Source organism: Paraburkholderia sp. BL18I3N2, assembly GCF_003001875.1.
Lineage (GTDB): Bacteria > Pseudomonadota > Gammaproteobacteria > Burkholderiales > Burkholderiaceae > Paraburkholderia > Paraburkholderia phytofirmans.
In genome coordinates this window covers 1-57,671 of sequence record NZ_PVNC01000012.1, presented here as the reverse complement: position 1 = coordinate 57,671, position 57,671 = coordinate 1, and the positions used below count along the sequence as shown (strand labels likewise).

Sequence of the window (57,671 nt, the reverse complement as noted above, 5' to 3'; positions counted from 1 at the left end):
GGCCGGTCGACGAGTCCCGAGGCGATCAGCGCCTTGTTGACCAGCCCCGTGCGTTGCAACAGCACGAGCCACGCGTAGGTGCGCACCAGTACGCTGGTCCAGAACGGCAGAATCACCATGCCGAGCACCAGCGCGCTCAGCTTCGGCGGCAACGAGGCGGCGAAGTAGGCCACCGGATAGCCGAGCAGCAGCGTGATGACGGTCACGACGATGCTCAGCTTGAACGTCAGCAGAAACGTTTCGAGGTAAGCGCCGGTGAACATGCGCCGATAGTTTTCGAGCGTGAAGCCGTCGTGATAGATAGACTGCCACGACAGCCACGCGAGCGGCACGACCAGCAGCACCACGATCACGAGGAGCGCGGGCGTCATCAGGAGAAGCATGGTGCGATCTTCGCGGCGCTGATAGCGCGCGGCGGGATCGGACTCGGTGGCCTGCATCAAGGTGGTTCCCTGGAGCATCCGTTTGGCGGTTGTCATCATGCACCTACGGCGTCGAGAAACTGATACCACGCCGCGACGAGTCTCACACCCGGCGCGCGCAGCGAATGAAAGGGCACGGGCCGCAGACCGGGCGCGCCGAGCAGCGAAAGCTCGGGCGTTTCGCCGAGCGCGAGCGCGGCGGCGTGCTGGCCGAGCAGACTCGCCATCGCGACGCCTGCTCCGTTATACCCCAGACAAAAGGTCGTGGCTTCGTCGCTGCGTCCGACATGCGGCAGCGAATTGAACGTCATGCCCACATATCCCGACCAGCGATATTCCACGCGCACGTCCGCGAGATCGGGAAAGAGCGCGACCATCGCGCGTTGCAACGCGTCGAAGCCGGTTGTTTGCCCTTCCTTGCCGAACGCGTCGCGTCCGCCGAACAGCATGCGGCCGTCCACTTTGCGGAACCACTTCATCATGCGCCGCGTTTCCGTGTAGCTGCGGCGCTCGACCATCAGACGCGCATCGAGGTCGGCGGGCAGGCGCTCCGTGGCGATCATCGCGCTGCGAAACGGCACGAGTTCGCGCTGATACGCCGAGGTGGCCGCCGTGAGATCCGAATACGCATTGGTCGCGACGATGACCTGCTTCGCGCGCACCGTGCCGCCGGGCGTGTGCAGCGTGACGCGGTTCTCGCCGGGCGTGCGTTGCATCTGCTGCACGGGCGTCGATTCGTAAATCGGCACGCCGCGCAGCGTGAGCCCGCGCGCGAGTCCGCGCACGTATTCGAGCGGCAGAATCGTGCCGGCGTCCGCGCTCAGCACGCCGCCGACAAAACCTTTCGAACCCGTCTCGTGCTCGATCTCGGCACGCGATTGCACGGTCATCGAGGTATCGCCGAGATTCGCGCGAACCCAGTCGGCCTCAGCGCGAATCGCGGCGAGCGCTGCCTTCGTATGAGCGCAGCGCAGGCTGCCGGTATGTTCGAAGCGGGCGCGTGCCAACTGGAATTCATCGACCAGCGTCTCGACGACCCGCACGCCTTCATGCGCGAGTCGATGCATACGCTTCGCGGTATCAAGACCGTGCAGCTTGTCGATGGTGGGAAACGACAGTCTGAACTTCGACGACACCACGCCGCCATTGCGGCCGCTCGCACCCCAGCCGACCGGATTCGCATCGAGCACCACGCAGTCGACACCGCGCGTTTGCAGCGCATACGCGGCGGCGAGACCCGAGTAGCCTGCGCCGATCACGGCGACTTCGACGTCGAGATCGCGTGCAAGCGGCACGCCGGTGCTGACCGCCGCATCCGCGCCTGGCGATGCGGCGAGGAGCGCGCGCCAAAGCGAATCAGGCGCGGGCATGTGCGGTGTCGTCGGCGCAAGCATCGGCTCAGGCGGCGAGGCGTGCTTCGGCTTCGACGGCGTCCGCGAGCGCGCCGAGCGTCGCGAACTTGAAGGTCGGCGTGGTCACGGCTTCCGGCACCGGCGTGGCGCCGAAGCCCTTCACGTTCTGACGGCGTTCGATCCAGCAGGTCGCGTAACCGAGCTTCGTGGCGATGCCGATGTCGTGATACTGGCTCTGCGCGGTGTGCAGGATTTCGCCGAACTTGTAGCCGAACGCCGCCTGACGGCCGCGGTTGTACGCGAAGAATTGCGGGTCGGGTTTGGCGACGCCGGTTTCATCGCAGCAGACGGTATCGTCGAACGGATCGCCGAGCGTGTGCGCGTAGGCCGAGAGCGCCACGCGGTCGGCGTTGGTCATCGCAACCAGGCGGAAGTGCTTGCGCAGACGCTTGAGCGCCGCGACCGAATCCGCGAACGCCGGCCATTCGAGCACGTCGCGCTGGAAGGCGGCGGCGGATTGCGCGTCGTCGGGCAGACCGAGTTCTTTCGCGAGCGACAGATAGACGTTCGCCATTTCGTGGCTCGAACGGCCCGGATAGGCGGCGCGGCCGCGCATGTACGGTTCGAAGATCTGGTCGTCGGTCAGGTCCTTCGCTTTCGCGCCGCCAATGCGCCGCACGGAGGCGAGCACGCCGCGCTCGAAGTCGATGAGTGTGCCGACGACGTCGAACGTCAGGACCTTGAAATCGGTGAGCTTCATGAAATCATCCTTTTGCAATGTGCGGTGAATCGGAGAGGGAGTGCCCCACGCGTGGGCGGAGAAAATCAGGCGGGCACGACGATCGTGTCCTGCGGGTCGAGCGTCACGCTCATCTGTGCGCCCGGCTCGGGAATGCGGCGGCGCGCGTCGTGGCCACCGGGTTGCCGAAGACTGATGGCGGTGCCGTCGGCGAGCGCGGCGAACACGCGCAGACTTTCGCCCTGATACAGCACCTCGGTGACGCGGCACGACAGACGGTTCACGCCGTTATTGCCGCCGTTGCCGTCACCGCCGCCGTCGATCACGAGCTTTTCGGTCTGTACCGCGAGCAGCAGTTTGTTGCCATGCGGCAGCGGATGCGCGGTGCGCAGCACGGTATCGCCGAGACGCACGGCGTCGTCGCCGGCGCGCGTCACGTCGAGCAGCGTCGCCTCGCCGATGAAGCTCGCCACGAACGCATCGCACGGGCGGTCGTAGAGCCGCTCGGGCGTGTCGATCTGCACCAGCCGGCCGTTCTTCAGCACGGCCACGCGGTCGCTCATGGTGAGCGCCTCGCGCTGATCGTGCGTCACGTAGACGATCGTCGCGCCGAGCTTGCGATGCAGCCGCCGCAGTTCGATCTGCATGGTTTCGCGCAGTTGCTTGTCGAGCGCGGACAGCGGTTCGTCCATCAGGATCAGTTGCGGCTCGAACACCATCGCGCGGGCGAGCGCCACGCGCTGCCGCTGACCGCCGGAAAGCTGGGAGATGCCGCGGCTCTCGTAGCCGGAGAGCTCGACCATCGCGAGCGCGTCGGCGACTTTCTTCGCCCACGTGCCTTTCGGCTGACGGCGCGCGCGCAACGGAAACGCGACGTTCTCGCCGACGCTCATATGCGGAAACAGCGCGTAGTTCTGAAACACAATGCCGATGTCGCGTTTATGCGGCGGCGCAAATGTAATGTCGCGTTCGCCGACCCAGACCGCGCCGGAACTCGGCTGCACGAAGCCGCCGAGAATGCCGAGCAGGGTGGTCTTGCCCGAGCCTGAAGGGCCGAGCAGCGAGACGAATTCGCCGGGGGCGATGTCGAGTGAAACGTCGTCGAGGGCCACCACCTGGCCATAACGTTTCGCTGCCGATCGGATCGAAACACCTGTTTTCGCTCGTGCGTCCATTGCGTCCTGTCTCGCTGTAGAAGCCTGCGTTAGGGAAAATATAGGCTTCGCCCTTTTTGACGGCAATTCCCAAATTGTTGGAGAAGGCATAACATCAGGTCATGCCCAATCTCCGCAAAAAACTGCCGAGCGCCAATGCGCTGTTCGTGTTCGAAGCTGCCGCGCGCTGCGGCAACTTCACGCGCGCGGCGCAGGAGTTATATGTGAGCCAGCCCGCGGTGAGCCGCATGCTGGCGCGCATGGAAGACCATCTCGGCGTGCGCCTGTTCGAGCGCGTGCGCGGCGGTATTGAGCTGACCGAGAACGGCAAGATTCTTTATCGGAAAATTTCCGAGGGCTTCAATGGCATTGAAGGCGCGATCCGCGAGATCGAGGCGCGCGCCACCGGCGTGGAGTCGGTCACGCTGTCGGTGTCCACGGCTTTCACCACGCACTGGCTGATGCCGCGCATGAACCGGCTGAATCAGGCGTTTCCAAATGTCGACTTGCGGTTCCAGTTGATCTCGGGGCGCATCGGCGGCCCGCTCGTCGATGTGGATCTCGGCATGCGCTTTCGGCGCGAAGACGAGATGGGCGAGAACAGCGTGCTGGTCATGCCGGAGACGTTGCTGCCGGTGTGCAACCGGCGCTATGACGAGATCGCGGCCACCGAGGCGGGGCGCACGCATGGCGACACGGTGATCGTCATGGACGACGGCGAACGCGGCTGGCATGAACGCTTTGAAGCGTTCGCGGCACACGGGCGTCACGCCGCGAGCATGTTGAGCTTCAACGACTACGCGATCGTTGTGCAAGCCGCCCTGCTTGGCCAGGGCGTCGCGCTCGGCTGGCTGAACGTGGTGTCGCACTGGCTGCTGGAAGGCGCGCTCCAGCCGGCCGAACAGGAACTGATCGTCACGAACCGGCGCTGCTGTCTGGTGTGGCCGGAGAGCCGCCCGCTGCGGCCGGCCGCGGCCGACGTGCGCGACTGGATCATCGAGGAAACGCGCGCGGACGTGCGCGCGGTCGATCGGGCCTATCCAAAGCTGGGGCTGAAACGTTCGCTGGCGGATGCGGGATTGACGATCGGGTAGGGCGCCAGCACTCATCGACCTTTCTGGCGCAGTGCAATACTGCCGCCGTCGCTTCAAGGCTGGTCCCCGGCGTCATTATTCGGTCACGAACCTCACGCAGTATTACCGACGGCCTTCAATCGGCCGACGGGCCGCAGGCCGGCCCGCCTTCACGTCTTTCGCACATCCACGCGGACAAAAGCGCCCACGCACGACGCCGCGCGCCCGATCCGTCGACAAACAGACATTCCAATCAAGGAGACACCGTGTCTCGTTCAAGAATCTTTGCTCTGACAGCGATCGCTTCTTCGCTTTTCTTCGCAACGGCCGCGCATGCCGGCATCGATCTCATCGCGGTCGGTCAACTGAGCGGTCTCACCGGTGACTTATCGAAGGAGACCGCGGCGCCGCTGGAGAATGGCGTGGCGGGCAATCTGCTCGGCGGTCTGGGTTCGGGCATGGCTTACGCGGGATGCCATACGTTCGTCGCCGTGCCGGACCGCGGCCCGAATGCCGTGTCGTACAACCCGGCGATCGACGACACCGCTTCGTATATCAACCGTTTTCAGACTTTGCGCCTGCGCCTGAAACCCGGCGCGGCCGGCGCCTCGCTTCCGTACACGATGACGCCGACCCTGCTCGCCACGACGCTGCTCCACACCAACGACAAGCTCGTCTACGGCACGGGCGCTGCCGCCGGCGTGCCCAACGGCGCGCCGGCGCTCAACCGCCGCAATCACACCAACTACTTCACCGGCCGCTCGGACAACTTCGATCCGACACGCCTGTCGACGGACGACCGCGACGCGCGCTTCGATCCCGAAAGCGTGCGCGTGAGCAACGACGGCGAGAGCGTTTTCATCTCGGACGAGTACGGCCCTTATGTGTATCGTTTCGATCGCCGCAGTGGCCGCCGGATCGACACGTACAAGCTGCCGGACGCGTTCGCGGTTGCCACGCTGAGCCCGATCGGCAACGACGAAATCTCGGAGAACACCTCGGGCCGCGTCGCCAACAAGGGCATGGAAGGCCTCGCGATCTCGCCGGACGGCAAGACGCTGTTCGGCGCGATGCAGAGCCCGCTGATCCAGGATGGCGGCACGAAAGGCGCGTACACGCGTATCGTCAGGATCGACGTGCGCACCGGCAGAACGGTCCAGTTCGCCTATCCGCTGACGAACATCGGCACGGCGGCCAAGCCCAAATATCCGACCATTAGCGACGTGGTGGCTGTCAACGATCACGAATTGCTAATGGATGAGCGGGATGGCCAGGGGCTGGGCGATAACTCGACGGCCGTGTTCAAGAAGGTATTCCATATCGACCTGAACGGCGCTCAGGACGTGAGCAACGCGAGCGGCGAGTCCGGCCTCGCGCCGTATGCGGTGCAGAAGACGCTATTTCTGGATGTGGTTGCCACGCTCACCGCCCACGGCTACAACGCGAACGATATTCCGGCGAAGCTGGAAAGTCTGGCATTCGGTCCCGATGTCGTGGTCGGCGGTGTGAAGAAGCACACGCTGTTCATCGCCAACGACAACGACTTCTTGGGCACGATCACCGATACCAACCACCCGGCCGGCATCGCGAACCCGAATCAGTTTTTCGCCTTTGCTTGGGACGCGAGCGACTTGCCGGATTACGTGGCGCAAAAACTGCCCGGCGTGGACGACGATCATCACGGCGATCACCGCCGCGACCACGGCGAGTCTGACCGTGTATGCGGCCCCGATCGCGACGACGATCATTGAACCGCTGACGCACGCCTCGTAGTTCCCCACGCGCGTTAAAGCAACAGAAAAGGGCGGCGCAGGTTCATGCCTGCGCCGCTCATCAAGCTAGGCGTCGGCGCCTTGCGCCACGATCAGATCGAGCGAGCCCGCCAGAATCGATCTGGCTGTTTCAGGGTCGTCGACGGCACGCGCCAGCGTCACTGCGCCGACGATCGTCGCGACAATGCCGAGCGCCAGGGTTTCGCTGTCGCCGGCCAACGTCTGCGCGATGCGCGACGCCAGCTTGTGCACGTATTGCGTCAAACTCTCGCGAACCGCCGGCGCCGCGTGCCGCGCTTCGCCGGCAAGCGAGCACAACGCGCAACCGTTGCCCGGATCCTTGATGTGTTTCTCGCTGAGAAACATTTCGGCGATCACGCGCAACGGTTCTTTCTTCGCCGACCCACTCGCATTTGCCGCCGCAACAGTGGTGGCGATCCGTTTCTCGCTCAGCGCGACGGCATACTCCAACGCCTCGACGATCAACGCGTCACGCGACTCGAAGTGACCGTAGAACGCGCCATGCGTGAGACCGGCGCGCCGCATGCAGTCCGCCACGCCGAGCGCCTCGATGCCGTCTTCCCGAATCTGCCGCGCCGCTGTTTCCAGCACGCGTTGACGGCTTTCTGCCTTCTGCGCCTGCGAGTAGCCCATTTCCGTCACCCCTCTTGACAATCTGCATGATGAGCATAATACTGAAAATGTGCATGATGATCAACATGCAGAATGTTGGATGACGGCATCGTTCGCCGATGTCCGTATGCGGCGGCGCTGTTTGGCCGCTTAACCGTTACAGGCGTCGCACGACCGTGACTCGCGGCGCGTTCGCGGCGCAATAAGGAGAGAGATGATGCGTTTCTCAGGAAAGACAGCGTTGATTACCGGTGGGAATAGCGGGATTGGTTTCGTCACGGCGAAGCTGCTGATTGCCGAAGGCGCAAAGGTGGTGATCACCGGCCGCGACGGTGCGAAGCTGGATCAGGCCGTGTCGGAACTCGGCGAAAACGCACTGGGCGTGCGGGCCAATCTGGACAACGAAGCGGACATCGACACGTTGTTCGAACAGATCAAGAGCAAATTCGGCTCGCTGGACATTGTGTTCGCGAATGCCGGCATCTCCGGTCCGACGCCGCTCGGCGGCACGACGGCCGCGGCGTTCGAGGCCATTCTGCGCACTAATCTGACGGCCGTCTTTCTGACGGTGCAAGCCGCATTGCCGCTGATGAGCGCGGGTGGCGCGGTCGTATTGAACGGCTCGGTGATGCGTGAACTCGGCTCGCCTGGGTCGTCGGCGTATTCGGCCACCAAGGCCGGTATCACGGGTATGGCGAAGGTCTTCGCGTCGGAGTTGGTGCAGCGTGGAATTCGCGTGAATACGGTGATCCCCGGCGGCACGCGCACGCCGATCTGGACGCGTGGCGCGCGCGAGGGCGCGACACTCGACGCAACCGAACAGGCGCTCGCGCCGCGTGTGCCGATGGCACGCCTCGCCGCGCCGGAAGAAGTCGCGGCGGCAGTGCTGTTCCTGGCTTCCAGCGACGCATCGGGAATGACGGGCGCGGAAATCGTCGTGGATGGCGGCACGATCGGGGCACCGTGGGGCGCGCCGATTTTCCGTCAAGCCTGAGCGGCGTCAAAGGCGGGAAGCCGCGTCGCTCGATGTACAAGCGGCGCGGCGAGCAAGCTCAATACGCTCCGCTCACCAGATTCATCGGCGTATCGTTGACGAAATTTTCGATGTTATCCATCAACTGATTCGCCAGACTCTGCTGCGCTTCGTCCGACGCCCACGCCACATGCGGCGTCAGAATCACATTGGGCCGGCCGGCGGCGCGCAACAGCGGATTGTCGTCGGCGGGCGGCTCGCTCGCGGTCACGTCGAAACCCGCGCCGCTGATCAGCCCTTCGTCGAGCGCCTGGACTAGCGCGGCTTCATCCACGAGTCCGCCGCGCGCCGTGTTGACGATCAACGGCCGGCGCTTCATCGCGCGAAACTCAGGCATGGCGAGCATATTGCGCGTTTGCGGCGTGAGCGGACTGTGCACGGTGATGATGTCGCTCGTCGCGAGCACTTCGTCCCACGGCGTGTATAGCGGGCCGAGACCTTCGCGTCCTTTGTGCGCGGCGAACATCGGCTGCATGCCGAAGGCTTTGCCGAGCTCCGCCACACGCTGCCCCAGCACCCCTTCGCCGATGATGCCGAGCCGCGTGCCGGCCAGATCGTGAATCGGGTGTGTGAAGAAACAGAACTGCCCGGATTTCTGCCACTCGCCGGCGAGCACGTCGTCGCGGTAAGCGACCAGATTGCGCCGCAGCGCGAGGATCAGCGCGAAGGTATGCTCGGGCACGGTGTTGATCGCGTAGCCGCGAATATTGCTCACGGCGATGCCGAGCCGCTGAGCCGCCGCCTTGTCGACGCAATCCGTGCCGGTCGCGGCCACCGCGACGAGCTTCAACTGCGGCAACTGCTCCAGCACTTTGGCGGTCAGCGCCACCTTGTTGGTAATCGCAATCGACGCGCCGGCCAGACGCTCGATCACTTGCTCCGGCGTAGTGCGGTCGTGCTCGATCAACTGATGCTCGAAGCGCAGTTCACGCAACACGATCTGCGGCGCGAGGGTCGAGCGGTCCAGAAAAACGATCTTATGCATGGTCATGTCCCCGATGATTTACAGATGCCGTTTCGCTTCAGCGACGATATGCTGCGCGGTGATGCCGAAGTGCTCGTACAGCGTCTCCGCCGAAGCCGACGCGCCGTATCCCGTCATGCCGACGAAGCCGCCGCGCTCGCCGAGATAGCGATCCCAGCCGAAGCGCAACGCCGCTTCCACGCCGATTCGCACGGTGCCCGCACCAAGCACGGCTGTGCGATAGGCGTCATCCTGCTCGTCGAAAATCTTCCAGCACGGCATGGACACCACGGCCGTCGCGATGCCTTCATCCTGCAACCGGCGGCGCGCCTCTACGGCCAACGCGACTTCGGAACCGGTCGCCAATAGCGTCACGACACGCGCGCCGCCCTCGGCCTCTTCGAGTACGTAAGCGCCGCGTTGCGACAATGGCTCGGCGCTATATTCACGGCGCACCAACGGCAGCGCCTGGCGGGCAAACACCAGCGTGCTCGGCCCGCGCCGATGTTCGAGCGCGAGCGCCCAGCACTCGGCGGCTTCGACGGCATCGGCGGGGCGCAGCACGCGCATGTTCGGCATCGCGCGCAGCGAGGCGAGAATTTCGACGGGTTGATGCGTCGGCCCATTTTTGCCGACGCCGATCGAATCGTGACTGAACACGTAGTGCACCGGCAGGCCCATCAGCGCGGCCATGCGCATGGCCGGACGCTGATAGTCGGAGAACGCGAGGTACGTGACGCTGGTCGCGATCACGCCGCCATGCGCAGCCATGCCGTTGGCCATCGAGCCCATCACGTGTTCGCGCACGCCGCAGTGGACATAGGCGCCGCTGCGGTCCTGAGCGGTGAAAGCATGCAACTGACGCTTGTGGCCGGTGGGCGCTTCGAGATCGGCGCAGCCCACCATGCGTTCCGGCAACAGCGGCGCAAGCAGATCGCTGATCTCGCCCGACACGATGATGCCGGGCTGCGGCTCGTCGCGCTCCACCGCGCGTTTGCGGTAGTCGTCCAGCACGTCGCGCCAGCCGTGCGGCAGGCGGCCTGACTGGACGCGTTCGAACTCGTCCCGCTGAGCGGCGGGCAACGCGGCGAGACGTTCGTGCCACGCGTAGTACTGCGGGTCGCTACGCCGTCCTGCCGCGCGCCATTCTCCGAGAATCTCCGCGGGTATCTCGAATGGAGCGTGCGGCCAGCCGAGTGCGTCGCGAGCCGCGTCGGCGTCCGTTTGGAACAGCTTGCCGCTGTGGCCGCCGCGCTGTCCTTGCAGACGCGCGATGCCGCGGCCGATCACGGTCTTGCACGCGATCATCGAAGGCCGCGGGTCCGTGCGGGCGATCGTCAGTGCGGCCGATACCGCTTCGAGATCGTGCCCGTCGACTTCGATGACATGCCAGCCGGCGACGCGAAAGCGCGCGCAGACGTCCTCGCTGATCGAGAGGGAAGTGCTGCCGTCGTCGGTAATCTGGTTGTCGTCCCAGCAGAGAATCAGCTTGCCGAGTTGCAGATGGCCTGCCAGCGAAATCATCTCCTGGCCGATGCCTTCCTGCAAACAACCGTCGCCGACGAACGCATACGTATAGTGGTCGACGAGCTCGCTGCCGAATTTCGCCGCGAGATACGCTTCGGCTATCGCCATGCCGAGCGCGTTGGCGATGCCCTGGCCGAGCGGGCCGGTGGTGGCCTCGATACCGTGCGCCGGTTCGTACTCGGGATGCCCCGCGCAATGCGAGCCTAGCTCGCGAAAGCTCTTGATCTGTTCCAGCCCGATCGCGTCATATCCGGTGAGATACAACAGCGAGTACAGCAGCAGCGAGCCGTGACCATTGGACAGCACGAAGCGGTCGCGGTCGGGCCAGGTCGGATCGGCTGGATTGAATTTCAGGTGGCGCGTGAACAGCGCGGTCGCGATTTCCGCCATGCCGAGCGGCACGCCCTGATGGCCTTCGCCGGCGCGCAGAATCGCATCGATGGAAAGGAAGCGGATTGCGTCGGCCAAAGGCAAGTGCGCGGTTTGCGCAACCTGGACCTGCGGCGTGATCGAAGCAGGCGAAGCATTCAATGCGGCAGACGGGGCTTCGGTGGTGGACATGGCAAAAGGCTCCTCTACGCCGCTGCTTTACGGGCAGCGGCGGCAGTCAGACAAATTGAATCAATCGAATGGCGTGGCCCAAAGCAGCGGGCGGAAGAACATCGCGCGAGGCATGACGGCGCTGGCCTCGCGCTTCAAGGGATCAAAGGCTCAATGCAGGAAGCCCGTCGAAATCCACGGCACCGCAGCCACGATGATCAACCCGGCCATCAACGCGGCGATGTAGCCGAGGATCGGCTTCATGCCTTCGTCCGGATGGATGCGGCTCACCGCGCAAGCGGAGTAGTAGCCCACGCCGAACGGCGGCGCGAACAGGCCCACGCCCATCGAGAGGATCACGACCATAGCGTAATGCACGTCGTGGATATGCATGGCCCGCGCAATCGGAAACATCAGCGGGCCGAACAGCACGATGGCCGGAATGCCTTCGAGTACGCTGCCGAGAATCACGAACATGAAGATCGACGCCGCCATGAACATCGCCGCGCCGCCCGGCAAAGCGCCCAAGGTCTGCGCGAGTTGACCCGAGAAGCCGGATTGCGTCAGCGCCCACGCCATCGCGGTGGCCGCGCCGATGATCAGCAGAATCGCGCCGGACAGCGTGGCGGTATCGATCAGCATTGGCTTGAGCCGTTTCCATTCGAAGCGGCGATAGATCAGCAAGCCGGCCAGCACCGCGTAGGCGATGCCGATGGTCGAGACTTCGGTCGCCGTCGCGATGCCTTCGACCACCGCCGCGCGAATCACGAACGGCAGCGCGAGCGCCGGAAACGCGATCACCAGCTTGCGCAGAATTTCGCTGCGCGTCGCGCGCTTGACGCTCGACATGTCTTCGCGCCGATAGCGCCATTGCACGACGATGCATAGCGTGATCGCCAGTACGATGCCCGGCAGCATGCCGCCGGTGAAGAGCGCGGAGATCGACACGCCGGTCACCGAGCCGAGCGTGATCAGCACGAGGCTCGGCGGAATCGTCTCGGTCTGCGCGCCGGTCGCGGCGAGCAGCGCGACCAGGTCGCCGGGTTTCGCGCCGCGCGCTTTCATCTCCGGAAACAGCACGGGTGCGACCGCGGCCATGTCGGCGGCTTTCGATCCCGAGATACCGGAGACGAGATACATCGCGCCGACCAGCACGTACGAAAGACCGCCGCGCACGTGACCCAGCAGGCTCGCGAGAAACGCGATCATCGCCGCGGCCATGCCGGTCATCTCGATCAACTGGCCGAGGAACACGAAGAGCGGCACGGACAGCAGGATCAGATGCGACATGCCTTCGTCCATCCGGCCGATAACCACCGGCATCGGCGTGTTCGTGGTCAGCGCGAGATAACCGAAGGTCGCGAGGCCGAACGAGAACGCGATGGGCACGCCGCTCAGCACGCCGAGCGCCACGAGGCCAACGAAGAAGATCAGCAGGTTGATATTGCCGAGGTCGCGCAACAGCGGCCCCAGCGCGATGAAGATGCCGACCAGCGCGCCGACCGTCGCGACAGCGCCGAGCACGAGGCGCCAGTTGCCCATGCGCACAAGGCGCACTACGGCGACCAGCAGCATCAGCGCGGAACCGATCGGCAACGCGGCGGCGCGCCACGAATTCGACAGTTCGAGCGCGGGCGTGGTGATGAACGACTCGTCCTGCGCGAAGCTGATGGCCGGCCCGATCACCATCGCGAGAAACGCGATCGGCGCGGCGATCGCCACGACGTCGAGAAACGCGCGCACGCCGGGTGGCGCCATGCCGACCAGCGCGGTCATCCGCATATGCTCGCCGCGCCGCAAGGCGATCACGGCGCCGAGCATGGCGAGCCAGAGGAACAGCATGGAGGCCAGCTCGTCGGACCAGACGAGCGGCGCGTGCAGGATATAGCGGCTCGTCACGCCGGCCAGCAGCACGACGATTTCCGCGAGCACGAGCAAGGCAGCGGGAATCTCCACCAGATGCCCGAGCGCTGAATCGAGCGCACAGGCGAAGCGGTGCTGCCGCTCATGTGAATAAGAGATCGAGATCATCGCATCACCCCAGTTTTCCGACGGACTTCTCCAGCAGACCCCAGGCTTCGTCGCCGTATTTGCTCTTCCAGTCGTGGTAGAAGCTCGTCTTCGCCAGTGCGGCGCGGAATGACTCACGATCCACGTCGATGAAGGTAATGCCCTTGGTTTTCAGATCGTCGCGCAGGGAACTGCTCAGTTTCGCGATGTCCGCGCGCTGCAGCATCGCGGCCTTTTCGAATTCGCGCGTGACGATGGTGCGCATGTCCGCCGGCAGCCGTTCCCACGCGGCGCGGTTGCCGAGAATCCAGTAACCGTCCCACACGTGCGAAGTGAGGCTGATGTACTTCTGCACTTCATAGAGCTTGGCCGTGGCGATGATTGGCAGCGGATTTTCCTGGCCTTCCACCACGCCGGTCTGCAAGGCGGAATACAGTTCGTTGAAGTTGATCGGCGCGGGGCCCGCGTCGAGTGCCTTGAACAGCGAAGTCAGCATTGGCGCTTGCGGCACGCGGATCTTGAAGCCCTTCAGATCGGCCGGCGCACGCAGCGCGCGCGTGGACGAGCTGATCTGCCGGAAGCCGTTGTCCCACACCTTGCTGACCGACACGATGCCGGATTTGGCGATCTGCCCGCGAATGTAATTGCCGAGGTCGCCGTCCATGGCTTTCCACACGGCGTCGTAGTCCTTGAACGCGAAGCCGGTGTTGACGATGCCCGCGGCCGGCGTGAGCGTCGCGAGAATCGACGAGGCCTGATTGAAGAACTCCACGCCGCCGTTGCGCACCTGCGAGAGCAGGTCGGTGTCGGAGCCGAGCTGGTTCTGCGGAAACAGCTTGATGTCGAGGCGGCCGTTGGTCGCTTCGCGAATGTGATTGATCGCCTCTTGCGCGCGGATATTGACCGGATGCGTCGGGTCCTGGCCGGTGGCGAGCTTGTACGAGAACTCGGGCGCCGCCATGGCGCGCCGCGAGACGCTCCATAACGGCACGGCTGCGGACAGGGTCGCACCGGCCTTCAGAAAGCTGCGGCGGCTGATGCCCTGCGGGGCGTTCGAACGGGTAGTCATGGTGTCTTCCTCCAATATGGCGTGTCTTTATGTTTTTCTACAGTCTCTAACGCGGCGGCTGCACGTGTCGCGCACCGCGCCCGTTTGTTCTCTACTACGAGGTTTCCATCGCCGCCGGCCTCCCGCCGTGCAGCCCGTCCTGCTGGACGAATCGGCCTTGAATCAGCCGTGAATCAGCATGCCGCCGTTCACGTCGATCACCGCGCCGGTGATATACGAGGACAGGTCCGACGCGAGGAACAGAAAAGCGCCGGCCACATCGTCGGGCACGCCCAGGCGATTCAGCGGAATGCCCGAAAGAATCTCGACGCGCTTGTCGTCGCTGATCTTGCCGGCGTTGATGTCGGTCTGAATCAGGCCCGGCGTCACGCAGTTCACGCGAATGCCGTCGTTGCCGAGTTCGCGCGCCATTGCTTTGGCGAGACCGAGCACGCCGGCTTTGGCCGCCGAATAATGCGGGCCGCCGAGAATGCCGCCGCCGCGCTGCGCCGACACCGACGACATGCAGCCGATCGACCCGCTCTTCTGCTTCTTCATTTGCGGCACGACCGCTTGCGACAGATACAGCACGCCGCGCAGATTGACGTCGAGAATGCGGTCCCAGCTTTCCGGGTCGATGTCGAGGAATTTGGCCGCCTGGGTGATGCCGGCGTTATTGATCAGGATATCGATCGAACCAAAATCGGCGACGGTGCGCTCGACTGCGGCCTGGCATGCGCCGCGGTCGGTGACATTGCACACATAGCCGCGATGCTCAGGCCCGATCGAAGCGGCGGCTTCTATCGCGGCCTTTTCGTCGAGATCGAAAATAGCGATGCGCGCGCCCTGAGCGGCGAATTTGCGCGCGGTCGCCATGCCGATGCCGCGCGGCGACGCGCCGCCGGAAATGACGGCGACCTTGCCGTCGAGAAGACGTGACTCTGACATGATGCGGATCTCCTGAATGTGATGCTTATGGTTTGCTACTGTCTTTGCTCTTGGTGACTACGCTTGTTTGTACTAGTGAAATCGACGTCTAACGCAGCCAGCCTTTGATGGTGTCGCACATCGCCTCGGTCGAAATGCCGTAGCGGTCGTGCAGCGTCGGCAGCGCGCCGGCGTCGAGAAAGGCGTCCGGCAGGCCGATCTGACGGAAGGGCGGCGTGACGCCGTTGGTCAGCAGCACGGTGGCCACGGCCTCGCCGAGGCCGCCGATCACCGTATGGTTCTCCGCGACGATCACGAGGCGCCCCTGCCGGCGCGCTTCGCGCAGCAGCGTGACGGCGTCGAGCGGCTTGATGGTCGGCACATGCAGCACGCCCACGTCGACGCGGTCGGCGGCAAGCGCCTTGGCTGTTTCGAGCGCGCGCATCGTCATGATCCCGGACGAGATGATCAGCACTTCGGCGCCGTCGCGCAGCAGCTTGGCTTTGCCGAGTTCGAACTGATAGTCGTATTCGTCGAGCACGACCGGCACGTTGCCGCGCAAGAGCCGCGCATACACTGGGCCGCGATGGTCGGCAATCGCCGGCACCATCTGCTCGATTTCGAGTGCGTCGCACGGATCGATCACCGTGAGGTTCGGCATCGCGCGGAACAGGGCGAGGTCTTCGGCCGCCTGATGGCTCGGACCGTAGCCGGTCGTGAGGCCGGGCAGTGCGCAGACCAGCTTGACGTCGAGGTTGTCCTCGGCGATCGCCTGATGGATGAAGTCGTAGGCGCGGCGCGCGGCGAACACCGCATAGGTGGTGACGAACGGCTGCGCGCCTTCGTGCGCCATGCCGGCGGCTGCGCCCATCAGCAGCTGCTCGGCCATGCCCATCTGATAGAAGCGCTCGGGGTATTCCTTCGCGAACAGATGCAGGTCGGTGTATTTGCCGAGGTCGGCGGTCATGCCGACCACTTCGGGGCGGTTGCGCGCCAGTTCCACCAGCGCGTGGCCGAACGGAGCGGAGCGGGTGATCTGGCCTTCGCCGGCGATCGAGGCGATCATCGCCGAAGTCTTCAGACGCGGTTTCGGTGCGGCGGCGCTCATACGGTTCTCCCGGCATCGAGCGCTTGCAGCGCGAGTTGCCACTCGTGCGCATCGACGCGGATAAAGTGGTTTTTCTCGCGTGCTTCGAGGAACGGCACGCCGCAGCCCATACGCGTATCGCAAACGATGATCCGCGGCTGCGCTTCGGGATGCGCGCGCGCCGCATCGAACGCGGCGACCACCGCTGGGAGATCGTTGCCGTCCACGCGTTGCACGAACCAGCCGAACGCCTGCAGCTTCTCGACCAGCGGCTCGAACGCCATCACCGCAGAAGACGGCCCGTCGGCTTGCTGGTTGTTGACGTCGACCATCGCGATCAGGTTGTCGAGCTTCCAGTGCGCGGCGGACATGAGACCTTCCCACACCGCGCCTTCGTCGAGTTCGCCGTCCGAAAACAGCGTGTAGACAGTGGCGTCCGAACCCTTGCGCTTCAGGCCGAGGCAGCGGCCGACCGCGATCGTCAGCCCCTGGCCGAGCGAGCCGCCGGACATCTCCATGCCGGGCGTGTAGCTCGCCATGCCGGACATGGGCAGGCGGCTGTCGTCGCTGCCGTAGGTCTCCAGTTCTTCGTCGGCGATGATGCGGGCTTCGATCAGTGCCGCGTACAACGCGATCGCGTAATGGCCGTTGGAGAGCAGGAAGCGGTCGCGGCCTTCCCAGTCGGGATCGTCGGCGCGATAACGCATGGCGCGGAAGTAGGCGACCGCCAGCACGTCGGCGATGTCGAGCGCCTGACCGATATAGCCTTGCCCTTGCACCTCGCCCATGCGCAGCGCGTTACGGCGGATCTGGTACGCGTGCTCCGCGAGTTCGGCATACGGTGCGGGTTCTCCTGGATTCATTGTCTCGTCTCCTGTTTTGCGTGGGCCGCATTGACGCCGCAGCCAGTGATGACAAGCGTAATCTCGCGCCTGGCATCGCTCAAACGAATTAAGATGGCTGATAGATGAATTGAATTCACGTGGATGCTGCCATGCACAATCGCGTCACCCTCAAGTCGATACAAGCCTTCGAAGCCGCCGCCCGGCTTTCCTCGTTCGCGCTCGCAGCAGAAGAACTGTTCGTGACGCCCTCGGCGGTCAGCCATCAAATCAAGCTGCTCGAAGAGCAATTGAGCATTCGTCTGTTCCATCGCCTGCATCGAACGGTGCTGTTGACGGACTCGGGTCGGCAATACGCAGAAGAAATCAGCTCGGCGTTCGCGCGTATCGACGCGGCCACGCGCGAGATCGGCCGCGTGGCGAAGAGCGACATCCTTACGATTCATTGCACGCCGAGTTTCGCGACCCAATGGCTGATGCCGCGCATCGCACGCTTCAGCGCGGCGCATACCGATATCGACGTGCGTCTGAATGCGTCGTCGGAGGCGGCGGATCTGATTTCAGGAGCCGTCGATATCGACATTCGCTACGGTCCGCGCAAGCTGCAGCCGGCCGGCACCCTGGTGCTGGCGTTGCCTCCGGAGACGATCGTGCCGCTGTGCGCGCCGGCGTTGATGAGCGGCGACTATCCGCTGCGCAGCGTCGCGGACTTGCAGCACCATCCGCTGATTCATAGCGAGGGCTGTCTGGTCGGCTGGCGGGACTGGATGCGTTTGCATCGCAAGACGCGGATCGATATTGGACGCGGGCCGCGCTTCGATCGCTCGTTCATGGCGTTGAGCGCCGCGGTCGATGGGTTGGGAGTGTGTCTGGAGAGCCTGTTGCTCGCACAGCGCGAACTGGAAACCGGACGGCTCGTCGCGCCGTTCGGCGTGGACGGTCTAGACGTGCACGGCTACACGCTGAATCTGTTGAAGTCGCGTGCCGACTTGCCGAAGCTGCGCAGCTTTCAGGACTGGCTGTTTGCTGAACTGGAGCGGTGAGGCGCGCGCAGGCAGGCTTCGAACGGCAACGCGCGTCTGCGCCTAGCCCACGCGTTCGATGGAATCGTTAAACCGGTGCGCTTCCCGCTGCGGCATATTGAACACCGCTCGTTGGATTGCTGTGCCATGACGTGAGCGCAGCGTCCTGAGCGTCGCGAACAGGGACCGCACATCGGTAGCGCTGGACGACGCGTCGAAATACGGTGCGATCTGTTCCAGCACTTCGATCGCTTCGTCATTCCGGCCTTCGTCGCGCAGCAGCGCCGCCATGGCCAGCGACGCGCGCAGTTCCCACATCCTCGCGCCCTGCGCGCGGGACGATTCGAGCGCCGTCGCGAAACAGGTGGCCGCGTGCGCGAGCTTGCCGCCGAAATCTTTGCCGGCACCGGCTTGCACGCCGGCTTCAGCGTGCGCGGCGATTCCCAGCACGCGCCAGATTTCCGGAACAAACATCAACTCACCGTGATGTTGGCAAAACACCAAGGCGTCGTTCAGACGGCTGGTCGCTTCGCGCGTTCGCTCCACGCTCGCGAGCGCCTCGGCATGGACGACGACAAACAACGTGACGACACGCCGGAAGCCGCGCGCGATCAACGCATCGAGCGATGCGGCCAGGATCGGCAGCGCCCGCGCCGCCTGTCCATCGAGAATGTCGAGGTAGGCGCTCAGGCAGTCGCAATACTCCACCCAGACATCGAAGCGATGCAGCGCGGCCTGCGAACGCATGATCTCCAGGTACGCCGCGGCGCGGCTCAGATCGCCCGACAACAGCGCGAGCGGCGCGGCCACGGTGCCGAGCATGTGCGTGAGCGACGGCTCCATCGTTTCGGGCCGCACGAGATTCACGAGCGTATCGACCAGCGTCATGGCCTCGCAGGGCTTGCCCTGAAGCCAGGCGATCCGCGCGAGCGTCCCGTTGCAATAGACGAGCGGATCGACGGCGAACGTGCTGTCCCACTGCGACTTTCCCTCGAGCTGTGCAAAGCGTTCGCGCGCGCCCAGCAATTTCCGTTTGGCCTGCGCGTGCTGCCCGAGACAATGCAGCGATATAGCCACCGCCTGGTCGCCCAGAACGGCCTGCCATGCATTGCCTTCGTCTTCGGCGAGGCGCTGGAATTGCCGCGCGAACTTCATCGATTCGCGGATGTTGCTGCTGGAGAGCATCATGTTCCACAAGCCCCACAGCGCGCGCGCCTGAAACTCCTGGTCGCCGCTTGCGATCGCCAGCGCGAAGACATCGCGCCACAGTTCGGCCGACCGCGCCACGCACCCGCGAACGGACGGCAAGGCCGTCGCCAACGCCGCGCGCACGCGCATTTCGCAGGCGGCGTCCACCGTGGCGGCCGGGAGCTGGTCGAGTACGCCGACCGCGAGTTCGGCGCGCGCGCAAGCCTCCGCGATCATGCCGCCATCGAGCAGCGCACCGGCGAGGTTGGAGGCGAGATCGACGCCGAGGCGCACATCGCCTTCGGCGGAGAAGGCCCAGTCGAACGCGCTGCGCGCGTCGTCGAACGTGTGGTAGAGAGCCGTGGCGCATTCGGCGTCGCGGCGCACGGTCGGCGCCGTGCGCGTCTGGAAGCAGGTGGACAGATAGCGCGCATGGCGCGAAGCGAACGCCGAGTGCTCGCCCTCGGCCTGCAGTTTCTCCAGCGCATACGCCCGCGTCGATTCGGGCAGCCGGTACTTCGCGACCGGCCCGTCGAATTCGACATTGGCGAGCGACTTGGTCAGCAGTTCGCTGATCCCGCTGATTGCGTTCTCGATCGTCAAAGTGGAATCGCACACGACCGCGCACATGGCCTCGAACGTGAACACACCGCCGAACACTGCGATCCGTCTGAAGAGCGACTGCGCGCCCTGGTCGAGCAGCGCGAAGCTCCAGTCGAAGGTGGCGCGCAAGGTCTGATGGCGCGGCAGCGCGGTGCGATAGCCGCCCGCGAGAATCGCCATGCGATCGTCCAGCCGCCGATGCACGCCCTCCACGCCGAGCGCCGCGACGCGTGCCGCGGCCAGTTCGATCGCGAGCGGAATGCCGTCCAGCCGGCGGCATATTTCACCGACGAGCCGCAATTCGGCGCTCTCGGCTCCCACTTTGTACTGCAACGAGTTGGAGCGCAGCAGAAACAGATTCACGGCCGACTGCTGCAGGATCTCCGCATCGGTGGAATGCAAGTGCGGCACGTCGAGGGGATCCACGCGAAAGATAGCCTCGGGCATGATGCGCAGCGGCTCACGGCTCGTCACGAGCACACGCAGCGAATCGCTTTCCGCGATCAATGCCTCCACGATCTCGGCCACGCAACCGATCACATGCTCGGCGTTGTCGAGCACCAGCAGTCTGTGCCCGTGCGCGAGCGCCGCGGCGAGTTGCGTGACGGCGGGCGTCGCGCCTTCCGGGAGCAGTCCGCAACCTTCCGCGATGGCGCCGAGCACGCCGTCATGCGTGCTCAGTGTAGCCAGTTCGACGAAGCAGACCGGCTCGGCAAAATCCTCCGCGGCATGACGCGCCGCTTCGATCGCCAGACTGGTTTTGCCGATGCCGCCCGCGCCCACCAGCGTCAGCACGTGCGCGTCCCGCAGCATCGCGCGGATCTGTTCGACGGCCGCGTCGCGGCCCACGAGGCGGGTTTTCGGCGAAGGCAAAGGACGCCCGGCGCAAACCCGGCCGGCGGGCCGCACGGGGGCTGGCCGTTGCCGATGCACAAGCTGATAGCCGCGGCCAGGCACGGTGAGAATCAGATGCCGGTCCGCGCCGAGAATTTTGCGCAAGGCCGAGAGATGCACCTGGATGTTGTTCTCTTCCACCACGGTGTTCGGCCAGACCGCATTCATCAATTCGTCTTTCGTGACGAGACGGCCGGCGGCGGACACGATGACGGCGAGAATGTCGAAGGCGCGTGAGCCCAGATGCAGCGCTTCGCCGTCGCGCCGCACGGTGCGCATTTCCAGATCGATTTGAAAGCGGCCTAGTTCAATCATGTCGTTTTCAAGTCCCGGGACAATGAGCGTGATAGGGAGATGCGCCGCCCGGCTGCTGGTGAGCGCCTTGCATGTCCTCGCTGCGTCGACGCAGACTCGAACGGCCATCGTCGATGGGCTCGAAAGTACCTTGGCAAATCACGCGCGTCTTGTCAGTTAGTGCGATGCTTTGTAGGAAAGTCTAACGGCGCGCGCAAACACGCCTGGTTCGTTGCAATACCTGCATGGGTTCAAGAGGCTGGTGGCGCATTCAGCGCCGTTGCTCAAGGGCCCGGCCGCTTAGCCGGCGGCCTGTCTGCGCCATGTGCCGGGCGGCGTGCCGACCAGTTGCGAGAAGGTCCGCGTGAAATGGCTCTGGTCGGAGAAACCGCATGCGATGGCGATTTGGGAAAGGGAATAGTCGGAATTTCTCAGGAGATCGCGAGCCCGGTCGATGCGCCGCTCGAGCAGCCATTGATGCGGCGTGCGATGCGTGGTTTCGCGAAAGGCGCGAATGAAGTAGCTTCGCGAGAGGTTGCATGCGTTGGCGATTTCTTCGATCGACACATTGCCTTGCGACTTGGCGAGCAACATGTCTTTGGCGCGCGTTTCCTGCAAACTCGAAAGGCGCCGGGTCTTGCTGAAGGATGAGCACGCCGTGTCGCCGTATTGATCAAGCAGATGTGTGCCGACGGTGATACCTAACTGTTCGACAAAGAGCGGGCTTGCCTCGCTCTTGCGATCCAGCGTGAGCGAGAGGATCTGCGCGAAATGGCCGAGCGTCGGATCGTTGCGACCTGCCAGCGTGGCGAGACGCGGCACGTTTGAACCGTTGCGCTCATAACAGGCGTTCGCGATGAAAGCACGCGACAGTTCGATCAGCACGAAATCGAATCCGCGTTGCAGATCGGCTTTGTAGTCGTCCGCGAAGTCGCGGATATAGACGCTGTCCTGGCCGAAGTCGTGGGTGGTCCAGCGGTGCGCTGAGTAAATGCGCCGCCGGTGGCCTGGCTTGAGCGACACGCCGATCAGGAAGCCGCGATCGGAACCGTGCATGGCGACCGCGCTGGCCTTGTCGTCGACAGTGGACTTGCGATAAAACTTGAACTCGCCAGTGTCGAGTTCGAGATCCCGGCCGAGCTGGTTCGACAGGCAACCCAGCGAGTCTTTGGATCGTGCGGCCGGGGCGGTGGTGGCGGTCAGTGTGGCGTTCAACATAATGGGTCACCTCGATCGTCGCGCAGCGGTCGCACTGCTTTCAGCAATTTACCCGAAAATTAAAAAATGTAAGCTAGCGTCATTATGGCTTAATCGCCCCGGAATGTGAAAGTGTTGAGTTAAATGCCTGCTGCTTTAATAATAGGCAGAAAGAAACTTTTGAAGCGGCCGGCTGGCGATTGCCCGTTCGACCGCGCGCAGCGGGCATGTGGGCTTTGAGCGGTCAGGCTTGGCGGCGCGTCGCCCGCCATTGGCGAGAGGCGATTTTATTTTTGTCGGGCTTGTCGAAATGTTTTATTTTTGCGTCGACATATTGGCGTAATACATATCGATGCGGCGTGGAAATTCTGAAGCCGGCATTCGGCGGAGTGGGAGCGCGGAGCTGAAACGCTGACGGCCCAGATTGGATGGACCGGTTCGAGCCGGCAAAGAGAACGCGGCGCGGCGCCCGGCGAAGTGAATCCGCCAGGCTGCCGCGCCGCGCGTCTACAACGTATCCACCGGGCGCCGCGTGGTTTTATCCACACGTAGCGCCCTGGCTGTCATCAGCTTTGCAGGAACGCGAGCAGATCGGCGTTGACCTTGTCCGCTTCCGTCGTGCACATGCCGTGCGGTGCGCCCGGATAAACCTTCAGCGTGGCGTTCTTCACCAGCTTCGCCGACAGGCGGGCCGAGTCGTCGATCGGCACGATCTGGTCATCGTCGCCGTGCAGGATCAGCGTGGGCACGTCGATCTTCTTCAGATCCTCGGTGTAGTCCACTTCGGAGAATTGCTTCACGCATTCATACTGGCCCTGGATCGAACCGAGCATGCCTTCGCGCCAGAACTCGTCGATCGTGCCCTGCGAGACTTTTGCGTTGGGCCGGTTGAAGCCGTAGAACGGCACGGCAAGGTCCTTATAGAACTGCGAACGGTTCGACGCCACGCTTGCGCGAATGCCGTCGAACACCGACATCGGCAGGCCGTTCGGATTGCCTTCGGTCTTGAGCATGAGCGGCGGCACGGCGCCGATCAACACGGCCTTCGCCACCCGCGCGGTGCCGTGGCGGCCGATGTAATGAGCCACCTCACCGCCGCCCGTCGAATGGCCGACGAGCGTCGCGCCCTTCAGGTCGAGCGCGTTGATGACCGCGGCCAGGTCGTCGGCATAGGTGTCCATGTCGTTGCCGTGCGACGGCTGATCCGAGCGGCCGTGGCCGCGGCGGTCGTGAGCAATGACGCGGTAGCCCTTCTGCACCAGAAACAGCATTTGCGCGTCCCACGCGTCGGCGTCGAGCGGCCAGCCGTGCGAGAAGACGACGGGCTTGCCGGTGCCCCAGTCCTTGAAGAAGATTCGCGTGCCGTCTTTCGTGGTTACCGTATTCATTGTGTGACGCTCTCCATGCTGTGAGTGGGATGCATTGCCTGCGTGTGCGCTGCCGCTGCCGGCCGCCGCCGCGGCCATCGCGACGCCCGGCGCGGCCATCGCGGCGACTGCCGCGCCGGCTGCACCGGCGCTGGCGACGAGTAGCTGGCGGCGATTCGCCGATGCAATTCCAGATGGGCTAGCCAAGTTTTTCTCTCCAGTCTTGTGATGTTGAAGGATGTCCCGTCCCGACGATGCATGACGTGACATCGCAGTTTTCAATCGTACGGTGCGAGCTACTGTAGAGAACTTCAGATTGCTTAATTCTTCTGAATGCGATTGCTTGCGTTCGCCGGTCCACCGGGGCGCGCTGTCACCATCTGACGACACCTCGCACTCACCTTTGCCGGAGTGCGATCAACTCCGCGCCGTCATCATTTTTAAGAACGATTAAGGACTTCCACAAGGACTCCGCGAAGCCCCGTCGATAGACTCAGTTCCAGTTTTCCTCGCTGTTCTGGCGAGAACGGCACGTCTCTCAGACTGCTTTGTCCATTCAATACGGAGCCCGTAATGCCTAAAGAACTCTTGACCCCCGATTCATGTGCGGTTGCCCTGATCGACTACCAGCCGCAAATGTTCTTCGGAACGACCTCGCATGAGCGGACCACCATCCTGCACAACGTCCAGGCGATCGCGAAGGCCTCGAAGCTCTTCAAGGTCCCGACGATCCTGACCACGGTGGCCGCCAAGTCGTTCAGCGGCGACATGGTGCCGGAAGTGCAATCGGTTTTCCCGGAGTACACGCCGATCGACCGCACGTCGATGAACTCGTGGGAAGACGTGAATTTCCGCAAGGCCATCGAGGCGACCGGCCGCAAGAAAATCGTGCTCGCCGGTCTGTGGACGGAAGTGTGCGTGTCGTTCCCGACCATCCAGATGATCAATGAAGGCTACGAAATCTACGTGCCGACCGACGCCTGCGGCGACATCACCACGGAAGCGCACGAACGCGCGGTGCAACGCATCATCCAGGCGGGCGCGGTGCCGATGACCTCGTTCCAGTACATGTTCGAACTGCAACGCGACTGGGGACGCAGCGAAACGTACGAAGGCTGCATGGACATCCTGAAGGCGCACAGCGCCTATGGCATCGGCGTGCGTTACGCCAAGTCGATTCTCGGCGAGCACGCGAGCGAAGCGGGCTGATTCAGCGCAACCGGCATGGCATGACGCCAGCCAACCCGTATGAATGGATGCCGCGCCGTTCGGCGACCGTAGTCCGGCATTTTCGCCGGGCTCACGCCGGCCGCGGCACCCGTTCGAACGCTCGATAGACGGCGCGCGCCGGCCGCGCGCCTCCAGGCTTCCCTGTTTCCCGATTTCCGGGCTTGCCCGGAAATAGCTCCGTGCGTGCACACCGGAGCGCTCTCCCATGAGGATCGCCATGACTTCCACACCTTCCGCGCCGACGCCGGCCGAGGTCGTCTTCTTCAACGGCAAGATCGCCACGCAGGACGACAAGCGCTCCTTCGCCGATGCGCTCGCGGTGGCGAACGGCCGTATCGTTGCCGCAGGGTCGCGCGATGCCGTGATGCGGCACGCCAACGACGCCACGCGCCACGTCGATCTGAAAGGCCGCACGGTCATTCCGGGCCTGAACGACTCGCACCTGCACATCATTCGCGGCGGCCTGAACTTCAATATGGAGTTGCGCTGGGACGGCGTACCGTCGCTCGCGGACGCGCTCGATATGTTGCGCAAGCAGGTGGCCCGCACGCCTGCGCCGCAGTGGGTGCGCGTGGTGGGCGGCTGGAACGAATTCCAGTTTGCCGAGCGCCGTGGACCGACGCTCGAAGAAATCAATGCGATTGCGCCGGATACGCCGGTGTTCATCCTGCATCTGTACGACAGCGCGTTGCTGAATGCAGCGGCATTGCGCGCGGTCGGCTATACGAAAGACACGCCCAATCCTCCCGGCGGCGAGATTCAGCGCGACAAGCGCGGCAATCCGACGGGCATGCTGATCGCGCGGCCGAACGCCGGACTTTTATACGCGACGCTCGCGAAAGGCCCGAAGCTCGCGCTCGAGGATCAACGCAATTCCACGCGCCATTTCATGCGCGAACTGAACCGCCTCGGCGTAACGAGCGCGATCGACGCGGGCGGCGGCTATCAGGCCTATCCCGACGACTACGCCGTCATCATGGACATGGCGAAGCACAGCGAATTGACCGTGCGGATCGCCTATAACCTGTTCACGCAGAACGCGAAGAAGGAAATCGAAGACTTCGCCAAGTGGGTGAAGATGACCAAACCCGGCGAGGGCGACGACTTCCTGCGTGTGAACGGCGCCGGCGAAATGCTGGTGTTTTCCGCCGCGGACTTCGAAGACTTTCTCGAACCGCGTCCGGATCTGCCCGACTCGCTCGAAGACGAACTGGAGGCAGTCGTCAAACTGCTGGTGGCGAATCGCTGGCCGTTCCGTCTGCATGCGACTTATAACGAATCGATCGAACGCTTCCTGAACGTGTTCGAACGCGTCAACGCCGAAATTCCGTTCGACGGACTGCGCTGGTTCTTCGACCACTGCGAGACCATCACGCAGAAAAATATCGAGCGCGTGCGCGCGCTCGGCGGCGGCATTGCGATTCAGCACCGCATGGCGTATCAGGGCGAGTACTTCATCCATCAATACGGCGAAGAGGCGGTAAAGCGCACGCCGCCGATCCGTCACATGCTCGACGCCGGCCTGCCCGTCGGCGCGGGCACGGACGCGACGCGCGTCGCGAGTTTCAATCCGTTCGTCTCGCTGTACTGGATGGTGTCGGGCAAGACGGTGGGCGGCACGTCGATGTATGGGAACGAGAACAGGCTCGACCGGATGGAGGCGCTGCGCCGCTATACGGTGGGCAGCGCCTGGTTCTCGAATGAAGAAGACCGCAAGGGCGCGCTGGTGCCCGGCCAGTTCGCGGACTTCGCGGTGCTGAGCGAAGACTTCTTCACGGTCGACGAGAGCCGCATCAAGTTCCTGACTTCGAACATGACGGTGGTGGGCGGCAAGGTGGTCTATGCGGACGACGAGTTCGCGCCGCTCGCGCCGCCCGATCTGCCGGTTAGTCCGTCGTGGTCGCCGGTCGCCGAATTTGGCGGCTACAGCCGATACAAACCGACCGCGGTAGCGTGCGTTGATGGTTGCGTCAATCTGTGCGGCGTGCATGCCCACGCGCACGGCTGGGCATGGCGCAAGAACGTGCCGGTCAGCGATTCGAACGGCTTCTGGGGTGCGCTGGGTTGTAGCTGTTTCGCGTTCTGACATTCACCGTCTCATGCCACGAGGCCAGCGAGAACCTTTATGCCGACCCTGAACGATGGTGTGCTGTATGGGCTGGGCATTCTGGTTCTCGATTTCCTCGCCTGGCGCTTCATGACCCGTAAAACGGACAAGGGGCGTCTTGCTCTGCGCGCGCTGATGTTCGGCCTGTCCACTTATGTGCTGTTCAGCCACGGGATGAATCCGATGCGCGCGGCGCCCTGGCCGGACGAGCCGGTGCGCCATCTGCTCGCGCAATTGCTGGAGGTGGTGTGGTGGCTGCAGGGCGCGCGCCTCGCGACGATCGTGCTGGATCGCACCGTGTTGCCGGAGACCTGGCACAAGGAGCGCCTGTTTCAGGACGTGTTCGGCGCGCTGGTGTTTCTGGCGGCCGCGGTCGGCGCGATTGCCTTCGTGCTGGAACTGCCCGTGCGCGGCCTGCTCGCGACCTCGGGCGCGCTCGCGGTCGTGCTCGGTCTCGCGATTCAAAGCACGCTCAACGACGTGTTTTCAGGCGTGGTGCTCAACGCGACGGAGCCGTTTTCGATCGGCGACTGGGTGACGATCGGCGAAGTGGAAGGCAAGGTAGTGGAAACCAACTGGCGTGCGACGAGCCTGCTCAACGCGCAGGGCAACATCGTCGTGATTCCCAACAGCGTGGCGGCGCGCACCAATATCGTCAACGCCAACCAGCCTTCACATACGCACGGCATCAGCGTGCTGCTGCCGGTCAAGCCGTCGGTGCGGCCCGCCACGGTGTTGCAGGCGCTCACCAACGCGGCAGCCAGCTCGGAGAACGTGCTTGCCGAGCCGAAGCCGGTGGTCAGCGTGCGGCGGGCGACCAATGACGCGATCGAGTACGAGATCGTCTGCTATGTCGATTCGTTGGGCAAGAAGATCGAAGTGCGCAACGAACTGTTCGATCTCGCGCACCGGCATCTGTCATCGCGTGGCGTGGTGCTGCATCCGCTGTCCGTGTCCGAACCCGCGAACGATGCCACGGATGAAAAGCAGCGCCTGCTGCGCAGCGTGCTCATCTTCCAGGCGCTCGACGACAGCGGGATTGCCGAGTTGGCCGCGCAACTGACGCGCCATGAGTTCGACATCGGCGAAACGATCTACAGCGCGGCCGACGAAAGCGGCCACGCGTTGCATATTCTGGCGAGCGGCGTGGCGAAAGTCAGCGTGCCGAAGGACAGCGGCGAGGTCGAATTGCGCCGGCTCGCGCCGGGCGACTCGATCGGCCAGTCGGGCATCCTGGCCGGCGTCAAAACCGGCGTGGTCGTCCATGCGATGACGCGTGTCACCGTGTTCCAGCTCGACAAGGCGGCATTGACGCCGATGCTCGCGCGGCGTCCCGAGGTAGGGCGCGAAATGTGCCGGCTGCTGTCCGAACACCATGAAACGGAAAAGCTGCTGCTGGCGTCGCCGGACGACGCCGACGTCAGCCCGGGTGGTCTGCTGCAATGGATTCGCGACGGCGTCCGGCGCATCCATGAACTCGCGTTGTGAGCGGAGTGCGGGCCGTGCCGCGTCGATTAAGTCTTTTTAAGGATTCGCCAAAGTCTTTATGAGGTTAATTCGCTACGCTGCACTGATCGTTCGGTCGGCGATGCGCGCCCGCTAGCGGATGCAGGATAGGGAGGAGATGACATGAAGAAAACGATTGCGGGAGTCGACATTCCCGACAGTCCGTTGGCGCGGGCGGCAACCGAGCAGATCCAGGCCACGGAGTCGAGCCTGATGTTTCATCACGCGCTCAGGGCGTTTCTGTTCGGCGCGCTGACCGGATTGCGCGACAAGCTGAGGTTCGACGCGGAGTTGCTGTACGTGAGCGCCTTGTTTCACAACGTCGGTTTGAGTGTGCAACACCAGCGTTCCGCGTATCGCTACGAGGTGGACAGCGCGAACGAGGCGCGCGACTTCATGCTGCAGTACGGAGCCGCCGCCGATGCCATCGACGAGGTTTGGGCGGCGATCGCGCTGCACAGCACGCCGGGCATTCCGGAACATTTGTCGCCGCTCGTCGCGCTGGTGAGCGCGGGCGTGCAGATGGATATTCGCGGCGCGCGTTACGACGAATTCACCGCGCAGCAGCGCGACGAAATCGTGCAGGCCTGGCCGCGCGAAGCCGGCTTCAAGAAGAAGATCATCGAAGCCTACGCGCGCGGCATGGAGCATCGTCCCGAGACAACGTTCGGCACCGTGAATGCCGACGTGCTGGACCGGTGGGATCCGAACTATCGCCGGTTGAATTTCTGCGGGCTGGTGCTGGGTTCGGAGTGGGCGAATTGACGACGCGGTTCGCCGCAAGTGGACATAGAAAAGGAAATCGGCATGGGCTACATCATTTCATTGGGAGTCGGCTTCGGCGTCGGACTTCTCTACTGGCTGCTCAAGGTGCAGTCGCCGGCGCCGCCGCTGATCGCGCTCGCCGGCCTGCTCGGCATGGTGCTGGGCGAGCACGCGATACCGGTCGTCAAGGCGCAGTTTTTCGCGCAGACGGCCACGGTTCAGGTCGCCGACCCGCGGCAGGGCAGCACGGCGCAAAAGCCGGCCACGCCCGCCGCGACAAAAGAGGGCGGCTGATCCTGCAGGCCGTCCATTCAGATATTGCTAACACCATCGGGTAATCACATGTTCACATCGCTTCAACGCTTTCGTCCTCTCGCGGCTTTCGGCGCAGCCTTGCTGATCGGCCTCGCGCCGGTCACGGCCGCGTTCGCCGATAACGGCCCGCCGGAAGTCCCGAGCGGCAAGAGCGCGCTCGCGGCGCGCATGCCCGACGTCTCGGTCGGCGCGCAGTACGACACGACCCACGTGTACGTCGCCTCGGCGGACCTCGACGCGTTCGTCACCAGCTTTCTCGCCACGTTCGGCGGCAAGGCGTCGCCGCGCGCGGTGTTCACCGTGACGCCGACGCCGAGCAAGACCGCGTCGCAATACGTGCAGACGCCGGTCGGCATGCTGTCGGTGTTCGGCTTCGAAACGCCGATTCCCTATCCGTTCGGCAACGAGCGCACCGGCTATCTGGTCACCAACATCGACCAGGCGGTGAAGGCGGCGCGCGCGGCGGGCGCCGACGTGCTGGTCGACAGCTTCGACGATCCGATCGGCAAGGACGCGATCATCCAATGGCCGGGCGGCTTGACGATGCAACTCTATTGGCACACCAAGGCGCCCAACTACGCGCCGTTGCACAGCGTGCCGGATAACCGCGTGTATGTGTCGCGCTATGAGGCCAACAACTTCGTGCGTCGCTGGGTGCATTTTTCGCATGGCAAGGTGGTGTCGGATAACCCGCGCGCGGATGCCGGCGTGATCGGCCGTCCTGGCGAGACGATTCGCGAGATCCGTATCAATTCGGGCTTCGGCCGCATGGTCGTGTTCGTCACGGACGGCAAGCTGCCGTTCCCGTTCGGACGTGAAACGACCGGCTATGCCGTCGACGATCTGGCGCAGACGCTCGAGCGCGCGCAAGCGGCCGGCGCGAAGGTGGTGTCGCAACCGTACAGCAGCGAAGCCGGCAAGAGCGCGGTGCTCGAATTCCCGGGCGGGTATATCGCCGAAGTGCACGATGGCCAGTAAAGCAGGCCTCATGCGGACCTTGCGGACGTTGCAGTCGTCGCAGGCGTCACGGCCGCGTGAGCGCTCGCGCCGGCGCGTGGCGCTGCGCGCGGCCCGCGCGCTGTTGATCAGCACGGGGCTGGCGGCCGCACTGCCGGCGTCGGCGGCGGACACCGCGCTCGGCGGTGCGGACGATACCAGCACGACCAGTACGCCCAGCACGGCGGCAACGGCGGCAAGCACGTCATGCGCGCGACCTGCCGTCATGTTCAACCGCTGGCAGGAAAACTGGTCGGCGCTCGCCAATCCGTGCGTGCCGAAGAAGCCCTTCGACTCGCTGAAATACATTCCGCTGTTCGGCAATCCCGACGCGTATATCTCGCTCGGCATGGTGCTGCGCGAGCGGCTCGAAATGAACGACGCGCCGCTCTTCGGCCTCGGTTCGGGCCACGACGACACGTACGTGCTGCAACGCCTCGAAGTTCACGCGGATGTGCGCCTCGGCCCACACGTGCAGATCTTCACGCAGTTCGAGGACGCGCGTCCTTTTGGCAAGGACAATGTCTCGCCGGTCGACAAGAATCCGCTCGACTTGCGGCAGGCGTTCGTCGCCATCACCGAACCGCTCGGACCTGGTACGTTCAAGTTTCGCGTCGGCCGCCAGGAGATGGCGTTCGACTTGCAGCGGTTCATTTCCGTGCGCGACGGCCCGAACGTGCGCCAGGCCTTCGACGCCATCTGGGCCGACTATGAAACCGGCCCGTGGCGCTGGATCGCTTATGCGACGCAACCGGTGCAGTACCGCGACAACTCGGATTTCGACGACGTTTCCAATCGCGACCTGACGTTCAGCGGCGTGCGGGTCGAGCGCAAGGCCGTCGGTCCGGGCGATCTGTCCGCCTATTACTCGCGCTACAACCGCAGCAACGCGCGCTTTCTCGACGCTACCGGCAACGAGCATCGCGACGTGTTCGACGCGCGTTATGCCGGCTCGGTCGATCACATCGACTGGGACGCGGAGGCGATGTATCAGTCGGGCCATGTCGGCAACAAGACGATCGGTGCCTGGGCGGTGGGCACGCTCGCCGGCTACACGCTGGCTTCGCTGCCGTGGACGCCGCGTCTCGGCCTGCAGGTCGATGCGGCCTCGGGCGACACGCATTCCGGAGATGGCCGCATCGGCACCTTCAATCCGCTCTTTCCGAACGGCTACTACTTTGCGCTCGCCGGTTATACCGGCTACTCGAACGTGATTCACGTCAAGCCGTCGCTGATCGTCAAACCGAACAGCAAGCTGTCGCTGCTCGCGGGCGTGGGGCTGCAATGGCGCGAGACCACCGCCGACGCGGTGTATCAGCAGGGCTCGGCAGTCGTGCCGGGGACGGCAGGACACGGCAGCCGCTGGACCGGTTTCTACACGCAGTTACGCGCCGACTATGCGGTCACCGCGAATCTCGCCGCCGCGCTCGAAGCCGTGCATTTTCAGGTCGGACCGTCGCTGCGCGATCTGGGTGCGCGCAATTCCGACTACGTAGGCGCCGAACTCAAGTTCGGCTGGTAACGCCGTATCGGCACCACGTCATCAGCGAGGCGTGTCAGAAGAGGGGATTTTTTATGAGCATGCCTGATCTACAGGTCGAAGCGGCGACGCCGTCGGAACTCGAATTTCCGTATTCGTCGCTGGAATACCGGCAGCATCAGATGTTCCCACGGCTTGCGCCCGCGGAAATTCAAAGCCTTCGGCGCTTCGCCACGCCCATGTCGTTCAAGGCCGGCGAACTGATCTTCGAAACCGGCAAGATTGCGCTCGGTCTGTTCGTGCTGTTGCGCGGCCGCGTGCGCATCTATTCGCGCGACAGCTTCGGGCGTTCGACGCTCGTCACCGAACATGAAGACGGCCACTTCATGGCGGAGATGGCGCAACTCTCCGGCAAGCCCGCGCTGATCGACGGCGTGGCGCTGACCGACGCCGAGACGCTCGTGATCGAGCCGGAGCGGTTGCGGGCGCTGATCGTCGCCGATGCGCAACTCGGCGAACACATCATGCGTGCGCTGATTTTGCGGCGGCTCGGGCTCATCGAGCAGGGGCTGGGGCCGATCATCGTCGGCAACGGGAACGATGACCGGCTCATCAGGCTGCAAGGCTTCCTGCGCCGCAACGCCTATCCCGCGATGGTGATCGACGCGCGCACCGATCCGGAAGCCATCACGCTGTTGGGCGGCATGACCACCGGCCCCGGCGACTTTCCGCTGGTGTTCTGCCCGAACGGAAACGTGCTGCGCGCGCCTGACGAAGTGCAGCTCGCGTCGTGCCTTGGGCTCGTGCCGACCTTCGAGCAATCGCATGTGTACGACGTCGCGATCGTCGGCGCGGGGCCGGCGGGGCTCGCGGCGTCCGTGTACGCCGCCACGGAAGGACTGTCGGTTGCGGTGTTCGATCAGAGGGCGCCGGGCGGCCAGGCCGGCGCGAGTTCGCGCATCGAAAACTATCTCGGCTTTCCCACCGGCATTTCGGGGCAGGCGCTCGCCGCCCGCGCGTTCCAGCAGGCGCTGAAGTTCGGCGCGCATCTGGCGATCCCCGGCAAGGTCGTCGGGGTGTGCCGCAACGAAGCCATGTTCCTGCTCACGCTGCTCGACGGCCAGCGCATCAACGCACGCACAGTGGTGGTGGCGAGCGGCGCCGCGTACCGCAAGCCGGCGGTGACGGGTTTCGAGCGCTTCGAAGGACGCGGCACGTACTACTGGGCGTCGACGATCGAAGCGAAGCTGGTGAAAGGCCAGGACATCGTGCTGATGGGCGGCGGCAATTCCGCCGGCCAGGCGGTCGTGTTCCTCGCCAACTTCGCGCGCAGCATTCGCGTGCTGATTCGCGGCAAGGACCTCAACGCGAGCATGTCGAAGTATCTGATCGACCGGATCGGATCCTTGCCCAACGTCACGCTTTGCACCGGTTGCACACTGCGCGCGCTGGAAGGCGACGAAGCCGGGCTCACGCATCTGCATGTGCGGCACGAAGACGATGGCGAGGACGAAGTGGTGGCGTCGCGCCATCTGTTTCTCTTTATCGGCGCGGATCCGAAGACGGATTGGCTCGACATGAGCGGCGTGGAGCTGGATAACCGCGGTTTCGTCGTCACCGGGTTTGCGCGCAGCGAGCATGGGTTCTCGCAAGCCAGTGCGCGATATCCGCTGGAAACCAGCGTGCCGGGCATGTTCGCGGTGGGCGACGTGCGCTCGGAATCCGCTAAACGCGTGGCCGCCGCCGTGGGCGACGGCGCAGCGGTTGTCGCGCAGATTCATGCGTATCTGAGCCAGCTCACGACGGTGACGACTCAGGAGGATTAATAAAAATTAGCGAGTACGCCCGGCAGGTGGCCGCTATGCTTTTCAGCATATTCACGATGAACACCAAGGATCGAATCATGAAGTGGATACGGCGCAAATGGGCGATGCATGCAAGCACGTGGTGCGTGTTCGTAGTGAGCCTGGTGGCGAGCATGGCGAGCATGACGAGCGCTTCCGCGTTCGCCGCCGCGCCCCAGCTGAAGACGCAGGGTCCGGGTTTTTACCGGATCATGCTTGGTGGCTTTGAAGTGACCGCGTTGCTCGACGGCACGCATCCGTTTCCAATCGACACGGTTGTGAAGGACGTGCCGAAAGCCGAAATCGCGCGCGATCTCCAGCGCGATTTTCTGCAGCCGCCGGTGCAAGGGTCCATCAACGCGTTTCTGATTAACACCGGTTCGAAGCTGATCCTGATCGATTCCGGCGCGGGCGTGCTGTACGGCGACTGTTGCGGCAAGCTGCCCGACAATTTGCGCGCGGCCGGCTATCAGCCCGAGCAGATCGACGAAGTGCTGCTGACGCATCTGCATAAGGACCATGTCGGCGGCATCGTGTCGAACGGTCAGATGGCGTTTCCGAACGCGGTTGTGCGAGTGAGCCAGGTTGAAGCCGACTACTGGCTGAACCCGGCCAACAAGTCGAAAGCGCCGGCTTTTCTCAGCACCTTCTTCGATGCGGCAAGCGCCTCTGTCGCGCCTTATGTCGCCGCGGGACGCTTCAAGCCGTTCAGCGGCGACGCCGAACTCGACGCGGGCATTCGCGCGGTTGTATTGCCCGGTCATACGCCGGGCCACACGGGTTATCTGGTGGAGAGCGAATCGCAGGATCTGCTGGTGTGGGGCGACATTATCCACGTCGCGTCCATCCAGTTGCAGAACCCTGCGGCTTCGGTCGAATACGACACCAACGTGGCGGATGCGCAGCACTCGCGCCGCCTGGCGTTGCAACTCGCAGCTAACAAACGTTATTTGATCGGCGCTGCGCACGTTGCCTTTCCGGGCTTGGGGCACATCAGAAAAAACGGCCGCACGTATGACTGGGTGCCGGTCAATTACGAGGCCGCACCCGGCAGATGACGTTCGTGCTCTTTGAAGACTACCCGCAAACTTTTCGGGAGCAGCATCATGCAGATCGAAACCCCCTTGAAGCAATGCACGGAGACGGCTCAGCATGGGAGGCGCGGTCGTCGTGAAGCGTATTGCGAGGTTAGCGACAACCCATCGGCGCTGCCGGACGACAGTCGCGCGCCGGTGTGGAGTCACGTGATCAGCAGGCTATTGGCGGACTATGGCAGCGGGAATGAAGGGGAAGCCTATCTGAAGCCACGGGCGAAACGCGTCGCCGCTGCCGACATGCTGTCGCGTCATATCCAGATCGAAGTACTTGAGCGTCTGTCGGACACGTCGATTGCCGTGCTCTGGCAGGATGCGACCCGTTGCCAGTACGTCGATCAGGTGTGGATCTGCTGCCGCGCCCGTATCAAGGGACGCTGTGCATTGAGCGGCGCGGCGATTCGCCGTGACGATGCAATCTACAAGCCGAGAATACGTGCCGCGATTCCGGCCAATGCGGACGCCATGATTCTGGCTTCCGTCATTGCGTGCATGGCGTCCACGGTCGTGTCAGGCGACGCGCGCTAGATCGCCAGGGCGAGCAGGAAATCCGGCGTCGATCGCCGCTTGCTCAGTACAAAAAATTTGAACGATAGGTTCAGTTTTTTCCGCGCATGCGTATTCGCGATTGATCTAGACTGCGGGGACTCAACGCTGAGTAGTCGGTACTCGGTAGTTTCTCATCCCGCAGTGTCTAGGATAATCAGGCAATGATCCGCATTGGCCCGCTTCAGGTGGACCTCGCCAGCCGGGAACTGTTTCTCGACGGGCAACCTGTGCGCATCGGCAGCCGTGCATTCGACATCCTGGCCGTGCTGATCGGTGCGAATGGCGCGCTGGTGTCGAAGAGCGCCATGCTCGAACAGGTCTGGCCGGACACCATCGTTGAAGAGAACAATCTTCAGGTGCATATGTCCGCCTTGCGCAAGGTGCTGGGCGAGAGCCGCGATCTGATACAGACCGTGTCGGGAAGAGGCTACCGGCTGGTGTCCCGCGACGCATCCGCGGAACAGACGGGCAAGGCCGCTCGCGATAGCGCGCCCGACGCTGCCGAAGTCATCACGTGCCTTCGCGGCATCCCCAACAATCTGCCCGCTAATAGCTCGTCGCTGATCGGCCGCGATCAGGCAATCAACGACATTGCGCAAGCGCTCGCTTCAACGCGTCATGTGACGCTCGTCGGTTCGGGCGGCATCGGCAAGACCCGCATGGCCATCGAGATCGCACGCAGCTTGCTGGCGCACTTCCCGGAAGGTGTCTATCTCGTGCCGCTTGCGTGCACCGTGGACGCTAACAGCGTGCTCGCCACGTTCGCCAATAGCGTCGGCGTGAGCGCCGCGAGCGGCCCGCTTACGCTGGCGCACATCAGCAAGGAACTTGGCGAACGGCGCGCGCTGTTCGTGCTGGACAACTGCGAGCACGTGCTCGGTCCCGCCGCCGAACTGGCCGAAGCGCTCCTGAACGCGAGTCCGGCCATGCGGATTCTCGCGACCAGCCGCGAGCCTCTGCGTGTCGTGGACGAACACCTGTACTGGGTGGCGTCACTCGATGTGCCCGCTCGCGACGATGAGAGCCAGCAGGTCTTGCAACGCAGTGCCGTCCAGTTGTTCCTGTCACGCGCCCGCGCGATCGACGCGCGTTTTTCGTCCGACGACAGAAGCATTCATTTGACCGGCACCGTATGCCGCCGCCTCGACGGCATTCCGTTGGCTATCGAACTGGCGGCTGCGCGTGCCGCGATACTCGGCATCGAGACGCTCGCCGATCATCTCGACGACCGTTTCAACATGCTGACGGGCGGCAATCGCACTGCATTGCCGCGCCACCAGACCTTGAAGGCAACGCTCGACTGGAGCCACGCGTTGCTCGACGACGCGGAGCGCACGACGTTGCGTCGGCTCGGTGTTTTCGTCAACAGTTTCACGATCGACTCGGCGATCGCTCTGGTGAGCGACGAAGGCTTGCGCGAATCGGACGTGATCGCGGCGCTGTCCGGGCTCGTCGAAAAGTCGCTGGTGGTGATGCAGGCGGAGCGCGGCAAGGCGAGTTATCGGCTGCTGGAAACCACGCGTGCCTACGCGATGCAAAAGCTCGACGACAACGGCGAGCGGCGTGTCGTCACGCTCACTCATGCGCGCTATTTTGCCAATCTGCTCGAACGCGATCCGTCGAGCGACGCCTCCTATGCGGCACGTGAAGCGGACGCTGCGGGCGCCGAACGGCACGGCTGGCATCACCGCATGCGCGAGCAGCTCGACGATTTGCGAGCCGCGCTGGGCTGGGCGCTATCGCCCAAAGGCGACCCCGCGCTGGGTGAAACGTTGGCGGTGAGGTTCGTGTCGCTGCTGTATGAGCTTTCGCTGGTCGACGAATGCTGCGCCTGGGCACGGCGCGCGCTCGGCGCCATGGACGCGATATATCAAGGCTCGCGCTCGCCGCGCCATTTGCGCGTGCGTATGCAGCTGCTGGCCGCGCTCGGTGCGGCGCTCGTCTACATCAACGGACCGAACCGGGAAGCGCTCGGCGTCTGGGCCGAGGTGCTCGCGATCGCGATCGCGCTCGGTGATCAGACGTTCGAAGCGCGCGCGTTGTGGGGCATGTGGAACGCGAGCCAGTCGGCCGGTGAGGCGCGCAATGCGCTGGCGTTCGCGCGGCGCTTTGCGTCGCTCGCCGCGGAGACGGGCGATACCGCCAACGGGATTCTCGCTCATCGCCTGCTCGGCATCGCCTCACATTACGCGGGCGATCAGCACCAGGCGCGCGCCTCGCTAGATCAGTTTTTGCAGCACGCCGGCAGTTTGCAACATCGGCTGCCGCTGGGGCAATCCATCGATCAGGGCGTGGTCGGCCGCGCGACGTTTGCTCGCGTGCTCGGGTTGCAGGGCGCGCGTGATCAGGCGTTGAGGATCGCCGAGGCATGCGTTGCGCAAGCGTGCCGGCAGGATCAGGCTATCGTCACGTGCTACGTGCTGGTCGAGGCGGAAATTCCGCTGGCGCTGCTGGCGGGCCAGCGTAAGCGGGCGGCTCAGGCCATCGCGCTATTGCGCGACGTGTCGGCGCGCGGCGGGCTGCGGGTGGCGCATGCGTGCTGCCGCTGTTTCGACGAATACCTGCATTCGCTGGATGACAGCAGCGCGCAGCGTGTGCACAGCTTTCGCGCCGCGTTGAACGATCTCGACGCGCTCGACTACGCCGCGCCACGCGCCATGCTCGCCGCGCAATACGGCCTTGCGCTTGGCCGCGCCGGACAGCGCGAGGAGGGCGTTGCCGTCGTGGTCGATGCGCTTGCGCGGAGCGACGAAACCGGCGATCAGTGGTATGCCGCCGAACTCAGACGCGTGCACGCCGAGTTGCTGCTGATGGAGTACGGCTCTGGCCAATCACTGTTCGGCGATGCGGCGACACATGCACAGGCGACTCTGACCGCGGCAGTGGAAGAGTCGTCGGCACAGGGGTGCTGCACGTTGCAACTGCGGGCCGCGACCAGCCTCGGGCGGCTTTGGCATGCGCAAGACCGGAGCGCGGAGGCGGTGCAACTCATGAAGGCCACGTGTGCGAGACTCACGGAAGGCCACGATTGGGACGACTTCAAGGCGGCTAAAGCACTGCTGCGCGTCGCGAACGAAGCATGTACGCCGGCCGGTATTTCCACCGGAATCGATCTGCGGATGGAGACGAATGCGGAGGCCGATGCGGCGTCGTTCGACGGCCCGCCGCCGGACGAGATCAGCGAAGCCTGCTAGCTGAACCTCAACCGTGCAGCGCGCGCTGTTGCACCACTTCGTCGATCAGGTCCGGCCGGTCCAACTGATCGACCCACCATTGCAGCGCCTTGCCGCTTTCGTCGTCGCGCCACGCCAGATAGAAATGCGTGACGTCGCGCATGCCGGTCACTTCTTTTTGCACCAGTTCGCCCTGGTTCAGCGCGTCGACGGCGAGGCATTCCGGAATCGTGCCCGCTGCGAGGCCCCTGATCTGCGCGGCGAGCTTGGCTTCGAGCGTGGGCACCGTGAGCACTTCCTGATTGACGGCGAGCGCGATCGTGCGCGGCGCGAGTTTGCGTGACGTATCGCCAATCGCGACCGCGCGATGGCGCGCGACCATGTCCAGAGTGAGCGGTCCGGGTATCGACGCCAGCGGATGATCCGGCGCCACCACGAACACGTGCTTCAGCGAGCCGATCGGTCTCGCCATCAGATTGGGAATGGGCGGCGGATCGCCGGCCGCGCCGACGACCAGGTCAGCGCGACGAGTGAGCAGCGCGTCCCACGAGCCGCCCAGCACTTCTTTCGACAGATGCAGTTTCGTGTCCAGCTTCAGCTTGTAGAACTCGCTGACGTGATGCCAGAGCAGGTCGAAAGGAATGATCTCGTCGACGGCGATGTGCAGTTCGGACTCCCAGCCGTGCTCGATTCGCTTCGCCTTGAATTCGAGTGCTTCGGCCGCTTCCAGCAGACGGCGGCCTTCCTCGACGACTACACGCCCCGCGTGCGTCAGCGTGGCGCGCCGGCCGGTGCGGTCGAACAGCTTGACGCCGAGATCGAGCTCGAGTTTCTGAACCAGATAACTCAGCGAGGACGGCACCTTGTGAAGCGTTTCCGCAGCGCTCGCAAACGTGCCGGTTCGATCGATTGCATCGAGTACCTGGAGGACTTCAAAAGATAGATTCATGGAGAAGAGCCGGGGCTGTTGGGTGCGTTCAGCGGGATGTTCAGGATACTGGAATTCGCGAGAAATAGGCCTTCGCCTGACCGCTTCGGGTGTTGGCTTTTCCCTATTCGACAACAAGCGTTCGCCCGTGACTCGCTCCGCCAGGGCATTTTTAACCAAGACGGCCTCCCACGGGACTGGGTATCCTAGGCGTATTCCGTCAATTCCCGCGAGGACATCAAGGTGCCGCATTATCTTTGCCATGAGCAGCCGGATCTGCTGGACTTTGAAACAGCCGTGATCGCCGCGCGGCCTGGCGCGGTCGTGCTGGGCCGTTCCGCCTTGCATCCGGGCGGCGGCGGCCAGGTATCGGACGCAGCCACGCTGACGCACGCCCACGGCGCGGTGCGCATTACCGGCGTCGCGGCGGAAGGCGACGTGCTCTGGCATCTGCTCGACGAACCACTCGAACTGGACGGCAACGTGCACGTGGCCATCGATGCGGCGCGGCGCGCCACCGTCGCCCAACTCCATACCGTGACGCATATTCTTAACGCGCTGGTGTATCAGCGCTTTGCCGGCGCGCTCGTGACCGGCGCGCAGATCAACGCCGACGGCACCGCCCGCATGGACTTCGATCTGCCCGAAGCGGATAACGACGCGCTGCGGCTGCTGGAAGAACCCGTCAACGAGGTGATCCGCAGCGCGATGGAGGTGCGCACCTATTATGTCGGCGCCGACGAAGCGAAGGCGACCCAAGGCCTGATCCGCAGCCTTTCGGTGGCGCCGCCGCCCACGCCGGACGGCACGGTGCGCATCGTCGAGATCGGCGATCTGGACCGGCAGGCATGCGGCGGCACGCACCTGACCAATACCGCGCAGTCGCGGCCCATTCGCATCGCGAAGATAGAGAACAAGGGTCGTCGCAATCGCCGGGTCAGAATCGAACTGGTTTGAAGAACAGGGAGGCGCGAGCTATGGAGACATCGGGTAAAAGCGAGCCGGAAGTGGTCTGCTGGCGCGACGGCGCGCTCGATGGCGCATGTCTCGCGAGCGCCCGTTACGGCGATCACAAGTTCGACCGGCATCTGCACGATGAACTCGTCATTGTCATGACCGAAACCGGCGCGGGCCAGTGTCATACGCGCGCGGGCAGCGAGGTTGCCGGCCCCGGCAGCGTGCTGGTCTTTGGGCCGGGTGAATACCATAGCGGCGAGGTCTGGGAAGGCCGCGAATGGATTTATCGCGCGATCTATCTGGACTTGGAAGGGCTCGGCGCGCTCAGCGCCGTGTTCTCTCCCGACGCGCGCGCCGACAAACCGCTGCTGATTCCGCCTGGGCTGTATCAGGATCCGCACCTCGCAGGCCTGCTGGTCAAGGCGCATGCGAGCCTGGACGAACAGCGCGCCGTGTCGCTGATGGAGCGTCAGGCGAACTGGTGGGCTGCGATGGGAATGCTGGTCGGGCGCTATGGGCGCGCGGGTGAGGAGGCGGGAGAGCCACGGCGCGAGGCGCGCAAGATGGAACAGGTGCGCGAATACGTCGCCGCCAATTACGAGCGCGATATCTCGGTCGATGAACTGGCGGAACTGGTGGGGCTGAGCCGCTACTACCTCACGCGCGCGTTCTGCAAGGAATTCGGGCTGCCGCCGCACGCCTACGCGACGCAAGTGAGGCTGTTGGCGGCGAAGCGCATGCTTGCCTCAGGGCAGAGCGCGGCGACGGCTGCGGCGGCAGTGGGCTTTTACGATCAAAGCCATCTCAACCGGTTGTTCAAGCGGGCTTATGGGATCACGCCCGGGGCGTATGCGGCGTTAAAGCCGGGGCATTAGGCGACGTGCGTTCGCGCTGCCACTATCTATCACGCCGGCAAAGGCACATCCTCAATCAACTCTGGCTTCACCGCACGAATCCTGCGGTCCACGAAATATCCGCCGCCTTCCACGTAACGCAGATATAGCCGCCCGCATAGCGAGCATTGCCACACGGCGCAGCGGTTATACGGAAAGTATCGCGGCGCGATTGGCGCATCCGCCGCCCAGTATGTCGTCTTGCCCGGCAGATATTCGCTGAACGTCGGCTCCGGATCGTCCTCCGGCATCAATGTGCCGATTTCCTCGAACTGCGTTTCATCGAGCGATAAAGGCTGCGATTGCCAGCCGTCGAGCGGCGTTTTTGTGCACGTGCAGGGCGCGCTAGCGCGCGTCTGCGCGGCGCGCGCGAGTTCGAGGAGTGTTGCAGTGTTCAGATATTGCGCCATGAGGCTCACGGTCAGTTGTTCATCATCCGTTCCCGGTGCGGAACGACCCACGAGCGGTCGAACTTGCCTTCGGCAATCGACTTCAGCGCCGCCGCTTCCTTCGCGTGCTGGCGGCGCGCGCCTTCGATCACCGCTGCCACGTCGGTGGGTGCGATCGCGAGCAAGCCGTCTTCGTCGCCGACAATGATATCTCCAGGATGCACCACCGTGCCGCCGACCGTGACCGGCACGTTGATTTCGCCCGGTCCGTTCTTGTACGGCCCGCGATGCGTCACGTCGCGCGCATAGACGGGAAACTCGCGCTGGCGCAACGCCCCGACGTCACGGATCGCGCCGTCGATCACGAGGCCCTGCACACCGAGACTTTGCGCGAAGCTCGCCATGATCTCGCCCATCAGCGCCTGCGTGAGGTCGCCCGCGCCGTCGATCACCAGCACGTCGCCGGGACGGCAAAAGTCGAACGCGCGATGAATCGCGAGGTTGTCGCCCGGCCGTGTATGGACCGTGACTGCAGTGCCTGCCATCGGGCGCGGCTGGTGATAAGGCCGCAAGCCCACCATGCCGCTCGCGCGCGCCATGTTGTCGCTCAGCAGCGAGACGGCCAGTTCACGAAGTGCTTCGAGTATGGCCGCGTCGGCCTGAGGCGCGGAGTCGTATTCGCGCCATCCGATTGGATTCATGCCGTTGCCCCTTGAGTTGCTTGCGCAGCGAGTTGTCGGTCGAGTTGACGCGAGAGCCGCGGATAGACACGGCGCGCGTTGTCTTCGTAAATACGCTGACGGTCCGCGTCGCTGAGCCATTCGATGGCGTCGATATAGCGGCGCGTGTCGTCGTAATAGTGGCTGGTCTCCGGATCGATACCCTGCACCGCGCCGATGGTCTCCGACGCGAACAGAATGTTGTCGACCGGAATCACCTTGGCGAGCAGTTCGGCGCCGGGCTGGTGATAGACGCAGGTATCGAAGAACACGTTCTTCAGCAGGTATTCGCTGAGCAGCGGACGCTTCATGTCCTGCGCGAGTCCGCGATAACGTCCCCAGTGATAGGGCACCGCACCGCCGCCATGAGGGATGATGAAGCGCAGCGTGGGAAAGTCGGCGAACAGATCGCCCTGCAGCAACTGCATGAACGCCGACGTGTCGCCGTTGATGTAATGCGCGCCCGTCGCATGGAAATTCGGATTGCACGACGAGGAGACGTGGATCATTGCCGGCACGTCGAGTTCCACCATCGCTTCATAGAGCGGATACCAGCAACGGTCCGTGAGCGGCAAGCCGGACCAGTGGCCGCCGGATGGATCCGGGTTCAGATTGCAGCCGATAAAGCCGAGCTCTTCGACACAGCGCCGCAATTCGCCGATGCAGTTCGCGGGCGCGACGCCAGGCGCTTGCGGCAACTGGCATACGCCGACGAAATTGCGCGGAAACAGCTCACACACGCGATGCACGAGGTCGTTGCATTCGCTCGACCAGAGCGCGTTGGCTTCGGCAGTGGCGAGGTGGTGACCCATGCCGGCCGCGCGCGGCGAGAAAATCGTGAGGTCCGTCCCGCGTTCGCGCTGTATCCGCAACTGGCCACCCTCGATGCTCTCGCGAATCTCGTCATCGGTAATGACGGGCCGCGGTGGCGGCGTGCCGCCGTCCTTCAGAGCGGCGATCTGCTGCGTGCGCCAGGCTTCATGTTGGCGCGGTGAGGTCGTGTAGTGACCGTGACAATCGATGATCATGGTGTGCAAATCCTGTGAGTTGTCCTTGCGCATGCAGGTGATGCGCGCGCGGGTTCGGTCGGCTGTTTTTTTCAGGCTTCATGTGTTGCCGCTCGGCCTTTCAGGCGCGCGGCGCGGCGTCGCCGGTGGCGAGCGAGTTCGCTTCGTCTTCAGCCGGCGTGACCCGCATGACTAGCGCGATGATCGTCGCGACAATCAGAAAGGCCGCGATCGTCAGCAAGGCCAGCTTGAAGTTGCCGGTCGCATTGCGCACGAGGCCGATGCTCCACGGGCCGACCAGGCCGCCGAACTGCGCGATGGTGTTGATCAGCGCGATCGTCGCCGCGCCTGCCGCGCCGGTTCTGAAAGACGACGCGAGGCTCCAGAACAGCGGGTTGCCCGCATAAATGAACAAACCGGTCACGCACAGCAGCACATAAGCGATCACGGGGTTTGGCGCATACGCGCTGCCGGCAATGGCCAGCGCGCTCATGCCGTACACGAAGGCGAGGTGCTTCTTGCGGTCGCCGGTGCGGTCGGAACTGCGGCTGATCAGGAAGGTGCCCAACACGCCGAGCAAGGGCGGCGCGGCCGACAGAAAGCCAACTTCGAGATTGCTCAGATGACCAAGACTCTTGACGATCTGCGGCAGCCAGAGGAAGAGGCCATAAATACCGACCAGCGCGCAACCGAAGAGACACGCCAGGCTCCACACGCGGATGTCGCCCGCCACACGTAGCAACGGAAAATGCGCGTTGCCGCCTACGGCTTGACGCTCGGCGGCAAGCGTCGACTCGAGCCAGCGCTTTTCGTCGTCGGACAGCCAGTCGGCGTCGGCGGGGCGTTCGGTCATGATGCGCAGCGTCAACAGGCCGAGCAGCATGGCCGGCACGCCTTCGAGGATGAACATCCACTGCCAGCCCTGCAAACCGAGAATGCCGTTCGCGTAGGTCATCAACGCGGTCGAGAGCGGGCCGCCCAGCACCGCCGAAAACGAACCGGCGATGATGTAGCCCCCAACCGCGCGCGCACGGTAGCGCACCGGAAACCATTTGGTCAGATAGACCGCGACGCCCGGCAGAAAGCCCGCTTCCATCACGCCGAGCAGAAAGCGCAGCACGTAGAAGCTCGAATCGTTGAACACGAAAGCCGTGGCCGCGGCGACCGCGCCCCACGTCATAAGAATGCGGGCAATCCAACGGCGTGCGCCGACGCGGTGCAGCAATAGATTGCTCGGCACTTCCAGCAGCATGTAGCCGACGAAGAAGATGCTGCCCGCGAAGCCGAACACGGCCGGACTGAAGCCGAGCTGCTTGTCCATATCCAGCGCGGCGAAACCGATATTGATCCGGTCGAGATAGTTGAAGAACATCATCGCGAAGAGCAGGGGCATGAGGCGCCCGTAAACTTTTCGCATGGTTACGGCTTCGTTGATCGCGGTCATCCTGTCTCCTACCTTGCGGCGATGGCCTTAGCCAACGCTGCGTTCTAATCATGTGTGAGGTCAATGATAAGAACGCGCGGACGGGGAGTCCAAGACCGCTTGCTTATTCTTCTATAACTTTTTGCTTATAGTGCGCTGTCCTTGAGCGGCGCGGGAAGGCAAGCCAGAAACGCCCGCAGGTGGGGCGAAGCGTCGTCGGTGCGGAAGGTGGCGGCAAGCTCCGATCGGTACGACGAGCCCGGTCCCGTAAGGTGACGGTAAACCACATCGGTGCGTCCGTGCCGCGCCACCGATTCGCCGATGAACGTCACGCCCAGGCCTGCCGCAACCAGGGCAATCGCGGTCTGGATTTCATAAGCCTCGTGCGCGACGAGCGGGGTGATGCCCGCATCGCGATAGAGCGATTGCACCGAGCGCTTGAACTGCGCGTTCTGATGCTTCGGGTAAAGAATCAACGGCGTGTCGGCGAGATCGGCGATGCTTACTTTCTTTTGTGCCGCAAGCGGATGGCTGGGCTCGAGCGCGACCACGACACGCTCGCGCAGCAGCGTATACGAGGTGCAGTCCTCAACCGTCAGCGGCTGCCGGCCGATGCCGATGTGAATGCGCATGTCGCGCAGCGCATCGGTCTGTTCTTCGGTGAGCATCTCGAAGAGTTTGAGTTCGACTTGCGGATATGCCTTGTGAAACGCCTTCAGCGCGGGCGGCAAGACGCTGTACATCGACGAACGGGTGAAGCCCACACTCAGCCAGCCGCGCCGGCCCACGCCGATTTCCTGCGCGACGAGCGTCACCTGTTCCAGCGAACCGAGTATCTGACGCGCCTCGTTGCACAGATAGTGGCCGGCTTCGGTGAGACTCAGCGGACGTCGTGCGCGGTCGACCAGTTGCGTGCCGAGCCGTTCTTCGAGTGAACGGATCTGCTGGCTCAGCGCGGGCTGCGCGATATGCAGGCGCTCGGCGGCACGGCTGAAATTGAGTTCCTCCGCGAGAATCACGAAGCATTGCAGGGCTCTGATGTTCATAGCGGTTTTCCCACTCGCGTCTTACCGCTATCCGGCGGTTGATGGAACATGCTGTAAATCTCGTCGAGCAACCACGCGATGCCCGGATCCGCCGAAAATTGCGAATGCGAGTGGACCTGAATTTCGATGGGCGGCAACGCGAACGGCAAGGGCAGAATACGAAAGGCTTTGTGGCGATTGAAGCGCTGCGCGATACTCCGCGGAAAAATCACGGCGAGATCGGTATGCTGAACGATCTCCGGCGCCACGACGAAATGCGGCAGGCGCAGCACGATATCCCGGCGCAGGTTCAACTCTTCGAGCCACTGTTCGACCATCCGGTGGCCGGTCGCATTGGTGCTGGCGTAGACGTAGCGCAGGCTCGCGAGATCCTCCTTGGTCGGCTTCTGTTTACGCAACGGGTGACCGGCCCGCACCACGCAAACATGTTCGTCGACGAACAGCGTCCTGCTCACACAACCCGGATCGAGACCGGGCACATAGCCGAGCGCCAGATCGATCTTGCCGCTGCGCATGGCCGAACTCACCGAATCGACGGAGACGTTCGCAATCTCCAGGTGGATGCCGCGCGCGTTTCGGTCGAGCATCGAAAGAAGCGGCGGCAGGAAATAGAACTCCGACATGTCCGACATGGACACGCGAAACACGCGCTGCGCCGTGGCGGGATCGAATTTGGCGATTTGCTGGACCGCGCCGTTGATAATGCCGAACGCTTGCGTCAACGGCGCGTGCAAGCGCAGGGCGGCGTCGGTGGGCACCATGCCGGTGGGCGTGCGAACGAACAGCGGGTCGTCGAACAGGACGCGTAGCCGCCGCAAGGCGTGGCTGACCGCCGGTTGTGTGAGTCCGAGACGCTCCCCCGCGGCGGTCAGGCTGCGCAGATCGGAGATGGCCAGGAACACGCGCAGCAGGTTCAAATCCGTAATGCCGGGGTGCGACTTGGTCATGACGTTCGGATCGCGGCGAGGGCGGACATTTATTTGGGTTTCAGATTACCGTAAATGCTACGCATAGGGAAATGCAGCGTCGCGCCGCTGTAGGGTGGAAAGGCGTTGAAGTCCTGCTTCATGCTGGCGCGTATCGGCGACGCCAGTGCGGCCGCTAGCGAGGCGGAATCGTCGAAGACCACTTTGTTGCGCTGCATGGCCGCGGCGCGCGCGATGCCGAGACCCGAGCGGTAATCGAGCCGCGTGTAGATTTCGAGTTCGCGAAGGCCGGGCAATTGCGCCATCAGCGGTGGATGATGCGCGAGGTAATGGGAGAGCCACGCGTTGAAGTCCTGCGCTTCGCCTTCGTAGCTGACGAGGTAGGTACAGCGTTCGGTTTGAGTGCCGAGGTTGTCCGGATTCGGGATATCGAATCGCCTGACCGCCATGGCTTGCTGCGTGAAAATGAGACCTGTGTTCGAGGATTCGTGTGCGATGTGATGTATCGCGCCCTTCGGTTGCAGCGCTTGTTCAACCAGTTCGAGGTCGTCGAAATACCATTGCAGCACGCAGCGGGGTCGCGCGGATGCGTCTGTCTTCGACAAAGGATCGCAGTCGTTCGATTCCGCAGGCATGTGGATCACGCAGCGGCGTAATCCCTCTACGTCTCGCGGTGTTCGCTCGAAGGATGAGAGATCGGGAGAGCGCGTTTCACGCGTATGCGCTTCGGCGTGCCCAATCAGAAATAAGCAGACCTCCACGCTCACCTCGCGCCCTGCGCGGCAACCAACGGCGCCGCTGCTTGCGGCCGCGTCAGCCGATGAAACTGGCGGCCGAAATAGATGAGCCCGTCGCCATCCGAGCGCAACGCGATGTGGCGAATCTGCGCGAACATGACCGAGTGCGAGCCGACCGTCTTGATGTCGACGATCTCGCCTTCGAGACTGGCGATCGCATCGGCGAGCACCGGCGCCGACAACGCGCCGCCGGTCCACGCGTGGCGTGCGAAGCGTTCGTCCATCGGGCATGCCGTCATGCCGGCGAAATCACGGGCCACTTCCTGGCACTCGGCGGCAAGCACGTTGATGCACACGCTGCGGTTGCGATGCAGGACGTCATGCACATAGCTGGCCTGATTGATACAGACGAGCATGGTCGGCGGCGCGTCCGTCACCGAGCACACCGCGCTTGCAGTCATGCCGCAGCGGCCGCCGGGTCCGTCCGTGGTGATGATGTTGACGGCGGCCGGCAGGCACGCCATGGCATCGCGGAAACGCTTTCTGGTGTCTTCGATCGTCACGGTCTTTTCCTTTTGCATGGCATGAGTCAGGGTGCGCCGCCTTACGGAAAAGGCGTGACCGGCGGCACGCCGGCGAACAGCGCGCCGGACGCGTCATATGTGCCTTCGCCGAGAAACGCATGCTGTGTCACGACGATCGAATCGCGCACGAGGCGTTGCAAGCGGTTCTCGCGATAGATCGCGGCGATGCCCGCCATCTGATAAGCCTGCATCACCACTTCCGCGCCGATCTGCGCTGCGTGCGTCGCGCTGAGGCGCAACAGATTCGCCTGCTCTTGCGAGACGGCATCGCCGTCGATGATCGTCTGCCACGCGGCCTCGGCGGATTCGTAGAAGAAAGCGCGAGCGCTGCGCCAGCTAGCCTCTGCTTTCGCGAGGCCCGAACGGTAATAACCGCGATCGGCGAGGCGCGGCGCGCCGGTGGTGGTTTTGGTCGAACCGGACATGTCCGTCAGCAGATCGAGCGCCGCGCGCGCGAGGCCGATGTTGACGGCGGCGTGCACCTGCGCCTGATAGGCAACGGCGGGGTAGCGGTAGAGCGGCTCGTCGATCAGCGCCGCGCCGCCGCGCACGAAGGTCCATTGCGCATCGACGAATTTTTCGCGCAGCCGCAAATCGTGGCTGCCCGTTCCCTGCATGCCGACCACGTTCCAGTTGTCGACGATGTCGACTTCATGCGCGGGAAACACGGCGGTGAACGGCTTGCCCGCGCCGGCATCGCCGGAATTGGCGGGCGTGCCGCCGATGCCGACGCCGATCCAGTCCGCTCCCTTGCAGCCGCTCGCGAAGCGCCACTGCCCGCTGACCACGAAGCCGCCCGGCGCTTTCGTCGCGGGTTGCAGCGGATAGAGGCCGCCCGAGAAAACCTGGTCGGGGCCGGTGGCATAAATCTGCTGCTGCGTTTCGATCGGCAAAGCGGCGAGGTAGGTATTCGCCGAGCCGAACGCGGCGACCCACGCGGCGGAGCCGTCGGCGATCGCGATGCGTTCGAGCATCCGCAGGAATTGCGCCGGCGGCAGCGCGTCGCCGCCAAAGCGCTGCGGCGTGCTCGCGCGGAAGATGCCGGCGCGTTTCATCTTCGCGATCATGTCGCGCGGAACGTGCGAGAGATGATCGAACTCGTCGCGGCGGCGCTCGATCTCGCCGATCAGCGCGTCGAGCGTGAGCGGGCCTGCGTAGTCGGGATACGGATCCGCGTGATCGATCGTGCGAGGTTCGTAGGCGTAAGTCGAAAGAGTGCTCATCTGAAGGCTTTGCATGATGACGGCTTCGAAAGAAAGTGAGTAGGTGCGGGAGAAGCTGGCTTAGACGCTTTCGTGCTCGGTGTGCTCTTTGGCTTTCGCCTGAAGCCGTAGCGCCTTCGGAAAGGTCTCCGGTGCGAGGCAGGTCGCGAGCACCGTGATCAAGCCGAGCACGACGAGATAAATCGCTACCGGCGCTGCGCTGCGGTAATGCGCGAGTAGCGCGGTCGCCACCATCGGCGAGAGTCCGCCGCCGAGTACCGATGAAATCTCGCGGCCAATGCCGAGCCCCGAGAAGCGCAGATGAACCGGCAGCAATTCGCTGATGAACGCGGGTTGCGCGCCTTCCAGAATGCCGAGCGTGATGCTGTTGGCGAGTACGAGCGCCGTAATGACTTTCCACAGCACGCCGGAGCCGAGCAACGCGAAATACGGGTAAGCGACCAACACCATCGCCACGGCGCCGGCGAGATAAACCGGCTTGCGGCCGACACGATCCGTGAGCCGGCCCATCAACAGGGACACGGGAATCATCAAGAGCATCGACACGGTCAGGCCGCCTAACACCCAACTCGATTTGAGCCCGACGAACTGGCCGTACGCAATCGAGAACGCGAAGAAGATGTACGACGCCGCGCCTTCACCGAAGCGCAGGCCGAACACCGTCAGCACCTGACGCGGACATTGGCGCAGCACTTCGACGACCGGCATGCGGGCGTCGCGGTGAGTCGCCTTGACGGCGGCGAACTCCGCGCTTTCGTCGACGGAGCGCCGCATCCACAGACCGAGCGCGACCAGCGCGGCGCTGCAGAGGAACGGCACGCGCCAGCCCCAGCTGTGGAAGTCGGCGGGCGAGAGCGTTTGCACGAGCAGAAACGCGGCGGTGGACAGCACGAAGCCGAACGCCGCGCCGCACGGACTCCATGCCGCGAGCGCGCCGCGCCGCGAAGCGGGCGCGCTTTCGTGAATCAGCAGAATGCTGCCGCTCCATTCGCCGCCGGCGGCGAGGCCCTGCAGAATGCGCAACAGCACGAGCATGACGGGCGCGGCGAGGCCGACTTGCTGATAGGTCGGCAGCAGACCCATGCAGACAGTAGCCGTACCCATGACGAGCAGCGTCAGCATCATGACCGTCTTGCGGCCGTAGCGATCGCCGATATGGCCGCACAACACGCCGCCGATGGGCCGCGCGATAAAGCCCACCGTAAAGCCGCCGAATGCGGCGATCGTGCCCGTCAGCGGATCGCTGCCGACCGGAAAGAACAGCTTGCCGAACACGAGCGCGGCGGCGGTGCCATACAGAAAGAAGTCATACCATTCGAGGACCTGTCCGAGCACGGCGGTCGTCACCGCGCGACGAACCTTGCTGGTGGGCCGGGTTGCGGTCAGAGATGTCAGAGCGGCTGTCGCGTCAGAGTTCATGGCGGGTCATGGCAGGTGGAAGATCACGATGTGGAGGGTCGCGCGTTCTCGCCATGTTGTTCGGCAGGAGCGGCGAGACGAGCCCGGCAGGCATGGTCGAACGATAGGACCGGGAAAAAACGCGGTCAAATTCGGGCCAAAAATGGCCGTCATGAATCGTGTGCATGACGGTTACGGTATTTCGCGCGAGGGGTGTTGCGGCGAGAGAGGTGGCCGCGTTCTCTTGAGAAGTGAACGCGTGGTTGGTCTGGCGTCGTGCCGGATTTATTGCGGGCGAATGAGAACTGCCGCCTTGGCGCAGCGTTTCTCACAAGTGAGAAGCGATGGCGTTCGGCGGCAGAGTGTTCAGGCGTTCTGCTATTCAGGCGTTGAGGCGTTGAGGCGTTGAGGCACTAGCGGGATTGCGGCTCGTCAATCAAGCCCGCCTTGGCACATGTATTTGATCGACATGTAGTCGTCGAGTCCATACTTCGACCCTTCACGGCCATAGCCCGATTCCTTCACGCCACCGAACGGCGCCGCTTCGCTCGACACCGCGCCTTCATTGATGCCGATTACGCCCGCTTCGAGTTGCGCGGCCACGCGATTGATGCGCCGCACGTCCTGCGTATAGAAGTAGGCGGCGAGGCCGAACGGCGTGTCGTTGGAGAGACGGATCGCTTCAGCTTCGTCGTCGAAACGGAACAGCGGCGCGACCGGACCGAAGGTCTCCTCGCAGCAGACGAGCATGTCGTCCCGCGCGTCCGTCAGCACGGTCGGCGCGTAGTAGTTCGGACCGAGTTCGGTCAGGCGCTTGCCGCCCACCAGCACCTTCGCGCCGTGTTTGACGGCATCTTCCACGTGACGGGCAATCTTCTGGATCGCGCGCTCGTTGATCATCGGACCGATTTGCGCTTGCGGGTCGGTTGCAGGCGCAACTTTCAGCGCGCCGACGCGTTTCGCGAGCAGATCGGCGAAACGCTCATAGACACCGGCGTGCACATAGACGCGGTTCGGACATACGCAGGTCTGGCCGCCATTGCGGAATTTCGCTGCCATCAGGCCGGTGACGGCCGCGTCGAGATCGGCGTCGTCGAACACGATGAAGGGCGCGTTGCCGCCCAATTCCAGCGAGAGCTTCTTCAGCGTGTCCGCGGATTCGCGCGCGAGATGCTTGCCCACCGGTGTCGAACCTGTGAAGGTTATCTTGCGTACACGCGAGTCGGCGAGCCAATCGGCAACGGCGGCAATGCCTTGTTCGCGCGACGCCGACAGCATGTTCAGCACGCCGTCCGGCAGACCGGCTTCCTGAGCGAGCGCGGCGAGGGCGAGCGCGGTGAGCGGCGTGTCTTCGGCGGGCTTGGCGACCACGGTGCAACCCGCCGCGAGCGCGGGCGCGATTTTGCGGGCGATCATCGCCAGCGGGAAATTCCACGGCGTGATCGCGGCGATCACGCCGACCGGTTCCTTCACCGCGCTCATGCGCTTGCCGCGCTGCTGCTGCGGAATCAGATCGCCGTAGATGCGGGTCGCTTCGTCGGCGAACCAGGCCACGTACGACGCGCCGTAAGCGACTTCGCCGCGGGCCTCCGCGAGCGGCTTGCCCTGTTCCATCGACATCAGCTTTGCGAGGTCGTCGGTATTGGCGACGATCAGCGCATGCCAGCGGCGCAGAATCTCGGCGCGCTCGCGCGGCAGCTTGTCGCGCCAGGCGGGGAACGCGCGGGCTGCGGCGTCGGTGGCGGCGCGCGCGTCAGCGGCGCCGCTGTCGGCGACTTCGACGATCGTCTCGCCGGTGGCCGGGTTGGTGACGGCGAAGCGGGCTCCGTCGGCGGCACCGGTCCATGCTCCGTCGATCAGGTTCTTCGGGCGAATCAGTTCGTTGCGTGTCAATGCGAGAGACATTCGGTTGCTCCTTCGGGTTGCCCTTGACGTAGCGAGGCTCGCGGCCGCGCACGCGCGTCGATTGATGGATCGATGCTACGCCTCTACCGCAATCGATGAAATTGCCAATCGAGGCGCTGGCGGGTTGCACGCCGTTTTTTTGCGGCGATCACAGCATTTTCTGCTGATTACCCTGCGAATTCGTTTCAGCGGGCGTGGCTGGTCGATGCTCGGACCACCACAGTGGGTGGGGCGCGTGCACCATCGACGGCTGCTGGTGCGGGGTCTATATGAGCTGGATCAGACTCTCGATCGACAACTCAGCGACCTTTCTCTCATACGTCGAGCAGTTCGAGCGAAGCGCGAACGTGGATGACATCGTGTTTTCCGCGGTCGCGACCGGTAGCAGGCGTTTGTTTGACGAGGACGTGCGCAATGCTGGTCTGATGGGCGCGATCAGGAGGCGATCGCGAGCTGTTGGCTGAATGACGAAAGGGCGCGATTACTCGCGCCCTTTCCTATGCAGGTGCCGGTCCACCACATTTCATACCGGCCTGAAGGCGTGGGAGGATCGTCATCAGCTGTGCTTGTGTAAGCCACTGTACGTGGACCGGTAGACTGAATCGATCACACGCCGGCGCCTGGTGCCCGCGTTGTATCGAAACTTGACGTGTCGCTGATCAGGCTGGAAACCAGCCGGCAACCGCACGTAGTGAGATGCCCCTGACGCGCGACAGGCACACCATGATCGGTTATCCTGTTGTCGCCCTCAAGAATCGCATTGGGTTCGAGCTCAGGGTGTAGCGGACATTTCACAAGATCGTCTGCCCGGGCTACGCGTCGCCCGCCGTAGCGCATCGTGTCTGAAGCGGTGATGACTTCGCCGCCGTGGTCGGTGGTGTCGCCGAGTCGGATAAGATTGCTCACTAAGTTTCCTTATCACAGTGCTTGATTTTGGGGCGCTTATTCTTGGTCGGCATCGTTACAGTCGAACGACTTCCAACGCCCTTCGCTGCCTTTGTAACAACTGAGCGGCAAGTAGATCAGATCTTTGGAGTTCCACTTGTACACAACTTTCACTCCCTGAAACCCAAGGGGAGCTTGAGTAACGGTCGTCCACGTCAATGGACGCCGCGATGTCGCCGAGACAGGACCAGAAGTCAAGGCTGCTACAGGTGGAGAAGTTAAAACCACGCACCAACTATTCGAATTACGTTGCTCAAAAACTGTTTTTTGAGCGTTGGTTCCAGAAGTCGAGTCGGTTGCGATCACAAAGTCGTGCGATCCAATATGACGGCGAAACTGCAATATATTGTCGTCATCGTCAAAACGGCTGCCGTATGTGTCTGACATTCCGGCTCTCAACGAAGAATAGCAGGAGGCGTAATGGGAGTCGTGCCACGCTTGCGGCAGCGTAACCAACTCGCCTGCATTCACGTCAGAACCGATTGCGGCAATGGCGATGCTAAGGAATTTGCGGTACATAGCTAACTTGGATGGATGATGTTGCCGGGACGGTCGCCGCCGTGGTCGGTGGCGTCGCCGAGTCGGATAAGGTCGATCATTTGGCGTGGCCTTTGGAAGAAGGGACATCGACGAATCTGACGCTGCGCGAAACGCGGAGAATCAAGGGTAGATAGCCTTTCGCAGGTTTAATAAGGTGCATGGTTTGTCCCGCTCCGCAGATCGCTTTGTCGTCGTGAAAAAGACAATATTTATATGAGTGACATGCAGCCATTCCTCACTGTTAATATCATCTGATATCCTTATAAATTCATTCGAATTTTCGGATTTCGACTGATATATTCGCGTAAGGGGCGAAAGCGTTGTCTTTCAGAATCGTCTGCGTAATATGGCACCCATCCCCTCGTTGAGTCCCGCGCGGCGCCATACATTTGCGCGCTTTGTCTTGGGCGTCCGCGCACCTTTCATGAGTCTGGTCCCAGGCGAACTCAATCAATAGGCGAGGATCGAGGGTGCTATTCACTGGCGGTTTATCAGTCCAATACAAAAGGATTATTGTCAGCTCCGTTTTTAAACATGGCCGCGATAAAAATCTTTGAGACTGATGGTGCAACCTGGGATGCCGATATCTGTATACAGAACGCGGTAACCTCCGTTCGTAGAGGGAACGCTCGCTGCAACCGGGTGGGGCCAGTACGGTAATTATTAGTCTGGGACTCATCGCTTAATTTCCCGGCGGTTGACGGCCCTCGGGGAAAAATTGAGGGGCCGTTGCGTCCAGAAACATTTGTTCTCCAACGAGCGCGAGCAACATGATTAAACGCAACACACCGGGCTACAGAACCATTGAAAAACGCCTTCTGATTCCTGACGGCGGCTGGGTAATTTACTGCAGCGGACGCGTCGTGGAAATTTAAGACTGTGATGTATGCGGCGACCGATCTTAAGGAAGATCATAGCGAGAGCCCAGTTCTACATTGCGATAACTTGCAATTGCACTCCGCGACAGGTGCAACGGTGGGAAACAACCGGCGGAAACGCTGGGTATCTCGTAGTAGAGAGAGATCGAACCGTCTGGTGCTGGAGAGAAAGTTAGCGGGAATGTCTTTATGTCCTGCTTCAAGTCCGAATTATTAAGGCACGATTGCATTCCCGCGTTCTTTTGTTGATAACTGGCCTCGACAGCATTGGCAAGCTCAGGTCGAATAAAAAGGCGGCCATCGCTTCGTATCGCTATGTTGTAAATTTTATTTAAGTCCAGTCTTTTTCCAGTCGCTCTTTCAAGTGCAATTGCGTATTGATACGAAGTTGGATGGACGCCGTCGCACATCATGTAACCCGTCACTTCCATAACAACCACTTTTTTCGAGTCAATTACTTTTCGAATTGCTGCAATGTAATTTCCCGAAGACTCCGATCCTTTAGCATTGGCAATGCAAATTTGTGCGTCGGACTCGACGTTCTTTCGTATCGCACTGAGCGATCTTTTAAGCGCTGACGATGCGTCACTAACCATCGGAATCTGACCGATGTCAATTGAACTCTCAGCGGCGCCCACGGACGGCGCAAACATCGCAGCGAGAGTCAACATTGCAAAAATAGACTTCATTCTATTGTCCTCGTCACGCGGGGCGCTGGGGCCTAAAATCAATATGGACATGCGATTCAGTTTGCGATTGTCCCCACACAGGTGGATGCGGCGGATGTGGAACGATTGTCTGTCTATGGTACGTTAGCGTCATATTTGCGGTCGTGTCTGTAGAGTCACCCCGATACCGAAGAATGAAAGCGGCATACTGTTGACGCTCACCATATCCGTACCCTCCACCGTTTACCAATATTGAAATTCTGCCGATCGTCTCGGTGGTGATCCCTTCATCCGCAATGCGCAATAAGTTATTTTTTCCCATAAAGTGTTTCCAAACGAGGAAAAAACCTGCACTGTCGCACGCGTTCATTCCAACATTCGAAACTATGCTGGGATCGTACCGGGGATACCATTGCCGGGCATCCATATGCACGTGTCCTTGAGCGTCTGTCGTTGGGGGCCCTGACCAGTGATGGGTTGATGTCGCCGTGATTCTGGAGTCCGAATAGTGTCCGGAGTTGTTGTTGGCGAAACCCCGGAATTTTCCATAATCATCGTATAGCGACGGCCAAGTGAGCTGCATCAGGCCGCGACCATAAAACGCCTGATAGTATTGCGACGCTCCAATTGAGACTTGTCCTAGTCCCTCCTCATTCAAAGTTCTCAGCAAACCCGTCTCAATGTAACTTTGGGATAGGAGTGCAATCTGCCGGTCCGCGGTTGAAATCCGATATTTCCGGAACATCTTGCAAAGATCCGTATACGGTATTGTTCCGCCATTTACCCTTTGATTCGCCGTCTCCCAGTCTAAGGTGGCGTCTGCTTGACCCAGCCGATAGCGGCGCGGAAGAAGCTGAGTGATTTCCTGCAGACTCAACCATTCGCACGCTCTGAAATGCCGGATAAACGCCGTCGGCGGGAAGTGCCATACCTCATTGGCATGAGGCAGATCAGGATCACTGATGTCCTCCCAGAACGCCAGATCGCGCGCATGGTCCATCAGTTTATTGAAGTCCGCCTCTGACAACGGATTGGCCAATGCCTCATGCGGACTCTTCAGCCAGTTATACCGCGCCGCCAGTCCGTCACGACTCCACTCGGATGGAAACCTGCACACGGCGCGCGCCATGCGCTCGCGGATCGCCTCCATCCCGAGGGCACTCACCGCATCCGCGTGGCTCACATGCCCCGCATGATTGACGTCCAGCCAGCGCTTTATCGTCGGCGAATCACACAGACTGTCAGGCGTCGGATCATCGTTAATGAAACTCCAGCCGGCCCACTCCGGGAAATCGGCATCGCTATAGACCCGCACGCCTGCTTTGGAAAGATTGATCCACCCATCACCGTCCGGCGTTTTCACTTTGCGCCAGTGATTCAGACGCGCGCCATAAGGAATCCCGTCACCAATGCAACGCCCGAAACGCAGGACCTCGAAGATCGCACTCGGCGAGGCGACGGGCATGCCTGCCGCAATCGCCGCGAGGGAACTGTCGGTAAATCGTCCATGCAGGGTCATGGTACGTCTGTACAGGTCGTATTCCGCGTCCCGTTCCGCAGGCATTGCACCGCACACGGACCAGCTCAGATCCACGTTCTGCCTGTAGGTCGTCAGCGTGCAATCCTTCTCGTAATGCATGCGGACGACAAGATCACAACTGGTTCCGGCCGGTACGAGAGACGGCTGCGGGTGTAACGTCGCGATTGCCGGCGCGCTGTCATCATCACGGAAAGGGTGCGGCTCATTGGCGAAGAACT

At 63.1% G+C, this 57,671-nt stretch carries 47 protein-coding genes and 1 pseudogene (1 of these 48 running past the window's edge); 17 read left to right on the top strand and 31 right to left on the bottom strand.

Going from position 1 to position 57,671, the window contains the following annotated elements; all coding sequences use genetic code 11:
- From B0G75_RS26450 to B0G75_RS26435, 4 genes are all read right to left on the bottom strand, one after another.
- Positions 1-482 carry the 5' portion of an ABC transporter permease gene (locus tag B0G75_RS26450; RefSeq protein WP_106312608.1) on the bottom strand. It extends 427 nt beyond the left edge of the window, so only the first 482 of its 909 coding nucleotides appear in the window; it begins with the start codon at positions 480-482; the stop codon falls past the left edge of the window.
- Complete coding sequence (locus B0G75_RS26445; protein WP_106312605.1) at positions 479-1,816, bottom strand: FAD-binding oxidoreductase; 1,338 nt, start codon at positions 1,814-1,816, stop codon at positions 479-481. Before B0G75_RS26445 ends, B0G75_RS26450 begins: the two co-directional genes overlap by 4 nt.
- Before the next feature lie 4 nt (positions 1,817-1,820).
- On the bottom strand, positions 1,821-2,534 hold the full coding sequence (locus B0G75_RS26440) for an HAD-IA family hydrolase (RefSeq protein ID WP_012427987.1): 714 nt from the start codon (positions 2,532-2,534) through the stop codon (positions 1,821-1,823).
- Positions 2,535-2,599: 65 nt separating this feature from the next.
- On the bottom strand, positions 2,600-3,688 hold the full coding sequence (locus B0G75_RS26435; protein ID WP_106312602.1) for an ABC transporter ATP-binding protein: 1,089 nt from the start codon (positions 3,686-3,688) through the stop codon (positions 2,600-2,602).
- Positions 3,689-3,789: 101 nt separating this feature from the next.
- Between B0G75_RS26435 and B0G75_RS26430 the strand changes: the two genes are divergently transcribed.
- Together B0G75_RS26430 and B0G75_RS26425 are read left to right on the top strand one after the other, a co-directional pair.
- The gene (locus B0G75_RS26430; RefSeq protein WP_106312599.1) at positions 3,790-4,761 is read left to right on the top strand and encodes a LysR substrate-binding domain-containing protein; all 972 of its coding nucleotides are present in this window, start codon (positions 3,790-3,792) and stop codon (positions 4,759-4,761) included.
- Positions 4,762-5,006: 245 nt separating this feature from the next.
- Positions 5,007-6,491 (top strand): esterase-like activity of phytase family protein, encoded by a 1,485-nt coding sequence (locus tag B0G75_RS26425; protein ID WP_106312596.1) that lies wholly within the window; start codon positions 5,007-5,009, stop codon positions 6,489-6,491.
- Between the two features lie 87 nt (positions 6,492-6,578).
- Here the strand turns inward: B0G75_RS26425 and B0G75_RS26420 are convergent, their stop codons facing one another.
- The gene (locus B0G75_RS26420) at positions 6,579-7,166 is read right to left on the bottom strand and encodes a TetR/AcrR family transcriptional regulator (RefSeq protein WP_106312593.1); all 588 of its coding nucleotides are present in this window, start codon (positions 7,164-7,166) and stop codon (positions 6,579-6,581) included.
- Positions 7,167-7,362: 196 nt separating this feature from the next.
- Between B0G75_RS26420 and B0G75_RS26415 the strand changes: the two genes are divergently transcribed.
- Positions 7,363-8,139, top strand: coding sequence for an SDR family NAD(P)-dependent oxidoreductase (locus B0G75_RS26415; protein ID WP_106312590.1), 777 nt, complete (start codon positions 7,363-7,365; stop codon positions 8,137-8,139).
- Positions 8,140-8,197: 58 nt separating this feature from the next.
- Here B0G75_RS26415 and B0G75_RS26410 read toward each other — a convergent pair whose 3' ends face one another.
- From B0G75_RS26410 to B0G75_RS26380, 7 genes are all read right to left on the bottom strand, one after another.
- The gene (locus tag B0G75_RS26410) at positions 8,198-9,163 is read right to left on the bottom strand and encodes a D-2-hydroxyacid dehydrogenase (protein ID WP_106313028.1); all 966 of its coding nucleotides are present in this window, start codon (positions 9,161-9,163) and stop codon (positions 8,198-8,200) included.
- Positions 9,164-9,181: 18 nt separating this feature from the next.
- Positions 9,182-11,230: a transketolase gene (gene tkt / locus B0G75_RS26405; RefSeq protein WP_258194696.1), complete on the bottom strand. Its 2,049-nt coding sequence runs from the start codon at positions 11,228-11,230 to the stop codon at positions 9,182-9,184.
- Between the two features lie 150 nt (positions 11,231-11,380).
- Positions 11,381-13,240 carry a TRAP transporter large permease subunit gene (locus B0G75_RS26400; RefSeq protein WP_106312587.1) on the bottom strand — a complete coding sequence of 620 codons (1,860 nt, stop codon included), beginning with the start codon at positions 13,238-13,240 and terminating at the stop codon, positions 11,381-11,383.
- Between the two features lie 4 nt (positions 13,241-13,244).
- Entirely contained in the window at positions 13,245-14,288 is a 1,044-nt protein-coding gene (locus tag B0G75_RS26395) for a TRAP transporter substrate-binding protein (protein WP_106312584.1), read from the bottom strand.
- Between the two features lie 162 nt (positions 14,289-14,450).
- Positions 14,451-15,215: an SDR family NAD(P)-dependent oxidoreductase gene (locus B0G75_RS26390; RefSeq protein WP_106312581.1), complete on the bottom strand. Its 765-nt coding sequence runs from the start codon at positions 15,213-15,215 to the stop codon at positions 14,451-14,453.
- 88 nt (positions 15,216-15,303) lie between these two features.
- The gene (locus B0G75_RS26385) at positions 15,304-16,302 is read right to left on the bottom strand and encodes a transketolase family protein (protein ID WP_106312578.1); all 999 of its coding nucleotides are present in this window, start codon (positions 16,300-16,302) and stop codon (positions 15,304-15,306) included.
- Entirely contained in the window at positions 16,299-17,144 is an 846-nt protein-coding gene (locus B0G75_RS26380; protein WP_106312575.1) for a transketolase, read from the bottom strand. The genes B0G75_RS26385 and B0G75_RS26380 overlap by 4 nt, the downstream gene beginning before the upstream one ends.
- Before the next feature lie 131 nt (positions 17,145-17,275).
- Here B0G75_RS26380 and gcvA point away from each other — a divergent pair, with 131 nt between their 5' ends.
- A complete protein-coding gene (gcvA, locus tag B0G75_RS26375) occupies positions 17,276-18,166 on the top strand; it encodes a transcriptional regulator GcvA (RefSeq protein ID WP_181309349.1) in 891 nt (296 codons plus the stop codon).
- Positions 18,167-18,208: 42 nt separating this feature from the next.
- Here the strand turns inward: gcvA and B0G75_RS26370 are convergent, their stop codons facing one another.
- The 3 genes from B0G75_RS26370 to B0G75_RS26360 form a co-directional block, all read right to left on the bottom strand.
- Positions 18,209-21,145 carry a winged helix-turn-helix domain-containing protein gene (locus B0G75_RS26370; protein ID WP_106312569.1) on the bottom strand — a complete coding sequence of 979 codons (2,937 nt, stop codon included), beginning with the start codon at positions 21,143-21,145 and terminating at the stop codon, positions 18,209-18,211.
- A gap of 279 nt (positions 21,146-21,424) precedes the next feature.
- Positions 21,425-22,342: a helix-turn-helix transcriptional regulator gene (locus B0G75_RS26365; RefSeq protein WP_106312564.1), complete on the bottom strand. Its 918-nt coding sequence runs from the start codon at positions 22,340-22,342 to the stop codon at positions 21,425-21,427.
- 545 nt (positions 22,343-22,887) lie between these two features.
- Complete coding sequence (locus B0G75_RS26360) at positions 22,888-23,709, bottom strand: alpha/beta fold hydrolase (RefSeq protein ID WP_106312561.1); 822 nt, start codon at positions 23,707-23,709, stop codon at positions 22,888-22,890.
- A gap of 552 nt (positions 23,710-24,261) precedes the next feature.
- Here B0G75_RS26360 and B0G75_RS26350 point away from each other — a divergent pair.
- The 11 genes from B0G75_RS26350 to B0G75_RS26300 all read left to right on the top strand — a co-directional run bounded on the left by B0G75_RS26350 (position 24,262) and on the right by B0G75_RS26300 (position 38,768).
- Positions 24,262-24,897: a hydrolase gene (locus B0G75_RS26350; RefSeq protein ID WP_106286221.1), complete on the top strand. Its 636-nt coding sequence runs from the start codon at positions 24,262-24,264 to the stop codon at positions 24,895-24,897.
- Between the two features lie 238 nt (positions 24,898-25,135).
- On the top strand, positions 25,136-27,004 hold the full coding sequence (locus B0G75_RS26345; RefSeq protein ID WP_106312557.1) for an amidohydrolase: 1,869 nt from the start codon (positions 25,136-25,138) through the stop codon (positions 27,002-27,004).
- 39 nt (positions 27,005-27,043) lie between these two features.
- On the top strand, positions 27,044-28,513 hold the full coding sequence (locus B0G75_RS26340; RefSeq protein WP_106312554.1) for a mechanosensitive ion channel family protein: 1,470 nt from the start codon (positions 27,044-27,046) through the stop codon (positions 28,511-28,513).
- 141 nt (positions 28,514-28,654) lie between these two features.
- Entirely contained in the window at positions 28,655-29,296 is a 642-nt protein-coding gene (locus tag B0G75_RS26335; RefSeq protein WP_106312551.1) for an HD domain-containing protein, read from the top strand.
- A 42-nt stretch (positions 29,297-29,338) separates the two neighbouring features.
- A complete protein-coding gene (locus B0G75_RS26330) occupies positions 29,339-29,590 on the top strand; it encodes a DUF1427 family protein (protein ID WP_106312548.1) in 252 nt (83 codons plus the stop codon).
- A gap of 48 nt (positions 29,591-29,638) precedes the next feature.
- Positions 29,639-30,589, top strand: coding sequence for a VOC family protein (locus tag B0G75_RS26325; protein WP_012427965.1), 951 nt, complete (start codon positions 29,639-29,641; stop codon positions 30,587-30,589).
- 10 nt (positions 30,590-30,599) lie between these two features.
- On the top strand, positions 30,600-32,129 hold the full coding sequence (locus B0G75_RS26320) for an alginate export family protein (RefSeq protein ID WP_106313022.1): 1,530 nt from the start codon (positions 30,600-30,602) through the stop codon (positions 32,127-32,129).
- Between the two features lie 53 nt (positions 32,130-32,182).
- Entirely contained in the window at positions 32,183-33,913 is a 1,731-nt protein-coding gene (locus B0G75_RS26315; protein WP_106312545.1) for an FAD-dependent oxidoreductase, read from the top strand.
- A 77-nt stretch (positions 33,914-33,990) separates the two neighbouring features.
- Complete coding sequence (locus B0G75_RS26310) at positions 33,991-34,989, top strand: MBL fold metallo-hydrolase (protein WP_106313019.1); 999 nt, start codon at positions 33,991-33,993, stop codon at positions 34,987-34,989.
- Positions 34,990-35,037: 48 nt separating this feature from the next.
- Positions 35,038-35,553, top strand: a complete 516-nt coding sequence (locus B0G75_RS26305) for a DUF3331 domain-containing protein (protein ID WP_106312542.1) — start codon at positions 35,038-35,040, stop codon at positions 35,551-35,553.
- A 182-nt stretch (positions 35,554-35,735) separates the two neighbouring features.
- On the top strand, positions 35,736-38,768 hold the full coding sequence (locus B0G75_RS26300) for a winged helix-turn-helix domain-containing protein (RefSeq protein ID WP_106312539.1): 3,033 nt from the start codon (positions 35,736-35,738) through the stop codon (positions 38,766-38,768).
- Between the two features lie 7 nt (positions 38,769-38,775).
- Here the strand turns inward: B0G75_RS26300 and B0G75_RS26295 are convergent, their stop codons facing one another.
- Positions 38,776-39,696, bottom strand: coding sequence for a LysR family transcriptional regulator (locus tag B0G75_RS26295; RefSeq protein WP_106312536.1), 921 nt, complete (start codon positions 39,694-39,696; stop codon positions 38,776-38,778).
- A gap of 222 nt (positions 39,697-39,918) precedes the next feature.
- On the opposite strand from B0G75_RS26295, the gene B0G75_RS26290 reads away from it, so the two are divergent.
- Positions 39,919-40,632: an alanyl-tRNA editing protein gene (locus B0G75_RS26290; protein WP_106312533.1), complete on the top strand. Its 714-nt coding sequence runs from the start codon at positions 39,919-39,921 to the stop codon at positions 40,630-40,632.
- A gap of 20 nt (positions 40,633-40,652) precedes the next feature.
- Positions 40,653-41,507 (top strand): AraC family transcriptional regulator, encoded by an 855-nt coding sequence (locus B0G75_RS26285; RefSeq protein ID WP_106312530.1) that lies wholly within the window; start codon positions 40,653-40,655, stop codon positions 41,505-41,507.
- Between the two features lie 29 nt (positions 41,508-41,536).
- On the opposite strand, the gene B0G75_RS26280 is transcribed toward B0G75_RS26285, so the two are convergent.
- The 15 genes and pseudogenes from B0G75_RS26280 to B0G75_RS40800 all read right to left on the bottom strand — a co-directional run.
- On the bottom strand, positions 41,537-41,935 hold the full coding sequence (locus B0G75_RS26280) for a hypothetical protein (RefSeq protein ID WP_106312527.1): 399 nt from the start codon (positions 41,933-41,935) through the stop codon (positions 41,537-41,539).
- Between the two features lie 11 nt (positions 41,936-41,946).
- Positions 41,947-42,615 carry an RraA family protein gene (locus B0G75_RS26275; protein ID WP_106312524.1) on the bottom strand — a complete coding sequence of 223 codons (669 nt, stop codon included), beginning with the start codon at positions 42,613-42,615 and terminating at the stop codon, positions 41,947-41,949.
- Positions 42,612-43,661 carry an amidohydrolase family protein gene (locus B0G75_RS26270; RefSeq protein WP_106313016.1) on the bottom strand — a complete coding sequence of 350 codons (1,050 nt, stop codon included), beginning with the start codon at positions 43,659-43,661 and terminating at the stop codon, positions 42,612-42,614. Before B0G75_RS26270 ends, B0G75_RS26275 begins: the two co-directional genes overlap by 4 nt.
- A gap of 100 nt (positions 43,662-43,761) precedes the next feature.
- Complete coding sequence (locus B0G75_RS26265) at positions 43,762-45,084, bottom strand: MFS transporter (protein ID WP_106312521.1); 1,323 nt, start codon at positions 45,082-45,084, stop codon at positions 43,762-43,764.
- Positions 45,085-45,209: 125 nt separating this feature from the next.
- Positions 45,210-46,109 carry a LysR family transcriptional regulator gene (locus tag B0G75_RS26260; protein ID WP_106312518.1) on the bottom strand — a complete coding sequence of 300 codons (900 nt, stop codon included), beginning with the start codon at positions 46,107-46,109 and terminating at the stop codon, positions 45,210-45,212.
- Complete coding sequence (locus B0G75_RS26255) at positions 46,106-47,056, bottom strand: LysR family transcriptional regulator (protein ID WP_106312515.1); 951 nt, start codon at positions 47,054-47,056, stop codon at positions 46,106-46,108. The genes B0G75_RS26260 and B0G75_RS26255 overlap by 4 nt, the downstream gene beginning before the upstream one ends.
- Positions 47,057-47,085: 29 nt before the next feature.
- Positions 47,086-47,796, bottom strand: a complete 711-nt coding sequence (locus B0G75_RS26250) for an EthD family reductase (protein ID WP_106312513.1) — start codon at positions 47,794-47,796, stop codon at positions 47,086-47,088.
- A 2-nt stretch (positions 47,797-47,798) separates the two neighbouring features.
- A complete protein-coding gene (gene hpaC / locus B0G75_RS26245) occupies positions 47,799-48,353 on the bottom strand; it encodes a 4-hydroxyphenylacetate 3-monooxygenase, reductase component (protein ID WP_106312510.1) in 555 nt (184 codons plus the stop codon).
- Between the two features lie 23 nt (positions 48,354-48,376).
- Positions 48,377-49,594 (bottom strand): acyl-CoA dehydrogenase family protein, encoded by a 1,218-nt coding sequence (locus B0G75_RS26240; protein WP_106312507.1) that lies wholly within the window; start codon positions 49,592-49,594, stop codon positions 48,377-48,379.
- 45 nt (positions 49,595-49,639) lie between these two features.
- A complete protein-coding gene (locus tag B0G75_RS26235; RefSeq protein WP_106312504.1) occupies positions 49,640-50,998 on the bottom strand; it encodes an MFS transporter in 1,359 nt (452 codons plus the stop codon).
- 411 nt (positions 50,999-51,409) lie between these two features.
- On the bottom strand, positions 51,410-52,882 hold the full coding sequence (locus B0G75_RS26230; RefSeq protein WP_106312501.1) for an NAD-dependent succinate-semialdehyde dehydrogenase: 1,473 nt from the start codon (positions 52,880-52,882) through the stop codon (positions 51,410-51,412).
- 606 nt (positions 52,883-53,488) lie between these two features.
- Positions 53,489-53,788: a PAAR domain-containing protein gene (locus B0G75_RS26220; RefSeq protein ID WP_106312495.1), complete on the bottom strand. Its 300-nt coding sequence runs from the start codon at positions 53,786-53,788 to the stop codon at positions 53,489-53,491.
- 36 nt (positions 53,789-53,824) lie between these two features.
- Positions 53,825-54,346 (bottom strand): hypothetical protein, encoded by a 522-nt coding sequence (locus tag B0G75_RS40265; RefSeq protein ID WP_146142538.1) that lies wholly within the window; start codon positions 54,344-54,346, stop codon positions 53,825-53,827.
- 922 nt (positions 54,347-55,268) lie between these two features.
- Entirely contained in the window at positions 55,269-55,934 is a 666-nt protein-coding gene (locus B0G75_RS26215; protein ID WP_106312492.1) for a hypothetical protein, read from the bottom strand.
- A gap of 13 nt (positions 55,935-55,947) precedes the next feature.
- Positions 55,948-57,671 (bottom strand): annotated as a pseudogene (locus B0G75_RS40800) (hypothetical protein); the annotation flags it as partial.

Coding starts and splice junctions, on each gene's coding strand:
- B0G75_RS26260 (WP_106312518.1), bottom strand. CDS start 46,109: ATGAACATCAGAGCCCTGCAATGCTTCGTGATTCTCGCGGAGGAACTC.
- B0G75_RS40265 (WP_146142538.1), bottom strand. CDS start 54,346: ATGTACCGCAAATTCCTTAGCATCGCCATTGCCGCAATCGGTTCTGAC.
- B0G75_RS26325 (WP_012427965.1), top strand. CDS start 29,639: ATGTTCACATCGCTTCAACGCTTTCGTCCTCTCGCGGCTTTCGGCGCA.
- B0G75_RS26240 (WP_106312507.1), bottom strand. CDS start 49,594: ATGCAAAGCCTTCAGATGAGCACTCTTTCGACTTACGCCTACGAACCT.
- B0G75_RS26415 (WP_106312590.1), top strand. CDS start 7,363: ATGCGTTTCTCAGGAAAGACAGCGTTGATTACCGGTGGGAATAGCGGG.
- B0G75_RS26275 (WP_106312524.1), bottom strand. CDS start 42,615: ATGAATCCAATCGGATGGCGCGAATACGACTCCGCGCCTCAGGCCGAC.
- B0G75_RS26315 (WP_106312545.1), top strand. CDS start 32,183: ATGAGCATGCCTGATCTACAGGTCGAAGCGGCGACGCCGTCGGAACTC.
- B0G75_RS26255 (WP_106312515.1), bottom strand. CDS start 47,056: ATGACCAAGTCGCACCCCGGCATTACGGATTTGAACCTGCTGCGCGTG.
- B0G75_RS26350 (WP_106286221.1), top strand. CDS start 24,262: ATGCCTAAAGAACTCTTGACCCCCGATTCATGTGCGGTTGCCCTGATC.
- B0G75_RS26305 (WP_106312542.1), top strand. CDS start 35,038: ATGCAGATCGAAACCCCCTTGAAGCAATGCACGGAGACGGCTCAGCAT.
- B0G75_RS26235 (WP_106312504.1), bottom strand. CDS start 50,998: ATGAACTCTGACGCGACAGCCGCTCTGACATCTCTGACCGCAACCCGG.
- B0G75_RS26320 (WP_106313022.1), top strand. CDS start 30,600: ATGCGGACCTTGCGGACGTTGCAGTCGTCGCAGGCGTCACGGCCGCGT.
- B0G75_RS26380 (WP_106312575.1), bottom strand. CDS start 17,144: ATGAATCCAGGAGAACCCGCACCGTATGCCGAACTCGCGGAGCACGCG.
- B0G75_RS26340 (WP_106312554.1), top strand. CDS start 27,044: ATGCCGACCCTGAACGATGGTGTGCTGTATGGGCTGGGCATTCTGGTT.
- B0G75_RS26385 (WP_106312578.1), bottom strand. CDS start 16,302: ATGAGCGCCGCCGCACCGAAACCGCGTCTGAAGACTTCGGCGATGATC.
- B0G75_RS26295 (WP_106312536.1), bottom strand. CDS start 39,696: ATGAATCTATCTTTTGAAGTCCTCCAGGTACTCGATGCAATCGATCGA.
- B0G75_RS26345 (WP_106312557.1), top strand. CDS start 25,136: ATGACTTCCACACCTTCCGCGCCGACGCCGGCCGAGGTCGTCTTCTTC.
- B0G75_RS26300 (WP_106312539.1), top strand. CDS start 35,736: ATGATCCGCATTGGCCCGCTTCAGGTGGACCTCGCCAGCCGGGAACTG.
- B0G75_RS26445 (WP_106312605.1), bottom strand. CDS start 1,816: ATGCTTGCGCCGACGACACCGCACATGCCCGCGCCTGATTCGCTTTGG.
- B0G75_RS26330 (WP_106312548.1), top strand. CDS start 29,339: ATGGGCTACATCATTTCATTGGGAGTCGGCTTCGGCGTCGGACTTCTC.
- tkt (WP_258194696.1), bottom strand. CDS start 11,230: ATGTCCACCACCGAAGCCCCGTCTGCCGCATTGAATGCTTCGCCTGCT.
- B0G75_RS26360 (WP_106312561.1), bottom strand. CDS start 23,709: ATGAATACGGTAACCACGAAAGACGGCACGCGAATCTTCTTCAAGGAC.
- B0G75_RS26280 (WP_106312527.1), bottom strand. CDS start 41,935: ATGGCGCAATATCTGAACACTGCAACACTCCTCGAACTCGCGCGCGCC.
- B0G75_RS26215 (WP_106312492.1), bottom strand. CDS start 55,934: ATGAAGTCTATTTTTGCAATGTTGACTCTCGCTGCGATGTTTGCGCCG.
- B0G75_RS26410 (WP_106313028.1), bottom strand. CDS start 9,163: ATGCATAAGATCGTTTTTCTGGACCGCTCGACCCTCGCGCCGCAGATC.
- B0G75_RS26435 (WP_106312602.1), bottom strand. CDS start 3,688: ATGGACGCACGAGCGAAAACAGGTGTTTCGATCCGATCGGCAGCGAAA.
- hpaC (WP_106312510.1), bottom strand. CDS start 48,353: ATGCAAAAGGAAAAGACCGTGACGATCGAAGACACCAGAAAGCGTTTC.
- gcvA (WP_181309349.1), top strand. CDS start 17,276: ATGCACAATCGCGTCACCCTCAAGTCGATACAAGCCTTCGAAGCCGCC.
- B0G75_RS26285 (WP_106312530.1), top strand. CDS start 40,653: ATGGAGACATCGGGTAAAAGCGAGCCGGAAGTGGTCTGCTGGCGCGAC.
- B0G75_RS26370 (WP_106312569.1), bottom strand. CDS start 21,145: ATGATTGAACTAGGCCGCTTTCAAATCGATCTGGAAATGCGCACCGTG.
- B0G75_RS26420 (WP_106312593.1), bottom strand. CDS start 7,166: ATGGGCTACTCGCAGGCGCAGAAGGCAGAAAGCCGTCAACGCGTGCTG.
- B0G75_RS26390 (WP_106312581.1), bottom strand. CDS start 15,215: ATGTCAGAGTCACGTCTTCTCGACGGCAAGGTCGCCGTCATTTCCGGC.
- B0G75_RS26400 (WP_106312587.1), bottom strand. CDS start 13,240: ATGATCTCGATCTCTTATTCACATGAGCGGCAGCACCGCTTCGCCTGT.
- B0G75_RS26395 (WP_106312584.1), bottom strand. CDS start 14,288: ATGACTACCCGTTCGAACGCCCCGCAGGGCATCAGCCGCCGCAGCTTT.
- B0G75_RS26430 (WP_106312599.1), top strand. CDS start 3,790: ATGCCCAATCTCCGCAAAAAACTGCCGAGCGCCAATGCGCTGTTCGTG.
- B0G75_RS26335 (WP_106312551.1), top strand. CDS start 28,655: ATGAAGAAAACGATTGCGGGAGTCGACATTCCCGACAGTCCGTTGGCG.
- B0G75_RS26365 (WP_106312564.1), bottom strand. CDS start 22,342: ATGTTGAACGCCACACTGACCGCCACCACCGCCCCGGCCGCACGATCC.
- B0G75_RS26310 (WP_106313019.1), top strand. CDS start 33,991: ATGAAGTGGATACGGCGCAAATGGGCGATGCATGCAAGCACGTGGTGC.
- B0G75_RS26440 (WP_012427987.1), bottom strand. CDS start 2,534: ATGAAGCTCACCGATTTCAAGGTCCTGACGTTCGACGTCGTCGGCACA.
- B0G75_RS26270 (WP_106313016.1), bottom strand. CDS start 43,661: ATGATCATCGATTGTCACGGTCACTACACGACCTCACCGCGCCAACAT.
- B0G75_RS26265 (WP_106312521.1), bottom strand. CDS start 45,084: ATGACCGCGATCAACGAAGCCGTAACCATGCGAAAAGTTTACGGGCGC.
- B0G75_RS26230 (WP_106312501.1), bottom strand. CDS start 52,882: ATGTCTCTCGCATTGACACGCAACGAACTGATTCGCCCGAAGAACCTG.